50 protein-coding genes, 1 tRNA gene and 1 pseudogene (2 of these 52 only partly in view) are annotated in these 57,399 nt (G+C 72.3%); 22 read left to right on the forward strand and 30 right to left on the reverse strand.

What is annotated here, in order from left to right; genetic code table 11:
- Positions 1-286, reverse strand: partial view of a hypothetical protein gene (locus K6U06_RS04265; protein ID WP_262320659.1) — the 5' portion only. 128 nt of this gene lie to the left of the window's left edge; 286 of the gene's 414 nt are visible here — the first part of the coding sequence; the start codon lies at positions 284-286; the stop codon falls past the left edge of the window.
- A gap of 40 nt (positions 287-326) precedes the next feature.
- On the reverse strand, positions 327-1,355 hold the full coding sequence (locus K6U06_RS04270) for an EamA family transporter (protein ID WP_262320660.1): 1,029 nt from the start codon (positions 1,353-1,355) through the stop codon (positions 327-329).
- Positions 1,356-1,393: 38 nt separating this feature from the next.
- Between K6U06_RS04270 and K6U06_RS04275 the strand changes: the two genes are divergently transcribed.
- Positions 1,394-1,933 carry a CGNR zinc finger domain-containing protein gene (locus tag K6U06_RS04275; protein ID WP_262320661.1) on the forward strand — a complete coding sequence of 180 codons (540 nt, stop codon included), beginning with the start codon at positions 1,394-1,396 and terminating at the stop codon, positions 1,931-1,933.
- A 314-nt stretch (positions 1,934-2,247) separates the two neighbouring features.
- On the opposite strand, the gene rpsA is transcribed toward K6U06_RS04275, so the two are convergent.
- From rpsA to K6U06_RS04290, 3 genes are all read right to left on the reverse strand, one after another.
- The gene (gene rpsA, locus K6U06_RS04280; protein ID WP_262320662.1) at positions 2,248-3,660 is read right to left on the reverse strand and encodes a 30S ribosomal protein S1; all 1,413 of its coding nucleotides are present in this window, start codon (positions 3,658-3,660) and stop codon (positions 2,248-2,250) included.
- 69 nt (positions 3,661-3,729) lie between these two features.
- Positions 3,730-4,431 carry a class I SAM-dependent methyltransferase gene (locus K6U06_RS04285; protein WP_262320663.1) on the reverse strand — a complete coding sequence of 234 codons (702 nt, stop codon included), beginning with the start codon at positions 4,429-4,431 and terminating at the stop codon, positions 3,730-3,732.
- 9 nt (positions 4,432-4,440) lie between these two features.
- A complete protein-coding gene (locus K6U06_RS04290) occupies positions 4,441-5,901 on the reverse strand; it encodes an AMP-binding protein (RefSeq protein WP_262320664.1) in 1,461 nt (486 codons plus the stop codon).
- 146 nt (positions 5,902-6,047) lie between these two features.
- Here K6U06_RS04290 and K6U06_RS04295 point away from each other — a divergent pair, with 146 nt between their 5' ends.
- From K6U06_RS04295 to K6U06_RS04305, 3 genes are all read left to right on the forward strand, one after another.
- Positions 6,048-6,239, forward strand: a complete 192-nt coding sequence (locus K6U06_RS04295) for a hypothetical protein (RefSeq protein ID WP_262320665.1) — start codon at positions 6,048-6,050, stop codon at positions 6,237-6,239.
- 27 nt (positions 6,240-6,266) lie between these two features.
- Complete coding sequence (locus tag K6U06_RS04300; protein ID WP_262320666.1) at positions 6,267-7,325, forward strand: acyl-CoA dehydrogenase family protein; 1,059 nt, start codon at positions 6,267-6,269, stop codon at positions 7,323-7,325.
- 249 nt (positions 7,326-7,574) lie between these two features.
- On the forward strand, positions 7,575-7,841 hold the full coding sequence (locus K6U06_RS04305; RefSeq protein ID WP_262320667.1) for a GlsB/YeaQ/YmgE family stress response membrane protein: 267 nt from the start codon (positions 7,575-7,577) through the stop codon (positions 7,839-7,841).
- Here the strand turns inward: K6U06_RS04305 and K6U06_RS04310 are convergent.
- From K6U06_RS04310 to polA, 8 genes and pseudogenes are all read right to left on the reverse strand, one after another.
- Positions 7,838-8,914: a CaiB/BaiF CoA transferase family protein gene (locus K6U06_RS04310; protein WP_262320668.1), complete on the reverse strand. Its 1,077-nt coding sequence runs from the start codon at positions 8,912-8,914 to the stop codon at positions 7,838-7,840. The two genes, K6U06_RS04305 and K6U06_RS04310, sit on opposite strands and share 4 nt — an antisense overlap.
- Positions 8,911-10,362 (reverse strand): MFS transporter, encoded by a 1,452-nt coding sequence (locus K6U06_RS04315; RefSeq protein WP_262320669.1) that lies wholly within the window; start codon positions 10,360-10,362, stop codon positions 8,911-8,913. The genes K6U06_RS04310 and K6U06_RS04315 overlap by 4 nt, the downstream gene beginning before the upstream one ends.
- A gap of 128 nt (positions 10,363-10,490) precedes the next feature.
- A pseudogene (hutI, locus tag K6U06_RS04320) lies at positions 10,491-11,681 on the reverse strand (imidazolonepropionase); the annotation flags it as partial.
- Positions 11,678-13,054: a formimidoylglutamate deiminase gene (locus K6U06_RS04325; protein ID WP_262320671.1), complete on the reverse strand. Its 1,377-nt coding sequence runs from the start codon at positions 13,052-13,054 to the stop codon at positions 11,678-11,680. The gene K6U06_RS04325 and the pseudogene hutI, both read right to left, overlap by 4 nt.
- Positions 13,051-14,613: a histidine ammonia-lyase gene (gene hutH / locus K6U06_RS04330; protein ID WP_262320672.1), complete on the reverse strand. Its 1,563-nt coding sequence runs from the start codon at positions 14,611-14,613 to the stop codon at positions 13,051-13,053. Before hutH ends, K6U06_RS04325 begins: the two co-directional genes overlap by 4 nt.
- The gene (locus K6U06_RS04335) at positions 14,610-15,857 is read right to left on the reverse strand and encodes an allantoate amidohydrolase (RefSeq protein ID WP_262320673.1); all 1,248 of its coding nucleotides are present in this window, start codon (positions 15,855-15,857) and stop codon (positions 14,610-14,612) included. The genes hutH and K6U06_RS04335 overlap by 4 nt, the downstream gene beginning before the upstream one ends.
- Positions 15,854-17,518: a urocanate hydratase gene (gene hutU, locus K6U06_RS04340; protein WP_262320674.1), complete on the reverse strand. Its 1,665-nt coding sequence runs from the start codon at positions 17,516-17,518 to the stop codon at positions 15,854-15,856. The genes K6U06_RS04335 and hutU overlap by 4 nt, the downstream gene beginning before the upstream one ends.
- Before the next feature lie 13 nt (positions 17,519-17,531).
- Entirely contained in the window at positions 17,532-20,225 is a 2,694-nt protein-coding gene (gene polA, locus K6U06_RS04345) for a DNA polymerase I (RefSeq protein ID WP_262320675.1), read from the reverse strand.
- 65 nt (positions 20,226-20,290) lie between these two features.
- Here polA and K6U06_RS04350 point away from each other — a divergent pair, with 65 nt between their 5' ends.
- Together K6U06_RS04350 and K6U06_RS04355 are read left to right on the forward strand one after the other, a co-directional pair.
- Positions 20,291-20,950: a metal-dependent transcriptional regulator gene (locus tag K6U06_RS04350; RefSeq protein ID WP_262320676.1), complete on the forward strand. Its 660-nt coding sequence runs from the start codon at positions 20,291-20,293 to the stop codon at positions 20,948-20,950.
- Positions 20,951-21,025: 75 nt separating this feature from the next.
- Positions 21,026-21,715: a DUF4232 domain-containing protein gene (locus K6U06_RS04355; RefSeq protein WP_262320677.1), complete on the forward strand. Its 690-nt coding sequence runs from the start codon at positions 21,026-21,028 to the stop codon at positions 21,713-21,715.
- Positions 21,716-21,872: 157 nt separating this feature from the next.
- On the opposite strand, the gene K6U06_RS04360 is transcribed toward K6U06_RS04355, so the two are convergent.
- The 3 genes from K6U06_RS04360 to K6U06_RS04370 form a co-directional block, all read right to left on the reverse strand.
- Positions 21,873-22,457, reverse strand: coding sequence for an ANTAR domain-containing response regulator (locus K6U06_RS04360; protein WP_262320678.1), 585 nt, complete (start codon positions 22,455-22,457; stop codon positions 21,873-21,875).
- A gap of 74 nt (positions 22,458-22,531) precedes the next feature.
- On the reverse strand, positions 22,532-22,831 hold the full coding sequence (locus K6U06_RS04365; RefSeq protein WP_262320679.1) for a hypothetical protein: 300 nt from the start codon (positions 22,829-22,831) through the stop codon (positions 22,532-22,534).
- 50 nt (positions 22,832-22,881) lie between these two features.
- Complete coding sequence (locus K6U06_RS04370; RefSeq protein ID WP_262320680.1) at positions 22,882-24,975, reverse strand: prolyl oligopeptidase family serine peptidase; 2,094 nt, start codon at positions 24,973-24,975, stop codon at positions 22,882-22,884.
- Between the two features lie 64 nt (positions 24,976-25,039).
- Between K6U06_RS04370 and K6U06_RS04375 the strand changes: the two genes are divergently transcribed.
- Genes K6U06_RS04375 through guaA form a run of 3 tightly spaced genes read left to right on the forward strand, consistent with a single transcriptional unit; the run spans position 25,040 to position 28,801 of the window.
- Complete coding sequence (locus tag K6U06_RS04375) at positions 25,040-25,729, forward strand: response regulator transcription factor (RefSeq protein WP_262320681.1); 690 nt, start codon at positions 25,040-25,042, stop codon at positions 25,727-25,729.
- The gene (locus K6U06_RS04380) at positions 25,730-27,220 is read left to right on the forward strand and encodes a sensor histidine kinase (protein WP_262320682.1); all 1,491 of its coding nucleotides are present in this window, start codon (positions 25,730-25,732) and stop codon (positions 27,218-27,220) included.
- Between the two features lie 6 nt (positions 27,221-27,226).
- Positions 27,227-28,801 carry a glutamine-hydrolyzing GMP synthase gene (gene guaA / locus K6U06_RS04385; protein ID WP_262320683.1) on the forward strand — a complete coding sequence of 525 codons (1,575 nt, stop codon included), beginning with the start codon at positions 27,227-27,229 and terminating at the stop codon, positions 28,799-28,801.
- 1,230 nt (positions 28,802-30,031) lie between these two features.
- Here the strand turns inward: guaA and K6U06_RS04390 are convergent.
- The 3 genes from K6U06_RS04390 to K6U06_RS04400 all read right to left on the reverse strand — a co-directional run bounded on the left by K6U06_RS04390 (position 30,032) and on the right by K6U06_RS04400 (position 31,164).
- Positions 30,032-30,448: a PIN domain-containing protein gene (locus tag K6U06_RS04390; RefSeq protein WP_262320684.1), complete on the reverse strand. Its 417-nt coding sequence runs from the start codon at positions 30,446-30,448 to the stop codon at positions 30,032-30,034.
- 4 nt (positions 30,449-30,452) lie between these two features.
- Complete coding sequence (locus K6U06_RS04395; protein ID WP_262320685.1) at positions 30,453-30,668, reverse strand: CopG family transcriptional regulator; 216 nt, start codon at positions 30,666-30,668, stop codon at positions 30,453-30,455.
- A gap of 409 nt (positions 30,669-31,077) precedes the next feature.
- Positions 31,078-31,164 (reverse strand) — tRNA-Leu (locus tag K6U06_RS04400).
- A gap of 174 nt (positions 31,165-31,338) precedes the next feature.
- Here K6U06_RS04400 and K6U06_RS04405 point away from each other — a divergent pair.
- The 5 genes from K6U06_RS04405 (at position 31,339) to K6U06_RS04425 (ending at position 36,004) form a co-directional block, all read left to right on the forward strand.
- Positions 31,339-32,526, forward strand: coding sequence for an acyltransferase domain-containing protein (locus K6U06_RS04405; RefSeq protein ID WP_262320686.1), 1,188 nt, complete (start codon positions 31,339-31,341; stop codon positions 32,524-32,526).
- The gene (locus K6U06_RS04410; RefSeq protein WP_262320687.1) at positions 32,508-33,506 is read left to right on the forward strand and encodes a beta-ketoacyl-ACP synthase III; all 999 of its coding nucleotides are present in this window, start codon (positions 32,508-32,510) and stop codon (positions 33,504-33,506) included. Before K6U06_RS04405 ends, K6U06_RS04410 begins: the two co-directional genes overlap by 19 nt.
- 85 nt (positions 33,507-33,591) lie before the next feature.
- Positions 33,592-33,831 (forward strand): acyl carrier protein, encoded by a 240-nt coding sequence (gene acpP / locus K6U06_RS04415; protein WP_262320688.1) that lies wholly within the window; start codon positions 33,592-33,594, stop codon positions 33,829-33,831.
- Positions 33,831-35,051 (forward strand): beta-ketoacyl-[acyl-carrier-protein] synthase family protein, encoded by a 1,221-nt coding sequence (locus K6U06_RS04420; protein WP_262320689.1) that lies wholly within the window; start codon positions 33,831-33,833, stop codon positions 35,049-35,051. The genes acpP and K6U06_RS04420 overlap by 1 nt, the downstream gene beginning before the upstream one ends.
- A gap of 119 nt (positions 35,052-35,170) precedes the next feature.
- Positions 35,171-36,004 (forward strand): TylF/MycF family methyltransferase, encoded by an 834-nt coding sequence (locus K6U06_RS04425; RefSeq protein WP_262320690.1) that lies wholly within the window; start codon positions 35,171-35,173, stop codon positions 36,002-36,004.
- A gap of 353 nt (positions 36,005-36,357) precedes the next feature.
- On the opposite strand, the gene K6U06_RS04430 is transcribed toward K6U06_RS04425, so the two are convergent.
- From K6U06_RS04430 to bcp, 3 genes are read right to left on the reverse strand one after another with little or no spacing between them, the layout of a single operon-like run.
- Complete coding sequence (locus K6U06_RS04430) at positions 36,358-38,139, reverse strand: hypothetical protein (RefSeq protein ID WP_262320691.1); 1,782 nt, start codon at positions 38,137-38,139, stop codon at positions 36,358-36,360.
- A 4-nt stretch (positions 38,140-38,143) separates the two neighbouring features.
- The gene (locus K6U06_RS04435) at positions 38,144-39,829 is read right to left on the reverse strand and encodes a glycosyltransferase family 39 protein (RefSeq protein ID WP_262320692.1); all 1,686 of its coding nucleotides are present in this window, start codon (positions 39,827-39,829) and stop codon (positions 38,144-38,146) included.
- A gap of 58 nt (positions 39,830-39,887) precedes the next feature.
- Entirely contained in the window at positions 39,888-40,346 is a 459-nt protein-coding gene (gene bcp / locus K6U06_RS04440; protein WP_262320693.1) for a thioredoxin-dependent thiol peroxidase, read from the reverse strand.
- 94 nt (positions 40,347-40,440) lie between these two features.
- On the opposite strand from bcp, the gene K6U06_RS04445 reads away from it, so the two are divergent.
- The 6 genes from K6U06_RS04445 to K6U06_RS04470 all read left to right on the forward strand — a co-directional run bounded on the left by K6U06_RS04445 (position 40,441) and on the right by K6U06_RS04470 (position 48,367).
- Positions 40,441-42,123, forward strand: coding sequence for an ABC1 kinase family protein (locus K6U06_RS04445; protein WP_262320694.1), 1,683 nt, complete (start codon positions 40,441-40,443; stop codon positions 42,121-42,123).
- A 9-nt stretch (positions 42,124-42,132) separates the two neighbouring features.
- Positions 42,133-42,705: an HD domain-containing protein gene (locus K6U06_RS04450; RefSeq protein WP_262320695.1), complete on the forward strand. Its 573-nt coding sequence runs from the start codon at positions 42,133-42,135 to the stop codon at positions 42,703-42,705.
- A 95-nt stretch (positions 42,706-42,800) separates the two neighbouring features.
- Positions 42,801-44,672: a translational GTPase TypA gene (gene typA / locus K6U06_RS04455; protein ID WP_262320696.1), complete on the forward strand. Its 1,872-nt coding sequence runs from the start codon at positions 42,801-42,803 to the stop codon at positions 44,670-44,672.
- 97 nt (positions 44,673-44,769) lie between these two features.
- Positions 44,770-46,365: a circularly permuted type 2 ATP-grasp protein gene (locus tag K6U06_RS04460; protein ID WP_262320697.1), complete on the forward strand. Its 1,596-nt coding sequence runs from the start codon at positions 44,770-44,772 to the stop codon at positions 46,363-46,365.
- Positions 46,359-47,528, forward strand: coding sequence for an alpha-E domain-containing protein (locus K6U06_RS04465; RefSeq protein ID WP_262320698.1), 1,170 nt, complete (start codon positions 46,359-46,361; stop codon positions 47,526-47,528). The genes K6U06_RS04460 and K6U06_RS04465 overlap by 7 nt, the downstream gene beginning before the upstream one ends.
- Positions 47,525-48,367, forward strand: coding sequence for a transglutaminase family protein (locus K6U06_RS04470; RefSeq protein ID WP_262320699.1), 843 nt, complete (start codon positions 47,525-47,527; stop codon positions 48,365-48,367). The genes K6U06_RS04465 and K6U06_RS04470 overlap by 4 nt, the downstream gene beginning before the upstream one ends.
- Positions 48,368-48,411: 44 nt before the next feature.
- Here K6U06_RS04470 and K6U06_RS04475 read toward each other — a convergent pair whose 3' ends face one another.
- Entirely contained in the window at positions 48,412-50,061 is a 1,650-nt protein-coding gene (locus K6U06_RS04475) for an isovaleryl-CoA dehydrogenase (protein WP_262320700.1), read from the reverse strand.
- A gap of 64 nt (positions 50,062-50,125) precedes the next feature.
- The gene (locus K6U06_RS04480) at positions 50,126-50,698 is read right to left on the reverse strand and encodes a YqgE/AlgH family protein (RefSeq protein ID WP_262320701.1); all 573 of its coding nucleotides are present in this window, start codon (positions 50,696-50,698) and stop codon (positions 50,126-50,128) included.
- A 65-nt stretch (positions 50,699-50,763) separates the two neighbouring features.
- Here K6U06_RS04480 and K6U06_RS04485 point away from each other — a divergent pair, with 65 nt between their 5' ends.
- Positions 50,764-51,810, forward strand: coding sequence for a glucose 1-dehydrogenase (locus tag K6U06_RS04485; protein WP_262320702.1), 1,047 nt, complete (start codon positions 50,764-50,766; stop codon positions 51,808-51,810).
- A 28-nt stretch (positions 51,811-51,838) separates the two neighbouring features.
- Here the strand turns inward: K6U06_RS04485 and K6U06_RS04490 are convergent, their stop codons facing one another.
- From K6U06_RS04490 to K6U06_RS04515, 6 genes are all read right to left on the reverse strand, one after another.
- Positions 51,839-53,059, reverse strand: coding sequence for a hypothetical protein (locus tag K6U06_RS04490; protein WP_262320703.1), 1,221 nt, complete (start codon positions 53,057-53,059; stop codon positions 51,839-51,841).
- Positions 53,060-53,168: 109 nt separating this feature from the next.
- Entirely contained in the window at positions 53,169-54,017 is an 849-nt protein-coding gene (trpA, locus tag K6U06_RS04495; RefSeq protein WP_262320704.1) for a tryptophan synthase subunit alpha, read from the reverse strand.
- A complete protein-coding gene (trpB, locus tag K6U06_RS04500) occupies positions 54,014-55,177 on the reverse strand; it encodes a tryptophan synthase subunit beta (protein ID WP_410050987.1) in 1,164 nt (387 codons plus the stop codon). Before trpB ends, trpA begins: the two co-directional genes overlap by 4 nt.
- A gap of 52 nt (positions 55,178-55,229) precedes the next feature.
- Positions 55,230-55,886 carry a phosphoribosylanthranilate isomerase gene (locus tag K6U06_RS04505; protein WP_262320706.1) on the reverse strand — a complete coding sequence of 219 codons (657 nt, stop codon included), beginning with the start codon at positions 55,884-55,886 and terminating at the stop codon, positions 55,230-55,232.
- Complete coding sequence (gene trpC / locus K6U06_RS04510; protein WP_262320707.1) at positions 55,886-56,683, reverse strand: indole-3-glycerol phosphate synthase TrpC; 798 nt, start codon at positions 56,681-56,683, stop codon at positions 55,886-55,888. The genes K6U06_RS04505 and trpC overlap by 1 nt, the downstream gene beginning before the upstream one ends.
- Positions 56,684-56,696: 13 nt before the next feature.
- Positions 56,697-57,260 carry a biliverdin-producing heme oxygenase gene (locus tag K6U06_RS04515; protein ID WP_262320708.1) on the reverse strand — a complete coding sequence of 188 codons (564 nt, stop codon included), beginning with the start codon at positions 57,258-57,260 and terminating at the stop codon, positions 56,697-56,699.
- Between the two features lie 80 nt (positions 57,261-57,340).
- Here K6U06_RS04515 and K6U06_RS04520 point away from each other — a divergent pair, with 80 nt between their 5' ends.
- A protein-coding gene (locus K6U06_RS04520; RefSeq protein WP_262320709.1) for a hypothetical protein crosses the window boundary here: on the forward strand, positions 57,341-57,399 show its 5' end (the start). The gene runs 244 nt beyond the window's last position; 59 of the gene's 303 nt are visible here — the first part of the coding sequence; it begins with the start codon at positions 57,341-57,343; the stop codon falls past the right edge of the window.

A 57,399-nucleotide genomic window follows, 5' to 3' on the forward strand; every position in this document is an offset into this window, starting at 1 on the left:
AGGGTTCGCTGCCCTTCGACAGACCGCCTATCCGGCTCATGAGGGTGGCCCGCTCGACGTCGAGCGCCGCCGCGGTGGACCACGAGCGCGACAGCGAGCGAAGGTCGTCGGTTGCCCGGGCGGAGCGCAGCGGGAACACCACCCACACCACAACCGCCACGACCACAATGGCCACGAGCGCCCAGCGCCGGCGCGTGGGCGGCCGGCGGGGTCCCGGATCCGGCGGTTGGGCAGCGGCCCACTCCGGCACCTCGATCTCGAGTGGCAGCTCTCGCCGCTTGGCCACCGCCGACCTCCCGCCCCGATGCTACGCCGTCCCCCGGCTGCTACCCGGCGGGCAACGCGGCTGCGCTAGCTACCTCCAAGTCGCCGTCCTCGCCGGGCGCGACAGGCAGCCCGACGCGGTCTGCTCGCACCAGCGCGATGCCCGCGACCACCAGCGCGCCGCCACAGACCTGGGTGACGCTCAGGCGCTGGTCGAGGAGCACCCAGGCGTAGACCACCGCGCACACCACCTCCGCCAGCCCGACAAACGACGCCACCCGAGGCCCGAGGGCCCGCGCCGCGGCGATACCAGTGACATACGCCAGGGCGGCGGCCACCACGGCCAGACCGAGGACCGGAACCACCCAGCTGACCCGGCTGTGGGCCAAGACGACGGCCGCCCGCGGCGCAACGAAGGGCATGGCGCCGGTCGCGCCGGCGATCAGCATCGCCGCGCCGCCGACCCCGAGGCCACCCCATGCGACCGCGAGCGGGGGCAGCGCCTCGTCCTGCGAGGCGGAGATCACGAAGTAGACCGCCAGGCCGACGGCCGCGCCGAACCCCCAGAGGACCCCGATCGGGTCGACGTGCTGCTTGCCGGCGAGGTCGAGCACCAGCACCAGACCCACCACCGCGACCACGGCGCCTGCGGTGGTGAGGGCCCCCGGGGCCTGCCGGTGACGGGCCCACTGCCAGCCGATGACCAGGATGGTGCCGGAGTACTCGAGGAGTAGGGCGATCGCGACCGACAGGTGCTGCACCGCCTGGAAGTAGCACAGCTGGCAGCCGGCGATCGGTACCAGGCCGTAGAGGACCACGGTGCGGGCACCTTGGCGCCACGGTCCCCGGTACCTGCGAAGCTGCAGCGATGCCGGGACGGTCAGGACCACCGTGGCCACGAGAAGACGGACGGTGACCGCCGCCGCGGGGGTCCAGCCGGCCCGCAGCAGGCTGGTCGCGAATGATCCCGACGTCCCGAACATCGCCGCCGAGAGGACCGCCAGGCCGAGTCCCTCCCTGCTGGCCGGGCCGCGAGGGCTGCGGGACGGCCGCCCCCCGGACCGTAATGACTGTCGGTACCCTACGGCCATGACCGGTCACCGTAGAGGGGCCGCCGACAGGAGTCAATTTGCTTTTCGCTCATGACACGGAGCAGGCCCTGCAGTCGGCGGCGGCCCTGGTGAACACCGACCAGCCCGGCGGCGACCAGCTGGAGGATGTCGCCGCGTTAGGCCGCTGGCTCGATGAGTGGCGCTGGACGGGTGTCCGCCGGGGCGACCAGCGGGAGCTGGACGAGGTCCGGGCCCTGCGCCCCCGCCTGCGGCGGATCTGGACGCTCGACGAGGCCGGAGTGGCCTCGGAGGTCAACGCCATGCTTCGGGCGGCCAACGCCCTCCCGCAGTTGGTGGCCCACGACGGCTGGCCGTTCCACCTCCACGCGACGCCCGAGGGCGCCCCGCTGGTGGACCGCATGGCCGTCGAGGCGGCGATGGCCTTCGTCGACGTCGTGCGCCAGGGGGAGCTCAGCCGGCTGCAGGTGTGCGAGGCCACCGACTGTGCCGGCGTGCTCGTGGACCTGTCCAAGAACCGGTCCCGTCGGTACTGCTCCACGTCGTGTACCAACCGGATGAACGTGGCGGCCTACCGGGCCCGCCAGGCCGGCGGCTGAGGCCGGTGTCGGCGCCGCCGGCGCCGCCCGGGTGAAGGGCTCCGCCAGCGGGTGCGACCCGCCCCCGCCACGAGCCACGATCCGCCACTCGCGCCGCCGCGAGCCACCCGCGCCGCCTAGACCCGTGGTCCCGGCTCGTCGCGACCCCTAGCTCGTCGCGAGCCCTCGAACCCTTGGGAGCCGAGAACCCTCAGAACCTCGGCCCCGCGAAACCCCCCGGCGCGCGCCACCGCCGGCCGGTCCCCGAAGGGCGCCGGCCGGCGGTGATCGAACAGCGATGTGGTCCGAAGCGCCGCGCTCGGGCGGCGTCCGGGTTACGACTCGGGCGTCTCCGCCGGCGTGTCGTCCGCCGGGGCCTCGGAGGTCCACGCCGGCCCGTCGGAGACGGGCGCAGCGGCGGCCTCCTCGGCGTTGCCGGTCTGCTCGAGGTACTCGGCCCACGCGGCCTGGGCCTCGGACTCGGGCTCGAACTCGAAGGCCGGGCCCACGTAGTTGCCCTGCTCGTCGTAGGCGTGCTCGCCGAAGGCCTCGCGGTACTCGGCGGCCACCTCGCCGCCTTCCGCGGCCTGCTTGATCGACAGGCTGATCCGCCGGCGCTGCAGGTCGATGTCGATGATCTTGACCCACAGCTCTTCGCCAGGGGTGACCACCTGCTCGGGCAGGTCGACGTGGTGGGCGGCCATCTCCGAGATGTGGACCAGGCCCTCGATCCCTTCGCCCACCTGGACGAACGCACCGAAGGGGACCAGCTTGGTGACCCGGCCGTACACCAGCTCGCCGACGCGGTGGGCGTCCGCGAACTCCTGCCACGGGTCCTGCTGGGTGGCCTTGAGCGACAGGCTGATCCGCTCGCGGGACAAGTCGACGTCGAGGACCCGGACCTCGACCTCGTCGCCGACGGCGACGACCGAGGAGGGATGGTCGACGTGCTTCCAGGACAGCTCCGAGACGTGGATGAGTCCGTCCATGCCGCCCAGGTCGACGAACGCACCGAAGTTGACCACCGACGACACCACACCGTGGCGGACCTCGCCGGGCTTCAGGTTGGCGAGGAACTCGTCGCGCTGCTCCTTCTGCGTCTCCTCCAGCCATGCCCTCCGGGACAGGACCACGTTGTTGCGGTTCTTGTCCAGCTCGATGATCTTGGCCTCGAGGATGCGCCCGACGTAGGGCTGCAGGTCCCGGACCCGGCGCAGTTCGACCAGCGACGCGGGCAGGAAGCCGCGCAGGCCGATGTCGAGGATCAAGCCGCCCTTGACGACCTCGATGACCGGACCGGAGACGACTCCGTCGCGGCCCTTGATCTCCTCGATGGTGCCCCACGCCCGCTCGTACTGGGCCCGCTTCTTGGAGAGGATCAGCCGCCCCTCCTTGTCCTCCTTCTGGAGGACCAGCGCCTCGATGTGGTCGCCGAGGGAGACGATCTCGCTCGGGTCGACGTCGTGGCGGATCGACAGCTCGCGGGAGGGGATCACTCCCTCGGACTTGAAGCCGATGTCGAGCAGGACCTCGTCCTTGTCCACCTTGACGACGGTGCCGGAGACGATGTCGCCGTCGTCGAAGTTGACGATAGTGCCGGCGATGGCATCTTCGAGGGACATGCCGGCGAGGTCGTCGGCGACGATGGCGCGGGGCGTGTACTCGCCGGCCTCGTCGAAGCTGCCCATCCCGGTGACGGACGGATCGTCCTCAGGGGAGAGGGCAGGTGCGGTGGTGGTATCGGACATATGGAGTAGGGAGCCTTTGCTTTCCGGACGGTGGGCGCTGGTTGCGCCCGAACAAGGCTACCGCAGGTGTCAGGCGGACTTTTCCGCGATCATCAGCCACTCGGGGTGCTCGACGTCGGGGGCCCTGGCCGCGTAGGAGCCGGGGGCGACCGACCACAGTTCCCGTACCCGCAGGCCGGCGTCGGCGGCCATCAGCCGCAGCTCCCGGGGGGTGAAGCAGGTGGTCCACAAGTCGAAGGCCGCCTCGCGTCCGGAGGGGTCCCGCACCGTGGCCGCCTCGTGGTTGACGCCGGTGTCGGCGTCGAAGGTGTCGCCTTCCTCCAGGTACCGCACGGCGAAGTACGCGGAGAACGCTGACAGCCCGAGCAGGCCGCCGGGTGCCAGCACCCGGGCCATCTCGGAGAGCGCCGTGGCCTCGCCGTGGCCGCCGAGCAGCCCGAAGCCGCCCTGGCACAAGCAGACGACCGCGTCGAAGCTGGAGGTGGGGAAAGGGAGTGATCTGGCGTCGGAGCGGACCCACGGGCCGGGGCCCCCGGCGCGCAGGAACGCCAGGGAGATGTCCAGCCCGACCGTCTCAATGCCGCGCTCGCGAAGCGCCAGGGAGTGGCGGCCGGGGCCGCAGCCGACGTCGAGCACCCGCGTCCCGCGGTGGAGGCCGAGGGCGCCGGTGAGCCACTCGACCTCCTGGGCGGTGCCCTTCGTGAACGAGTAGCGCAGGTACGCCGGCCCGGTGTGAGCTGCCAGCGCCTCGAACTCCCGACCGTGGACCACCCGGGAAGGCTAGGTGGCGGGCAGCCGCTCGGCTCGCAGCGCGCCCCGGCGCACCTTGCCGGCGTCGTCGCGCAGCGGCACGTCTGAGCGCTCGAAGGTGCGGGGGATCTTGTAGGGGGCGACGCTGACGGCCAGATGGGCCCGCAGGTCCTCGTCGCTGACCGGTTCGGACAGTTCGAGGATGGCGTGCACGACGTTGCCGTAGTCGTCGTCGGGTAGGCCGATGACGCAGGCGGAGGTGACCGACGGGTGCTCGAGCAGGGCGGCCTCGATCTCGGCGGGGTACACGTTGGCGCCCCCGACGAGGATCATGTCGCTGCGCCGGTCGGCGAGGTAGAGGTAGCCGTCCTCGTCCATCCAACCGACGTCGCCGAGCGTCTCCCATCCGTCGTGCTCCGTGGCGCTCGCCCCGACATAGCGGTAGCTGGGTTTGCCGCTGGCGGTGCGCATCCAAACGTCGCCGACCTCGCCGGGCGGCAGCGGGGTCCCGGTGACGTCGCAGATGCGCATCTCGCCGAACACCGGGCGGCCGACCGAGCCGGGGTGGGCCAGCCATTCGGTGCCGGAGATGACCGTCGCAGACTGGGCCTCGGTGCCGGCGTAAAGCTCCCAGATCCGCTCCGGGCCGAGCCAGTCGATCCACGCCTGCTTGACGTGGGGTGGGCACGGAGCGGCCAGGTGGTAGGCGACCCGCAGGGATGACATGTCCCGCCCGAGGCGCTCCGCCTCCGGCAGGCGCAAGATGCGCGACATCATCGTCGGCACCAGGTACATGTAGGTCACCCGGTGGCGCTCGACCAGCTCCAAGCTGGCGGACGCGTCGAAGCGGCCCATGACCACCACCGTCCCGCCGAGAAGCAGCGCCAGCAGCGAGTACATGAACGGGCCGTTGTGGTACAGCGGCCCGGTGCAGAGGAACGTGTCGTCCCGCTCGAGCCGGAGCGCTGGTGCGCTGACCACCACCTTGTCGACGGTGCCCGCAGCGGTCGACACGATGAGCTTGGGCCGCCCGGTGCTGCCGCCCGATGTCGGCGCCTTCCACGACGGCGGGATCGCCGGCGGGAGCGGCCCGTCGTCGATGCCGGCGTCGGGCTCCTGCCCCGCCGGCCACCACGGCCTCGCCTGGCCGGGGTCCAAGCCGACGACCAGCGCCGGGTCTGCGATGTCGATCAGCGCGGCCAGCTCGGCTGGCGGCAGCCGGTACGACACCGGCTGCGGGACCGCCCCCAGCTTCCACGCCGCGACCACCGCCTCGTAGAACGCGGCCCCGTTGGGCAGGCCGATGGTCACCATCGAGCCCTGGGTGACGCCGGCGTGCGCGAAGGCCCGGGCCAGGCGGTTGGATCGCCTGGCCAGCTCGCCTCGGGTGAGCACCTGCTCGCCGGCGATGACGGCGGGACGGCCGGGTTCCTCCGCCGCCAGCCTGTCGAGCTCCTCCCCCAGCGACACCTCCCGCTGGTCTTCCTGCATGTCCTGCACCCTGCCTCCCGACGTGGAGTCGTAGTGACCGCGGTCACCCTGCGGAGTGCACTGTTGCATCTCGGGCTGCCCCCGCACATCTCCTGGCGGCGGCTGCGTCGGCGGTGAGCGCCGCCCGGGTTGGGTAGCCCGACAGCATGCCCATCCGTGATGAGACACCCCCCGATCGCGACGCCGAGGGAAACGAGGACCGACCGGGTCGATCCGGTCCGGACGTGGGTGACGCCGCCGGTGGCCAGGGAGCGGAGTTCGCCGGTGACGCCGCGGCGGCCGGACGCGACGTAACGGAGGAGGACGCCGCCGGCCGGCTCGCGGCGGGAGGGTCGTGAACGCCGGGCCCGGCGATACCGTCCGGCATGAACTCGCCCGACGGTGCGTACCCAAAAGGCGCTGCGGCCGGTCGCCTGGCGGTGGTCGGCGACGCCGAGAGACTGGCTGAAGAGGTGCTGTGGCCGGCCGCTTTGGAGATCGACCAGGCGCCGGCGGTGCCCCGGGCCGTCCTCGATCAGCTGGCTGCCGCCGGGCTGTACGGGATCGTCGGGCCGACCGACGCGGGCGGCTCGGATATGGATCTCGAGGCCGCAGGGAGAGTCATCGAGGCGCTCGGCGGGGCCAGCCTGGCGACTGCGTTCGTGTGGATCCAGCACCACTCCGCGCTGCGCGCCGTCGCCGCGGCCCGCCCGGCTCTGCGCCTCCAGTGGCTCGAGGCGATGTGCGCCGGCGAGGTGCGAAGCGGGATCGCCTACGCCGCGTTGCGCCGCCCGGGGCCGCCGGCCATGCGGGCGTCCTCCACCGGCCGGCCCGGCTTCGTCATCCTCGACGGGACGGCTCCGTGGGTCACCGGGTGGGGGCTGATCGACACTGTCTACGTGGGGGCCAGAGAGGGCGACGAGCTGGTGTGGGCCCTCCTCGACGCCCGCACCGCCCCGACGCTCCTCGCCGAGCCGGTGCGCCTGGCGGCGGTCGACAGCTCCTCGACGGTCGTGCTCCGCTTGGAGCGCCACCAGGTGCCGACCGAGCGGATCGTGGCCCGCGAGCCCTACGCGGACTGGCGGGCACGCGACGGCGCCGGGCTGGCCACCAACGGCTTCCTGGCCGTCGGCGTGGCCGGGCGCTGCGCCCGGCTCCTCGAGTCCGAGCCGCTGCTCGCCGCGGTGGACGAGGCCCGCCGCGGTCTGGTCGAACCGAGCGGCCCGGAGGGCGTCGTCGCGGCTCGGGTCGAGGCGTCGCTGCTGGCGCTGCGGGCGGCGACCGCGCTGGTCGTCGCCGGCGGCGGGCGGTCGGTGGAACGCACCAGCCACGCGCAGCGGCTGCTGCGGGAGGCCATGTTCTTGCTGGTGTTCGGGCAGACCGGCCCTATCCGCGCCGCCCAGGCGGCCCGGCTGTCCGCCGCCGCGCCGGGCCGAGCCGGCTGAGAGCGCCGCGGGCCCATCGGGCAGACCGGCGAGGCCACCCGGTCGCCCGGGCGGCCGTCGATCGGCCTGGAGGAACCCGCACCTGCACTCAACGCCCGGGAGGCTCCTCTGGTTGACCGCCGCCGCGACGGCGGCCGCGGCCGGCGCCTCTCAGGAACTTCTTCGGTGTGGTGGGGCTGCCGGCCGGGAACAATGGAGCGCAGGGCTTGACCGCCATCCCGGCTGTCGCCTGTCGCGAGGAGCAAGCAAGTGATCGCCAGCCTGATCGGATGGATCGTCGTCGGTGCCATTCTCGGTGCCCTGGCCCGCCTTCTCGTCCCCGGCCCCGACCCGATGTCCGTGCCGGCGACGATCGGTCTCGGCATCGCCGGCCAGTTCGTGGCCGGGTTGATCTTCTACGGCCTTTTCGGTGTGGGCGCGGGCTGGATTGCCGGGCTGATCATCACGATCGGCTTGCTGCTGATCAGCCGCCGCACCGGCATCGGCCGGCGCAGCGGCGCCCGCAGCCGGTTCTAGGAAAACCGGGCCGGGTAGCGGACCCAGCGGTGCCGGCCGATCGTCGGGTGGTCGGCGAGTTGGTAGACGCCGTTGTGAACGACCTGCGGGTCGCTCAGGTGGCCGTCCGCGTCGAGGACCTCCGCGGCGGGGACGTCCGCGGCGCGTAGCACCTCGAGCCATTCGGCCGTCGTGCGCTGCGGGGTGACGGTGGCGAGCAGCTCGAAGAACCTGGCGGTGAGCGAGTCGGGGTCCCCGGCTCGGCGCAGCTCGTCGGTCCACTCCGGGTGACCGGCCGCTTCCACCGCGGCGCGCATCTGGCGGGCTCGCGCCGGCGACACCATGATCCACCCGTCCGCGGTCGGCACCGCCTGGACGGTGGCCAGCTGACGGTTGATCCCGTCGCCGTGGCCGTCGTCGGCGGGCAGCGCCCGCTCGATCATGCTGTCGGTGAAGTTGAAGTAGGCGGCCGCGTCGAGCATCGCAACGTCGACCACCGCCCCGGCTCCGCTCGTCGCTCGGGCGAGCAGCGCGGCCAGGGTCGCTTGCGCGGCGTACGCCGCGGTCAGCTTGTCGACCTGGAAGGCCCGCACCATCTGCGGGGCGCCGCCCCCCGCCGGCGAGAACCCCTGGGTCGGCATGGTGCCCGACGCGGCTTGCACCACGCCGTCGAAGGCTGGTTCCAGCGCCTTGGGACCGTCTTGGCCGAACCCGCTGATCCGGCACCACACCAGCCGCGGCCAGCGGCCGCGCACCCGGTCGGCGTCGAGGCCCAGCCGCTCGGCCACGCCGGGACGCCAGTTGGTGATCAGCACGTCCGCGGTGTCGAGCAGCCGGTCCATCTCGGCTCGTCCTTCGGCGGTGGCGAGGTCGACGACCGCGGCGGCCTTCGAGCGGTTGGCGGCGACCCACATCACCGACAGTCCCTCTACGGTGCGCCCGAAACGCCGGAAGGCGTCCCCGCCGGGCGGCTCGACCTTGACGACCTGGGCGCCGAGGTCCGCCAGCGCCTGCGCGGCGAGGGGACCGCTCAAGAACGTGGCCGCTTCGACCACGGTGATCCCAGCCAGCGGTGCTGCTCCGGAGGGGGTCATGCCAGCGCCGGCGCGCCGACGGCGGCCGGGGTGCGCCCGGAGGGGAGCAGCAGCCCGCAGATCACGGCGCCGGCGAGGAAGATCCCCGACGAGCAGAGGAACGCCACGTCGTAGCCGTGGATACCGCCGAGCGCCGCCGCGGCAGGCCCGCGGTGGGCGCTGATGTAGCGGGTGGTGGCGCCGGCGGCCAGCGTCGACAACAGCGCCGTGCCGACCGACCCGCCGACTTGCTGCATGGTGTTGACCATGGCCGACGCCACTCCCGCGTCGGTCGCCGCCACGCCGGCGGTGGCCCCGTTGATCGCAGGGGCGAAGATCAGCCCGAACCCGAGACCGAGGACGATCAGCCACGGGAGGATCCCGGCGACGTAGGTGCTGTGGAGGCTCAGCCGGCTGAGGGCTCCCATCCCGACGAACCCGCAGATCATCCCGGCGGTCACCATCGGCCGGGCCCCGAACCTCGGGTACAAGACGACGTTGGAGGTGGTCGACGCGGTGACGATCGCCGCGGTGAGGGGCAGGAACGCCAGGCCGTTCATGATCGGGCTGTAACCCCGGATGGCCTGCAGGTAGAAGGTCAAGAACAGGAACACCCCGAAGATGGCGATGGCGGACATGCCGACGGAGAGGTAGGCACCGCCCCGCAGCCGGCTTCCGACGATGCGCAGCGGGAGCAGCGGGTGGGCGACCTTGGTCTGGGACGCGACGAACGCCGCGAGCAGGACCACCGCGGCGGCGAGCACGCCCAGGGTGAGGCCGTTCAGCCATCCTGCGGTCTCGGCGTGGGAGAAGCCGTACACCACGCAGAACAGGCCGCCCGACGCCAGGAGGGTGCCCGGAACGTCGAGGGTCGGGCGGTGCTCCGGTGCGGCGTTGCGCAGCAAGACGAACGCGCCGATGCCCGCTCCGACCGCGAAGAACAGGTTGACGTAGAGGCACCACCGCCACGACAAGGTCTCGGTCAGCACCCCGCCGAGGACCAGTCCGACCGCGCCGCCGCCGCCGGCGACCGCGCCGAACACACCGAAGGCCTTGCCTCGCTCCGCCGGGTTGGTGAACGTCGTGGTCAGCGTGGAGAGGGCGGCCGGCGCCAGCACCGCGCCGAAGACGCCCTGAGCCGCCCGGGCGGTGACGAGCATCGGGAACGACACCGCGGCGCCGCCGACCGCGGACGCCCCAGCGAAACCGGCCAGGCCGATGATGAACGCCCACTTGCGACCGAAGAGATCACCGATTCGCCCGCCGACGAGGAGCAGGCTGCCGAAGGCGAGGGCGTAGGCGGTGACGATCCACTGCCGGTCGGCGTTGGCGAAGTGGAGGGCCTTCTGGGCGGACGGCAGGGCGATGTTGACGATGGTGGCGTCGAGGACGACCATCAGCTGGGCGGTGGCGACCACCGCGAGGATCGCCCACCGGCGGTCCGGGGCGGGGGCGGGGGGATCGACCAACTGGACCTCCGGGGGGTCGGGGGGCGGACCCGCCGACGCTACCGGTCCGCGGCCGCTCCCCGGTCCGCCGGCGCCCCCGCCGGCGGTTCCCGACCTGTCCCGGCGGGCCAGCTCCCAGCGACCAGGCGCCCGCCGCGTGCCACGGCGCGCACCAAGTCGACGCCGGGGCGGTAGCCGAGCCACGACGCGCTGGGAGCTTCGAGCACTGCCAGGTCGGCCCGCCGGCCCGGCACCAGCCGGCCGACGTCGGATCGCTGCAGTGCCGCGGCGCCGCCGGCGGTCGCGGCCACGACGGCCTCTGCCACGGTCATGCCCATCTCCCGCACCGCCAGCGCCACCACGAAGGGCATCGAGGTGGTGAAGCTGGTGCCCGGGTTGCAGTCCGACGCGAGGGCGACAGGGACACCGGCGTCGAGCAGGCGGCGGGCCCCGGGGTACGCGGACCCGGTGGAGAACTCCGCCCCGGGCAGCAGCGTGGCGACGGTCCGGCCGCCGGCCAGGGCGTCGATGTCAGCGGCGCTCAGGTGGCTGCAGTGGTCGACTGACGCCGCGCCCAGCTCGACGCCGAGCCTCACGCCGGGACCCGGGCCGAGCTGGTTGGCGTGGACCCGCAGCCCGAGCCCGGCGGCCCGGCCGGCGAGCAGGACAGCTCGGGACTGGTCCCCGTCGAACGCGCCCTGCTCGCAGAACACGTCGATCCATCGGGCCAGGGGAGCACATCGTCGCAGCATCGGGCCGCACACCACGTCGACGTATTCGTCGCGCCGCCCCTCGTACTCGGCGGGCACCACGTGCGCGCCGAGGAACGTCGTCTCCGGTGTGATCCCCCCGGCGATCGACAACAGCCGCGCCTCGGCCTCCGGTTGGAGGCCGTACCCGCTTTTCACCTCGAGGGTGGTGGTGCCGCTGCGGAGAGCTTCGGCGGCCAGCCGCCCGGCTCGAGACGCCAGCTGCTCGGTGGTCGCGGCCCGGGTGGCGTCGACGGTGGTCCGGACGCCGCCGGTTTGGTAGGGGCGGCCGGTCATGCGGGCTTCCCACTCGGCGCTGCGGTCGCCGGCGAAGACCAGGTGGGTGTGACTGTCGACGAAGCCGGGGATGACGGCCCGCCCGCCCAGGTCGACCCGCTCGGTGCCGGCCTGCTCCGGGAGGGCCTGCTGCGGGCCGGCCCACACGACGGTGCCGTCGGCGCCGCAGACCAACGCGGCGGGGCCGTCGACTACGAGGCCGGAGTCGGCGGTGGTGAGCTCGGAGATGCCGGTGAGCACCAGCCCGGCGCCCGAAGCGGCGGCGGTGGAGTCCGGAGGGTCGGGCCCGGTCACGGGCCGGTGTCCCACAGGCTGTCGATGGCGTAACGCAGCCGAGGGCCGACCTCGCCGAGCAGGGCGTGGGAACCGCCGGCGACGACGGTGCGGCCGTCGACCACCACGTTGGTGACGTCACTCCCCCGGGCCGCGAACACCGCCGCGGCCGCCGCGCCGGCGCCGGAGCCGGAGAAGGTGCCGGCCAACCCGACGCCGTCGGTGCGAACGGTGACCATGTCGGCGGCGTAGCCGGCCGCCAGGCGGCCCACGCCGGGCCAGCCGAGCGCCGCGGCCCCGGCCGCGGTGGCCGCCTCGAGGAGGCGCCCCGGTGCGTGCAGGCCGCGCTCGCCGGTGGCCAGGCGCTGGTCCAGCTCGACGGCCCGAGCCTCCTCCCACACGTCGATGACCGCGTGGGAGTCGGTGCCGAGGCAAAGGGCGCTCCCGGCGTTCCAGAGCGCGGCGGCCGGGCCGATCCCGTCAGCCAGGTCCCGTTCGGTGGTCGGGCACATGCAGACGCTGGAGCGGCTCGCCCCGAGGAGAGCGACGTCGTCGCCGGTGAGGTGGGTGGCGTGGACCGCGGTGAACCGCTCGCCGAGCGCCTCGAGGGCGCCGAGCAGCCCGGTCGGGGTCCGGCCGTACGCGGCGAGGCAGGCGTCGTTCTCGGCCGGCTGCTCGCTGACATGGGCGTGGAGCGGGGCCCGGTGGTGGCGGGCCCACCCCACCACCGTCGCGATGGAGCCGGGCGGCACCGCTCGCACCGAGTGGATCGCGGCGCCGACTCGGACCGTCCTCGCCGCGGCGGGGACCGTCGAGATCAGCCCTTCGAGGCGCGACGCCCACCCGTCGGCGCCAGCGTCGGCGAACCGGCGTTGCACGTCGTTGAGCGGGGTGCCGATGCCGCCTGTCAGGTAGCAGGCGTCGAGAAGGGTGAGGCGCACGCCGGCGTCGGCCGCGGCGGCCAGGACGGCTTCGCCCATTGCGTCGTGGCGGTAGGCCCGGCCGCCGGGCCCGTGGTGGAGGTAGTGGAACTCGCCGACGGTGGTGATCCCCGACAGGGCCATCTCGGCGAACACCGCGGCGGCCAAGGTGCGGTAGCGGTCGGGGTCGAGGCGGGCCGCGAGGGCGTACATCCGCTCCCGCCACGTCCAAAAAGAGCCGCTGCCCGCGGCTTGGGTCCAGCCTCGAAGCGCCCGGTGGAACGCGTGTGAGTGGGCGTTGACCAGGCCGGGCAGCGTCAACCCGCCCAGCGCCTCGGCGTCGGGCGCGTCGGCGCGCCGGACCCCTGAGGTCACCGCGGTGAGCACGCCGTCGTCGCCGGCTTCGAGCAGCACCCCCGCCTCGGCGTCCTCCCCGCCGAGCCAGGCCAGCTCGCACCACCAGCGGGCGGTCACTGCAGCGGCCCGGTGTGCTCCTCGGCCGCCGCGAGGAGCCGCCCGTCGGCGACCGCGTCCACCGCCGCGTCGATCTCCGGCGCTAGGTACCGGTCGGGGCCGGGGCCCTCGACCAGGGTCCGCATGCAAGCCACCGCGGCCGCGGTGGCCGGCGCCGGGTGGAGGGGGGCTCGCAGGTCCAGGGCCCGGCAGGCGGTGAGCACCTCGATGGCCAGCACCCGTCGCAGCCCGTCGACGGAGCGGCGCAGCTTGCGGGCGGCGGCCCAGCCCATCGACACGTGGTCCTCCTGCATCGCCGAGCTGGGGATCGAGTCGACGCTGGCCGGCGCGGCCAGCCGCTTGAGCTCGGCGACGATGCCGGCCTGGGTGTACTGGGCGATCATGTGGCCGGAGTCGACGCCGGGGTCGGCGGCGAGGAACGGCGGCAGGCCGTGGCTGCGGGCCGCGTCCAGCATCCGGTCGGTGCGCCGCTCGCTCATCGACGCCAGGTCGGCGGCGGCGATGGCGAGGAAGTCGAGGACGTAGGCGACCGGCGCTCCGTGGAAGTTGCCGTTGGACTCGACCCGGCCGTCGGCCAGGACCACCGGGTTGTCGATCACCGCCCGCAGCTCCCTGCCGGCCACCAAGTCCGCGTGGTCCAAGGTGTCGCGGACCGCGCCGGTCACCTGCGGGGCGCAACGCAGGGAGTAGGCGTCTTGGACGCGGGGGTCGCCGTGGCGGTGGGAGGCCACGATCTCGCTGCCGTGCAGCAGCCGGAGGAGGTTGCCGGCGCTGGTGGCCTGCCCGGGATGGGGCCGGAGCGGCTCGTGGAGGTCGGCGGCGAACACCCGGTCGGTGCCGAGCAGGGCCTCCACCGACAGCGCAGTGGACAGGTCGGCGGTGCGGCACAGCCGGCGCAGGTCGTGGGAGGAGAGGATGAGCGAGCCGAGCATGCCGTCGGTGCCGTTGATCAGCGCCAGGCCCTCCTTCTCCTGCAGCTCTACGGGGGCCAGGCCGGCGCCGGCGAGGCCCGGCCCGGCCGGCGAGACCCGCCCTTCCGCGTCGAGGATCTCGCCCTCCCCCATCAAGACCAGCGCGACGTGCGCCAGCGGGGCCAGGTCCCCGCTGCAGCCGAGGGAGCCGTGTTCAGGGACCCGGGGGATGAGACCGGCGTTGAGGAGAGCGGCGTAGGCGTCGACCAGGGCGGCGCGCACCCCGGTGTGCCCGGACGCCAACGTCTTCAGCCGCAGCAGCATCATGGCCCGGACGACCTCGGCCTCGACCGGCGGGCCGGACCCCGCGGCGTGGGACCGGATGACGCTGCGCTGCAGGTCGCGCCGGCGCTGCGGCGGGATGTGGCGGGTGGCCAGGGCCCCGAAACCGGTGGACACCCCATACGCCGGCGTGGTGCCGGCGGCCAGCGCGTCGATGTGGCCTCGCGACGCGGCGACGGCGGCCATCGCGGCCGGGGAGACCGCCACCGGGGCGCCGTCGCGAGCGACCGCGACGACGTCGGCGGGGCGCAGGCCGTCGGGCCCGATGACGACGGGGTCGGGAGCGCCGGCGGGAAGCGGGGTCACCGGCACAGGCTGGCGAGGACCGCGACGAGGGCGTCGACGCCGGCCAGGCAGTCGGCTCGGGTGGCGTGCTCGGCCGGGTCATGGCTGATGCCGGTGGGGTTGCGGACAAAGAGCATGGCGGTCGGGACCGACGCGGCCAGGACCGCAGCGTCGTGGCCGGCGCCGGTCGGCAGCTGCGCGACCTTCCCGAGGCGGCCCTCGACCACCGCGGCCAGCGCAGCGCGCAACTCGGGGCGGAACTCGGCGCCGCCCGACCAGGACTCCTCGGCCACGGTCAGCGCCACCCCTTCCCGCCCGGCCGCGGCCCGGGCGGCGTCCTCGACCCGACCGACCGCGGCCCGTACGCCCTCGGGGAGCGGGGCGCGGGCGTCGAGCCAGGCGGTGGCCCGTGACGCTATGGCGTTGGTCGCCCCCGGATGAGCCTCGACCCGGCCGATGGTCGCCAGCGCGTCGCCGGTCGCGGCGGCTTCCCGGGCCGCCAGCACCGCGTGAGCCAGGGGCAGGACCGGGTCGTGGCGGTCGGCGACGGCGGTGGTACCGGCGTGGTTGCCCTCGCCGCGGAAGTCCAGCCGCCACCGGCCGTGGGGCCACACGGCGGTGGCCACGCCGACCGGGACCCCGTCGACGGCGAGGCGGCGTCCCTGCTCGATGTGCAGCTCGACGAAGATGCCGATGCGGCCCAACCGGTCGGGGTCGGGGCCCGGGCGCCGGTCGCCGAACCCGGCGCGGGAGCGAGCTTCGGAGAGGGTCACCCCGTCGGGGTCGGTGCGGGCCAGGGCGGTGTCGGGATCGACTTCGCCGGCCATGAGCCTGCTGCCGAGGCACGCCAGACCGAAGCGGCCGCCTTCCTCGTCGGAGAAGTTCACCACCGCCACCGGCCGGCCCGGCGCGACGCCGGCCGCCTGCAGGGCGGCGACGGCCAGGAACGCCGACACCACGCCGAGCGGGCCGTCGAACGCACCGCCGCCGGGGACGCTGTCGAGGTGGCTGCCGGTTACGACCGCGTCGGGGCCGGGCTCGCCCCACCACGCCCACTGGTTGCCGTTGTGGTCCTCGTCGAGGGTCAGCCCGTGAGCGTCGGCCTGCTGGCGGAACCACTCGCGACAGCCGAGGTCGGCGTCGCTCCACGCCAGGCGGTGGTACCCGCCGGTGGGGGCCCGGCCGACCGGCAGCAGCGACGACCACGCCCGGTCGAACCCGGCGCCGTCAGGGACCGCGCCGGGCGCCCCGGCGGCGGACGTCACCCGCCGCCGCCGGCGGCGGGCACCGTCAGGCCGGTCGCCGCGACGGTGGCGCGGGCGGCGTCGTATCCGGCGTCGACGTGGCGGAACACGCCCATGGCCGGGTCGTTGGTCAACACCCGCTCCAGCTTTGCCGCCGCCAGCGGCGTGCCGTCCGCGACGCACACCTGCCCGGCGTGGATGCTGCGGCCGATCCCGACGCCGCCGCCGTGGTGGATCGACACCCACGACGCTCCCGACGCCACGTTGACCATCGCGTTGAGCAGCGGCCAGTCGGCGATCGCGTCGGAGCCGTCGAGCATGCTCTCGGTCTCCCGGTACGGCGAGGCGACCGACCCGCAGTCGAGGTGGTCACGCCCGATGACGATCGGTCCTGCCACCGACCCGTCGGCGACTAGCTCGTTGAACCGCAGGCCGGCCTTGTCGCGCTCCCCGTATCCCAGCCAGCAGATCCTCGCCGGCAGGCCTTGGAACGCCACCCGCTCCGCGGCACTGTGAATCCACCGGGCCAGGGGATCGTTGTCTGGGAACAAGTCGAGCACCGCCCGGTCGGTGACGGCGATGTCGTGGGGGTCGCCGCTCAGCGCAGCCCACCGGAACGGACCCTTCCCCTCGCAAAACAGCGGGCGGATGTAGGCGGGCACGAAACCGGGGAAGTCGAACGCCCGGTCGTAGCCGGCGTCGCGGGCGCCGGCGCGCAGCGAGTTGCCGTAGTCGAACACCTCGGCTCCCCGGTCCTGGAAGCCGACCATCGCCTCGACGTGGCGGGCCATCGACTGCTGGGCGGCGGCGGTGAAGCCGGCCGGGTCCTTCTGCCTGGCGGCGGCCATCTCGTCGAACGCGACCCCGGCGGGCAGGTAGCTGAGCGGGTCGTGGGCGGAGGTCTGGTCGGTCACGATGTCGATGTCGACTCCCCGCCGCAGCAGCTCCGGCACGACGTCCGCGCAGTTGCCGACCACGCCGACCGACACCGCCCGCCGCCGCGCCCGGTATGACAGGACCCGCTCGACGGCGTCGTCGAGCGACGTCGCCTGCTCGTCGAGGTACCGGGTCTGGAGCCGCCGCTCCACCCGCGACGGGTCGCAGTCCACGATCAGCGCCGCCCCGCCGTTCATGGTCACCGCCAGCGGCTGGGCGCCGCCCATCCCGCCCAACCCTCCCGAGAGGGTGACGGTCCCCGCCAGGGTGCCCCCGAAGCGCTTCTCGGCCACTGCGGCGAAAGTCTCGTAGGTCCCCTGCAAGATCCCCTGGGTGCCGATGTAGATCCACGAGCCGGCGGTCATCTGCCCGTACATGGTGAGTCCGAGGGACTCCAGCCGCCGGAACTCCTCCCAGGTGGCCCACTCGGGCACCAGGTTGGAGTTGGCGATCAACACCCGCGGCGCCCACTCGTGGGTGCGCACGACGCCGACCGGCTTTCCCGACTGCACGAGGAGCGTCTCGTCGGCCCGGAGGGTCCGCAGCGTGGCCATGATGGCGTCGAACGCCGGCCACGACCGGGCCGCCCGGCCGCTCCCGCCGTAGACGACCAGGTCGTCGGGGTGCTCCGCAACGTCGGGGTCCAGGTTGTTCTGCAGCATCCGCAGCGCCCCCTCGGCGCCCCAGTTGCCGCACGACATCTCGCTGCCCCTCGGGCTGCGGACGGGTCGCGCTCCTGGTGTCATCGCGCCGTCCCCTCTAGCTCTTGGCCGACGCCCAGGTGTCGCCCCACGACAGGTTGACGGTGAGAGGCACCCGCAGCTCGGCGGCGCCGCCCATGGCGGCGCGCACCGCCTCCTCGGCGATGTCGTGCTCGTCGGGGGGCACCTCGAGGATCACCTCGTCGTGTACCTGCAAGACCAGTCTCGATGCCAGACCGGCGTCGGTCAGGCGGGCGTCGAGGCGGACCAACGCCACCTTGAAGATGTCCGCCGCCAGTCCCTGGATGCCGGCGTTCATGGCTTGACGCTCCCCAGCGGCGCGCACCTGGTAGCGGCCCGACTGCAGCTCGGGGATGAGCCGGCGGCGGCCGAAGAGCGTCTCGGTGTAGCCCCGGTCGCGGGCCTCGGCCACGACGCGGTCCATGTACGCCCGCACGTTCGGGAACCCTTCGAAGTAGGCCCGAAGGATCTGGTCGGCTTCGGCGACGGGCACACCGAGCCGCTGGGCCAGGCCGTAAGCCTCCATGCCGTAGGCCAGGCCGTAGGAGACCATCTTGGCTTTGGAGCGCATGGCTATCGTGACGTCCTCGGGTTGGACGCCGTAGATCCGCGCCGCGGTGGCGGTGTGGATGTCGGCGCCGGTCAGGAACGCCTCGACCAGCCCGGGGTCCTCGGCCAGGTGGGCGATGACCCGCAGCTCGATCTGGTTGTAGTCGGCGACGAGGAACTGGCATCCCTCCGCCGGCACGAAGCAGCTCCGGAACCGGCGGCCTTCCTCGGAGCGCACCGGGATGTTGTGCAGGTTGGGCTGGTCGGAGCTGAGCCGTCCGGTGCGGGCCACCGTCTGGTTGAACGTGGCGTGGATGCGGCCATCGGCGGCCACCTCGGCGAGCAGCGACTCGCCGTAGGTCGAGCGCAGCTTCTCGACTTCCCGGTAGCGCAGCAGCGCCTCGACGATGGGGTGCTCGCCTCGCAGCTTCTCGAGGGTCTGAGCGTCGGTCGAGAAACCGGTCTTGGTCCGCTTCTGGGGGGTCAGCCCCAGCTTGACGAAGAGGATCTCGCGCAGCTGCGGGGTGGAGTTGACGACGAAACGCTCGCCGGCGAGCTCCTGGATCTCCTCCTCCAGACGGCTCACCTCGGAGGACAGCTCGTTGGACAGCTCCTTCAGCTGGGCCACGTCGACGCGGACGCCGGCTTCCTCCATCCGGGCGAGGACGCTGACGAGCGGCCGTTCGACCTCGTCGTAGAGCGCGGACATGCCCCGGGCGGAGAGGGCGGAGCTGAGCGGCTCCACGAGCCGGGCGACCGCGGCGGCCCGGCGGGCCGCTTCGGCGGAGGGTTCGGGGGCGTTGCCGGTCAGGTCCAGCTGCCCGGCCGGGGGCGCTTCGGGCCCGCGCAGCTCGATCTGGGCGTAGCGCAACGCCAGATCCTCGAGCAGGTACTGGTCGCCGGCGGGGTCGACGAGGTAGGCGGCGATGGCGGTGTCGAGTTGGAGGTGGGAGAAGCTGACGCCGAGCACCGCCAGGCCCCGCATCAGCGCTTTCGCGTCGTGGGCCGACACGTCGGTGCCCGTCGCGCCGAGCAGGCGCCCGAGCGACGCCCGCAGGCCACCGTCGGCGAGCCCGGCCCCGTCGATCCACGCCACCTCCACCGGATCGCCGGCCGGGAGCGCCACGAACGCCAAACCGATCAGCGCCGAGCGCCCCTCGAGGCCTTCCCAGGCGCCGGCGACGGTCAGGGCCGTGCCCGACGCGATCCACTCGTCGATGCGGGCCGCGGCGGCCGCCACGTCGAGGGCCTCGGTCGCGACGTCCAGGCTGTCGCCGGCGGGCAGCAGCGCGCCGGCCCCTTTCCCGTCCGTCTCCGTCGCCTCGAGGAAGCGGTCCCAAAGCGTGCGGAACTCGAGGAAGTCGAAGAGCCGCTTCACCTCGTCGCTGTCCCATCCGCCGAGCGCGGCGGCGTCGGTGTCGAGCTCGACTGGGACGTCGCGCACCAGCGGCGTGGCCTTGGCGTTCTGGCGGACCGTCTCCTCCGCCGCGGCCAGGTTCGAACGCAGCTTCGGTGACAGCTCGTCGAGGTGGGCGAAGATGCCGTCGAGGTCGCCGTAGGTGTTGATCAGCTTCGCCGCGGTCTTCTCCCCCACTCCAGGGACGCCGGGCAGGTTGTCGGAGGGGTCGCCGCGCAGCGCCGCATACTGCGGGTAGCGCTCCGGGGTCACCCCGGTGCGGGCCTCGATGCCGGCCTCGTCGTAGAGGACGTAGTCCGACACGCCCCGCCGGTTGTAGAGGACCCGGACGTGGGGGTCGTGCACCAGCTGGTAGCAGTCCCGGTCGCCGGTGACCACGATCACGTCGTCGCCCCGCTCGTCGGCTTGGGTGGCCAGCGTGGCCAGCACGTCATCGGCCTCGAAGCCGGGCAGCTCCAGGGTGGGGATCTTCAAGGTGTCGACCAGCTGGCGGACCAGGCCCATCTGCTGGCGCAAGATGTCGGGCGTCTCGGCCCGCCCGGCCTTGTAGTCGCCGATCATCTCGTGGCGGAAGGTCGGCTCCGGCCGGTCGAACGCGGCGACGACCTGGTCGGGTTTGTGGTCCTTTATGAGGTTGACCAGCATCGACGTGAACCCGAACACCGCGTTGGTGACCTGGCCCGACGCGGTCGCCATGTCCGTCGGCAGCGCGAAGAACGCCCGGTAGGTGAGCGAGTTGCCGTCGATCAACATGAGTCGGGCCATTGCCGTCGATGCTAGGGCGTGAGCGGCGCCAGCGAACCGGGCCGGCGGGGGTAGGCTCCCCGGACGTGGCCGACGGCTTTCACCCCCCTGTCGAGGAGTACCTCGAGGCTGTGCACGAGCTGGAGGAGGAGGGTGTGGCGGTCATCCAGGCCCGCCTCGTCGAGCGCCTCGGGCACTCCGCGCCGGCCGTGTCGGAGATGGTCCGCCGCCTCGCCGACGACGGCTATGTCACCGTGTCGGGCCGGACCATTTCCCTCACCGACATCGGCGTGGCGAAGGCCGAGAGCGTCGTGCGCAAGCACCGTCTGGCCGAGCGGCTGCTGACCGACATCATCGGCCTGCCGTGGGACAAGGCCCATCTGGAGGCCGGGCGCTGGGAGCACGTGATCTCCGACGAGGTCGAAGCCCGGCTGATCGAGATCCTCGGCCATCCCACCACCTGCCCGCACGGCAACCCGATCCCCGGCGCCCAGGTGAGCACCGAGCCCACCACCGCGCTGGCCGACGCCGGAGCCGGCGACCAGATCCGGCTGCGGCGGGTCACCGAGCAGGTGGAGATCGACGGCGACGCGCTGCGCTACCTGTCCTCCCACGGTTTCGTGCCCGGCGTCGTCGCCACCATCTCGTCGCGGGCGCCGGACGGGACCCTCACCCTCGACGTCGGCACCCACAGCTTCTCGCTCGGCCCCGGCCTGGCCCGCCAGCTCTACGTCGTCGCCGCCTGACCCGAGCGGGTCACGGCCCCGGACCGGGGTCCAGGTCAACCGCGTGGGGGCTTGGCGCGTCGTACGTTCATGACCATGCGCAGCACTGATCCCGTCGCCCGCACCTCCCGCCGCTTCCTGGCGCCCCTGCTCGGGGTGGGCGCGGCCGCGGTGCTCGCCGCCGGCTGCGGCGCCTCGTCGCACTCCTCCTCGGCGTCCACCACCGCCCCGACGGCGGTGCCGGTGACCACCGCAGCCGGCGGCGGGTCGACGTCCACCGCTCCGGCCACGACCGCGCCGGCAGCGACGACGACTGCGCCGGCGACCACCGCGCCGGCCAGCACCGCCCCGGCCGGACCCCAGCCGTGCGCCACCGCGCAGCTGACCCTGTCCCTAGGGCTGGGCAACGGCGCAGCGGGGAGCACCTACGTCCCCTTGTACCTTGCCAACTCCGGGCCATCGACGTGCACCCTGAGCGGGTATCCGGGGGTGTCCTACGTCGGGGGCGGCAACGGCACCCAGATCGGGGCGGCGGCCACCCGAGACCCGTCGACCCCGGTCGCCACCGTCTCGCTGGCCCCCGGCCAGCGGGCCCAGTCGCAGCTGCGGCTCATCGACCCCTACGACTTCGACACGTCCACCTGCAAGATGGTGCCGGTCCAGGGTTTCCGGGTGTACCCGCCGGGCCAGACCGCCGCCGCGTTCGTGAAGGACCCGGGCCAGGCGTGCTCGTCGACGACGCTGCCTCAGCCCGCTTTGTTCGTCGGGGCGGTGCGAGCCGGCTGACCGGGCCCTCTCGGCGACCGGCGCGGCCGGCGCCTCACGGTGAGCGGAGCTCGATGCCGTGCTTGACGGCCAAGCGGCGCTCCAAGCCCCGCTTGACGGTCAGGCCCGGTCCGGCCCAGTCAGGCCCCGGTCGAGCGGTCAGGCCCCGGTCAGGCAGTCAGGCCGGGTCGGGGCGCAGGCTGCCGTCGATGACCCGCCGGGCGATCTCGGGCATCTGAAGTCGTTCGCGCATCGACGTGGTGCGGATCCAGGCGAACGCGTCAGGCTCCCGCCACCCCATCTCGTCCATCAAGATGCCCTTGGCCCGCTCGACCAGCTTTCGGGCCTCCAAACGGTCCTCCAGCGACTTCACCTGCTCGTCGAGGGCCTTCATCTCCTCGAAGCGACCGAGCGCGATCTCGATCGCTGGCAGCAGCTCACTCTTTTGGAAAGGCTTGACGAGATAGGCCAACGCCCCGGCCTGGCGGGCCTGGTCGATCAGGTCCCGCTGGCTGAACGCGGTCAGGATCAGCACCGCGGCCATCCGCTCGGAGCTGATCGCCCGGGCTGCGGTCAACCCGTCAGCGCCGGGCATCTTGATGTCCAAGATGGCGAGGTCGGGCCGCTGCTTGCGGACCAGTTCGATGGCCTCGTCGCCGCGGCCGGTCTCGCCGACGACGTCGTAGCCCTCCTCCTCGAGGATCTCCTTCAGGTCCAGCCGGACGATGGCTTCGTCTTCGGCAATCACCACGCGCACAGCCATGGGCCTCGCTCCTTCTTCGCCAGCGGGGTCGGTGTCTTCAGGTCAGGGTCTAACAGGCTTGGGCCCGTCGTACGTCATTCGGGCTTGGCGCCGATCACCAGCTTGTCGAGCAGCTGGTCCTGGGACAGCTGGAGCTCGGCGATGGTGGCCGCCAGGGCCGAGCGGCTGCGGGCCATCGCGTCGGCGTGGCGCTGCGCTTCGGTGTACTCCCGGTGGGCCAGCGGCGTCTCCGACACCAGCGAGCGGATGCGGGCCTCGTCGGCGGCCTCGGCCAGCGCCTCAAGCTGCTCGTCGACGACGGCCATCTCCTCCCTGGCGCGCTTGAGCCGCTGGGCGACGTCGAACAGCCGGCGCTCGATCGAGGCTCGCGACATGGGACCCAACAGTGTAGTGACCCGCCGGGCGCCCGGGAGGCCGCGGCCGGCTAGGGCAGCGAAAGCCCGAGCTGGGCGGCGAGGAACGCCAGCTGGTCCGCTGACAGCGACACGGCCCGGGCGACGCCCCGCGCTCCGTGCCCGACGTCGGCCTCCCGTCGCAGGATGACCGGACGGTCCTCGACCGCCGCAGAGGTGGCGTGCTGCAACGCGGCCGCCAGCTTGCGGGCGTGGAGCGGGTCGACTCTCGTGTCCCCGTCGAACACGGTGAAGAGGACCGCAGGGTACGAAGCGCCGTCGCGCACGTGGTGGTAGGGCGAGTACGACAGGAGCCAACCCAGCTCCGTCGGGTCGTCGGCCCGGCCGTACTCGTCGTTCCATGTCGCTCCGAGACCAAAACGCTCGTAGCGGACCATGTCGAGCAGCGGGGCTGAGCACACCACCGCCCGGTAACGCTCCGGGCTGCGGGTGAGCGCGGCTCCCACCAGCAGACCGCCGTTGGACCCGCCCATGATCCCGAGCTGGTCGTTGGTGGTCCACCCCTCCGCGACCAGGTGGTCGGCGACGGCCTCGAAGTCCTCGAACACCCGGGTCTTGTGCTCGCGCATCCCGGCCCGGTGCCAGCCCTCGCCTTCTTCCGAGCCGCCCCGCAGGTTGGCTACGGCCCACACCCCGCCGGCTTGGACCCACGCCAGGATCGACGACGAGTACGCGGGGGTCATCGCCACGTTGAACCCGCCGTATCCGTAAAGGACCGCCGGCCGGGGTTGGTCGGGAGCGTCGACGGGAGCGACCACGGTGACGCGCACCTCGGTCCCGTCAGCCGATCGGCATGTCAGCTGGCGGGAATGGACGGCGGGCGTCGCGGCGCCGGGGCCCGGAGCGGCTCCGATCCCGTCGGTGTCGGGCGCCAGCGAGCCGGTCAGCGGGTCGAGGGCCAAGACCTGGTAGGGCGTCGCGTAGTCGGTGTAGGCGACCCACACCGGCCCCGCTTCGTCGCGCCGGCTGGTGAGGTCGGCGCTGCCAGCGCCGGGGAGCGCCACCGGCCGGCGCCGGATCCCGGTGACTCGATCGTGCACCGCCAGCTCCGAAAGGGCGTGGCGGGAGTGGACCACCACCAGCTCCTCGCCGACCAGGGCGTAGTCCTCAAGCACGGCACCGTCGGGGTCCTCGGCGATCACGTCCCGCCAGCCCGACACGGCGGGCGCGGCCGGGTCGGTGACGCACAGCTTCCGGCGCGGGGCGTGAAGGTCGGTCACCAGCCACAGCTGGCCTCGGCGGTCGAAGTGCGGCCAGGTTTGGGCGTCGACGCCGACCACGACCGGCGTCCAGCCGTCTACCGGGCGGCCCTCGTCCAGCTCGGCGACGTGCAACTCGTTGCGGGGCGCGGTGCCCAGGCTGGCGGTGACCGCCGCCCACCGGCCGTCGTCGGAGACGGTGACCCCCAAGTACGCGGTCGGGTCGATCCCCTCACCAAAGAGCAGCACGTCCTGGTCGGGGTCGGTGCCGACTCGGTGGATCCAAAGGCGGCGGTGGAACGCCTCCTCGCCGGCGGGCACCTGACCGGGCGCCAGGCGCCGGACGTAGAGCAGCGCGTCGCCTCCCGGCAGCCACGCGAGCGGGCTGTAGCGGACCCGGTCGACCGGGCCGTCCAGGCGCTCTCCAGTCGCGGTGTCCACGATCCACAGGCGGCTCTCCTCGTCCCCGCCTTCGGAGAGCAGGTACGCCAGGCGGTCCCCTTCGAGCGACGGCGCCCACCCGTCGAGGGTCGTGGTGCCCTCCGCCGACAACGCGTTGGGGTCGACCAGCACCCTCACGTCGGTGCCGCCGCGGCGGGCGCCCTCGCTGTCAGCCACCCTCAGCACCGCGTGGTCCTGCGCGGCCTCCCGCCGGGCCCAAAACCACCGGCCGCCGGCCACGACGGGCGGCCCGGTCACGTCGGGGACCAGCTCCCTCAGGCGGGCCCGTAGCGGACCCCGCTCCGCCAGCGGTTCGAGCACTGCGGAGGTGAGAGCGTCTTGAGCCGAAGACCACGCCTCCACCTCCGGATCGGCGGCGTCCTCCAGCCAGCGGTAGGGGTCGGCCACCTGGTACCCGTGCAGCGTGTCGACGATGTCCTGGCGGCGGGTGTCGGGGTAGCGCATCGCCGGTGACGGTACCGGGCTTCCCATTGGTTTCAGCCCTTTCTCATGTCAGTCGGACACACTGGTGGGCGTGAAGGTCCTGGTGGTCGACGACGAACCCGCGGTGCGCCAAGCCCTCGATCGGGCCCTGCGCTTCGAGGGCTACCAGACCGAGCTGGCCGAGGACGGCAGCGCCGCTCTGGCCGCCCACGCCCAGTCCCCCGCCGATGCCGTGGTCCTCGACGTGGCCATGCCCCGCATGGACGGTTTGGAGGTGTGCCGGCGGCTGCGCTCAGCCGGCGACGGCGTGCCGATCCTTCTCCTCACCGCTCGAGCGGCGGTCGACGAGCGGGTGGCCGGCCTCGACGCCGGCGCCGACGACTACCTGGTCAAGCCGTTCGCGCTGGAGGAGCTGCTGGCCCGGATCCGGGCCCTCCTCCGGCGCAACGCCCCCCTCTCGGAGAACGAGATCCTCCGCTTCGCGGACCTTTCCCTGGACCCCGGAACCCGCGACGTGCGCCGAGGCGGCCGGCGCATCGAGCTGACGAGGACCGAGTTCCTGCTCCTCGAACTGCTGCTGCGCAACCCCCGCCAGGTCCTGCCCCGCGAGGTGATCTTCGACCGGGTGTGGGGCTACGACTTCGGGGCCAACTCCAACAGCCTCGAGGTGTACATCGGCTACCTGCGGCGCAAGACCGAGGCTGACGGCGAGCCCCGCTTGATTCACACCGTCCGCGGCGTCGGGTACGTGCTGCGCCTGCCAGTGGAGGACTGAGTGCGGGCCTGGTTGCGCAAGGCCAGCTTCCGGTCGCGTGTGACGGTGCTGGTGGCGGTGGCGGTCGGCTTCAGCGTCGCGCTCGCTGCTCTCCTGTCGTACTTCGTGGTCCACCGGGAGCTGTACCGCCAGGTCGACGACCAGCTCGCCAGCGACTTGCAGCTGGTGACGTCGTCCAATGGGCCGATCGACCTGCGCCAGGCGACTTTCCTGTTCGGGCGGGTCCACAACGGCGACATCCTGCAGATCATCGGCTCGTCGGGCGTGCCGAGCTCGACGAGCGTGGTCCTCTCGACGGGCACCGTCAGCATCCCGGTGTCGGCGGCCGAGCAAGCCATGGCCGACGGCCGCAGCTCGGCCGCGGCCATCTCCGGGACGGTGTCGACCAGCACCGGGACCTACCGGGTCGAGACCATCCCGGCCCGCGACGCCACCACCGGCTCGCCGCTGGCGATCAGGGTCGTCCACCGGATCAACGACATCCTCTACAGCCTCCGGGAGCTGCGCCTCGTGCTGCTGCTGGTCGGTCTCGCCGGCCTGGCCGTCGCCATCGCGCTCGGCTACGCCGTGGCCCGGGTCACGATCCGGCCCGTGGAGCGTCTCACCGGCGCCGCCGAGCACGTCGCCGCCACCCAGGACCTCGACGCGACCATCGAGGACGACGGCGACGACGAGCTGGCCCGCCTGGCTCACGCGTTCAACGCCATGCTCGCCGCGCTCCGAGCCTCCCGAAGCCAGCAAGCCCAGCTGGTGTCCGACGCCGGCCACGAGCTGCGAACCCCCCTCACCAGCCTTCGGACCAACATCGAGGTGCTGCTGCGCACCAGGGACCTCCCCGAAGCCGACCGGGCCGAGCTGCTCGGCGACGTGAGGGCCCAGCTCGAGGAGTTGACCACGCTGATCGGCGACATCGTGGAGCTGGCCCGCCAGGAGGAGACCCAACCGGAGCCGACCGAGATCCGCCTCGACTCCCTCGTCGAGCACGCGGTGGAGCGGGCCCGGCGCCGGGCTCTCAGCGTGACCTTCGACGTTCACCTGGACCGGGGGTCGGTACGAGCCCAGCCGGCGCTGCTGGAACGGGCGGTGCTCAACGTGCTCGACAACGCCGCCAAGTGGAGTCCCGCCGGCGGCCGGGTCGAGGTCACTTTGCGCCGCAGCGACCACTGGACCCTTGACGTCCGCGACCACGGCCCGGGCATCGCGCCGAGCGACCTTCCCCGGGTCTTCGACCGGTTCTACCGGGCCCAGACCGCTCGCAGCCTTCCGGGATCGGGGCTCGGGCTGGCCATCGTGGCCCAGGTCGTACGCAGTCACGGAGGGGTGGTCACGCCGTTCCTGCCTCCCGACGGCGGCACGCTCATGCGCATCGAGCTGCCGATCGTGGCCGAGAGCGAGGCCGGCCATGAGCTGGGCGGGGGCCACATACAAGGGCCTCCGGGCGGCGATGTAGCCTCTCTGGATGAGACGGTGCCCAGCGCCAGTAGCCGGTAGGCGACCATGACCGGGACCACCGGGCCGGTCCTCGTAGTCGACTACGGAGCCCAGTACGCCCAGCTGATCGCCCGGCGGGTGCGCGAGGCCCACGTTTACAGCGAGATCGTCTCCCACAAGACGCCGACCGAGGAGATCCTGGCTCGGCGTCCGGCGGCGATCATCCTCTCCGGCGGACCGGCCAGCGTGTACGCCGAAGGCGCGCCGGCCACCGACGCCGCCCTGATGCAGGCCGGGGTCCCGGTGTTCGGGATCTGCTACGGCTTCCAGGCCATGGCCCAGGCGCTCGGCGGCTCGGTGGCCCCCACCGGGCTAGCGGAGTTCGGCCGCACGGAGGTGGAGGTCGCCACCGGCAGCGACCTGTTCAAGGGCCAGCCCGACCACCAGGTGGTGTGGATGTCGCATCGCGACAGCGTCGTCGGGCTTCCTCCCGGCTTCGATGCCACCGGCTCGAGCGCCGGGGCCGCCATCGCGGCCTTCGAGCATCGCGACGCCCGGCTGTGCGGGGTGCAATGGCATCCCGAGGTCCTCCACTCCGCCCACGGCCAGGCGGTGCTCGAACGGTTCCTCTACGACTACGCCGGCGTGGAGCCTGCCTGGACGACAGGCAGCATCATCGAAGACTCGATCAAGTCGATCGCCGACACGGTCGGGTCCCGCCACGTCATCTGCGGCCTCTCCGGCGGCGTCGACTCGGCCGTGGCCGCAGCGCTGGTGCAGCGCGCCGTCGGCGACCAGCTGACCTGCGTGTTCGTGGACCACGGGATGCTCCGAGAAGGCGAACGGGTCCAGGTGGAGGAGGACTATGTCCGGGCCACCGGCATCCAGCTGAAGGTGGTCGACGCCAAGCAGCGCTTCCTCGACGCCCTCGACGCCCTCCCGGACCCGACCGACCCAGAGGCGAAGCGCAAGACCATCGGCCGCGAGTTCATCCGGGTCTTCGAGGCCGCGTCGGCGGAGGTCATCGCCGAGCAGGGCGGCACCGACGACATCGAGTTCCTCGTCCAAGGCACCCTCTACCCCGACGTGGTCGAGTCCGGCGGAGGCGAGGGAACGGCCAACATCAAGAGTCACCACAACGTCGGGGGTCTTCCTTCCGACTTGAAGTTCGAGCTGATCGAGCCGTTGCGGAAGCTGTTCAAAGACGAGGTGCGCGCCGTAGGCGTCGAGCTGGGCCTGCCGACCGAGATGGTGTGGCGCCACCCGTTCCCCGGTCCCGGGCTGGCCATTCGGATCATCGGGGCGGTGACCGAGGATCGCCTCGCCGTCCTCCGGCGCGCCGATGCCATCGTGCGCGAGGAGATGACCGCGGCGGGAGTGGACCGCCAGGTGTGGCAATGCCCGGTGGTGCTCCTTGCCGACGTCCGCTCGGTTGGCGTGCAAGGCGACGGGCGCACCTACGGCCACCCAATCGTGCTGCGCCCGGTCAGCAGCGAGGACGCCATGACCGCCGACTGGTCGCAACTCCCCTACGACCTACTTGGGCGCATCTCGACGCGGATCACCAACGAGGTGGCCGAGGTCAACCGCGTGGTCCTAGACATCACCAGCAAGCCGCCCGGCACCATCGAGTGGGAGTGACCGCCCCAGGGCGGCACCTGGCGTCGACGACCGGCATGCGGCGGGGCGAGGGGCTCGGACTCCGGTTCGGAGATGCCGACCCTCGATGCGGCCGTCTTGCTGTTCGCCACCCGCTGGTGTCAGCCAGCTAAGCCGTCAACGAGTCGACGCCGAAGACCGATCAGGCCCGCGCCGTCGACCTCGACGAGCAGAACGTCGAGTACCTTCGTCCCCGCACGGAACGACAGCAGGCGGAGCCGGCGGCCTTGGCGGTCCGGCCATCAGGCGAGCCGTCTGTGTTCCGCCGGTAGGACGGCTGCCGGATCCACCCTGACCGCTACAGCCCGAAGTTCCGACAAGCTGGTCCGAGGGTCCGGCTCCCTCGCGTCCGACCCCCACGACCTTCGCCACACCCACGCCACCATTGGCCTGCGGGCCGGCGTGCCGGTGAAGGCCATCAGCGACCGCCTCGGCCAAAAAGGATCCGGCCTTCAGCATGAAGCAGAACGCCCGTGTCGTTCCTAGCGTGCAGGCGGACCCGGCTGCCCTGGTCGCGGCGCTGGCAGCAGGCCGCCGCCGCGACGCCTAGCAGCCTCCTTCCCCAACAAGCCGGCCGCAGGCCGCTGCGTTAGCCAACGGGCCCCCGGGGCCCGTTGCGCCTTTCCTGGGCACAGCCCAAGGCACGAGGCGACCTTCGGCCGCCTCGCTACCGCCCTCGACTCGCTCCGCTCGCTCGGTTGGTGCCTGGAGGAAGCTGCCCGGGCCTCCCAGCTCGAGGATGCTGCCAGCGAGCGCGGCAACATCCGGCCCGGAGCAGAGGTTTGACCCCTCGGAAAACCAAGCGCAGAAACTGGGAAGCGGTGACAGAGCAACGCTACGGCCAGGGCTTCTGTAGTGGCGGCGGGGGCGACGGCGGGACGCTGACTGTGCACGTTCCCGCTAGCCAAAAGGGCAGGCCGAGCGGGGGTGTGCAGGCGCTGCACAAGGTCATGTCCACCCGCACGGGGTGAACGCTGGTGGAGTCATCGGACTAACGGCGCCATGCCATTGACGTGCCATGACCAGGATTCTGCCGGGGCGGCGGCTCCGGCGCACTCGTGCATAGTCCGTCGACTTCTCGGGCGCAGACTCAGCTAAATACCGTCAAAAACCCAACCCGCCACCCTGCATGACCTGGGCTACGAAGGTTGATCAAGCCCCGACATATTCGCCCGAGAAACGCCGTCCCCAGCCTGAGGGTCCGTAGCCCCGTCAACGCGGCAGCACGTCAAAGGAGCGGCCATCGAGGGAGCGGAGGACGTCGAAGTGCCGGTGGTCCAAGCTGGCGATCACACGCGTCCGATACCGCTCGGCCAACACCACGATCGATGCGTCCGCCACGCCGATCGCCTGGTCTCGGTAGCGGGAGATGACCTCCCGGCAGCGCCGAAGCCCCTCTTGGTCGAACGCCGGCAAGTCCCACGCTCCGCCGGTCAGCTCGTCGAGCACGGCGAGTTCGTCGTCCACCCCGTGTCGGGTAGCAACGAGGTAGTCCAGCTCCGCCACCACGTACGGCGAAACGACCAACGCATCAGCTCTGGCAAGCACGTCTGACACCGCTTCGTGGTCGGGCTCGGACGCATCGAAGAACGCCAGGAGGGCGCTCGTGTCCACGACGACAGGAGGCACGCCCTCAGCGTTCCCCGAAGCCGGCAAGCATCTCCTCGGCGTCACGGGCGATCGGCTGACCGCTCGAGTACAGAGCACCACGAGCACGAGGCCGGACGCCGCCAACTGATGCGCGGATCGACTCGCGAATGATCTCTGCCTCCGACACCCCGCGCTCCGCAGCAGCCCGCTTGACCGCCGACTTCAAGTCCTCCGGCAGGTAAAGCGTCGTCTTCTCCACCCCTGTATGGTACCACCGGTGGCGCCACCATTTGAGCGCAGAGGCGCCCGCATGCGTGCCTGCCGCGGCTTGTCCTGAGCTGGACGGAACGGTTCCCGCCACCCATATGCTCTTGGCGAGGGATGATCGCCGTAGCCCCAGCGGCTCCGAGCGCGATGCGACACCTCCGACCGTCGGCGACGTTGACGCAGCGAGGCTACGGAGGACGAGGGCGGCGACATCCAGACCGGAGCGTTTGACAGAGGTTTGACCCGTCCGAAAACGAACCACAGAGGCAGGGAAGCCCTGTCAGAAAGTGTCTCTGACCAGGGCTTCGGTAGGGGGGGCCTGGATTTGAAGGGGCGGCCTTGGGGTTATGAGCCGGAAGTCTCCGCTCCGTGCGAGTGAGCGGGGGGTTGCAACCAACCGGTGGTGGGCGCGGCGGGACTTGAACCCGCACGACCTCTCGGTCAAAGGCTTTTGAGGCCTCCGTGTCTGCCGATTCCACCACGCGCCCGAGGCGGCAAGCCGGCCAAGCGTAGCCTCCTTCGCCCCCGCGCACCGGCCCGGCGAAGTTACCCACTGGTTTGTCACCTCCAGGGCCGCTCGTCGGTCAGAATCTGGGTACGCAACCTGCGACGCCCTCCCCCGGCGCCGCCGAGACCGAGAGGAGTTCGACCTGCCTGCCTTCGTGTTCCCCGGTCAAGGATCCCAGCGGCCGGGAATGGGCCGCCCCTGGACCGACCATCCCTCCTGGGACGTGGTGGTCGACGCGTCGGAAGCCTCGGGCCGAGACCTGGGCCACCTCCTCACGGAGGCTGACGCCAGAGAGCTGACCGAGACCCGCAACGCCCAGCTGGCCACCGTGACTCTCTCGATGGTCGTCCTCGACGCCATCGAACGGCTCGGGATCGCCCCCACGACCGTCGCCGGCCACAGCGTCGGTGAGTACACCGCGCTGATCGCCTCTGGCGCCTTGGGCTTTGAGGACGGCATCCACCTGGTGACCGAGCGAGGCGAGGCCATGCAGGCCGCCGCCGACATCACCACCGGCAGCATGATGGTCGTGCGCGGCGCCGACGCCGACACCATGGACATCGCCTGCCGCCTGGCCGACGGCGACGTCTGGGTGGCCAACTACAACAGCGCCGACGAGACGGTGATCGCCGGCGAGCTCGAGGCGCTCGAACGGGCCTGCGAGCTGGCCCTGTCCGTCGGTGCCCGCTCCGTGGCCCCCGTCGATGTAGGAGGGGCCTTCCACACGCCGCTCATGAGTCCCGCCCGCGACCGGCTCCGCAAGGCTCTGGCTACCACCGTGTTCCACCCGGCCGAGATCCCAGTCGTGACCAACGTCGACGGGCGGGCCCACACCGATCCCGACGACTGGCCGGTTCTGCTGTCCGCGCAGCTGTGCAACCCGGTGCGCTGGCGCCAGAGCCTGGTCCGCCTCGGCGGCCTGCACGACCGGGGCGGCGCCGTCGAGCGGCTCTTCGTGGAGATCGGGCCCGGCGGCTCGCTGGCGGCGATGATCAACCAGTCGCTGCCGAGTATGACGACCGTCTCGGTCTCACGGCCCGCCGACCTAGACCATCTCGTCGACGCGGTCGCCGGCGACAGCGCGCTGCACGCGTTCGCGGCCGGGCACCAAGGGGAGCAGCTCTACGTGTCTGAGCGCCTGGTGATCAGTCCCGGACCGGGGGTCTTCGCCCCGGCCAGCGACGCGGTCGAGGCGGCGCCAGTGGAGGTCGGGACCCTGCTCGGCCGGGTCGGGGCCGACGAGGTGCGTTCCCCCTTCGCCGGTCAGATCATCGGGATGCTGGCGCAGCCCGGAGAGCGGGTCCAGACCGGACAGCCCATCGCATGGCTGCGCGCCTCGTGACCACCAGAGGAGCGGCAATCACCGGGTGGGGCACCGCTCTACCCGACCGGGTTGTCACCAACACCGACATCATGACGCTGTTCGAGACCTCCGATGAGTGGATCCGCGAACGCAGCGGCATCGCCACCAGGCGGGTCGCTACCGGCCCCTTCATCACCGATCCCCCGCCGCACCATCCACCCGACGGGCTCGGGACCACTGGCCAGCTCGCGGTGGCGGCGGGACGCGAGGCGTTGGCCGCGTCCGGTATAGAGGGGTCGGACGTCGGCCTGGTCATCCTCTGCACCACCACGCCAGACCAGCTCATCCCAGCGTCGTCGGCTGCGGTTTCCTCAGCGCTCGGCATCGCCGGAGGGGCGATGGACATCAACGCCGCGTGCGCGGGTTTCACCTACGGGCTGGTCACCGCCTCGAGCATGGTCGCGGCCGGGTTGGACCGGGTGCTGCTCATCGGCGCCGAGACCCTAAGCCGGGCCACCAACTGGGAGGACCGGACCAACGCGTTCCTCTTCGGCGACGGCGCCGGCGCGGTGGTCGTCGAGGCCATCCCCGGGGAGACCTCCCTGCTCGGCTGGGATCTCGGGGTCGACGGAAGCTTGGTCCCGATCCTCTACGCCGATCACGGCTCCGGCATGGTCATGAAAGGCCAGGAGGTGTTCCGCCGCGCCGTGCGCGCCACCGTCGCCTCTGCCACGCTCAGCCTGGAGCGGGCGAAGGTCAGCGCTGACGACATCGCGCTGTTCGTCCCTCACCAGGCCAACATCCGCATCATGGACGCCGTGGCGGACCGCCTTGGACTGCACAAGGACAAGATCGCGTCGGTCATCGACCACACGGGCAACACCAGCTCGGCGTCAATCCCCTTGGCGCTGGTCGAGGCGGCCAAGCAGGGGCGCCTGGCCGACGGCGATCTGGTCCTGCTGGCCGGTTTCGGCGCGGGCATGACCTGGGCGTCCGCCGTCTGGCGATGGGGACACTGACCCCCCGAGACGCGCCTGCGCTATCCCGACCCGTTACATTCGCAACTTCCCAGCCACACACAGCCACACACAGACGGAGCAGACCATGGACAACGACGAGGCCTTCGACAAGTTCAAGCAGTGCGCAGTCGAGGTGCTGCAGGTCGAGCCGGAGAAGGTCGTGCTCGACGCCAAGTTCGGCGATGACCTCGACGCCGACAGCCTGGATCTGGTCGAGTTGGTGATGGCCCTCGAAGAGAGCTTCGACATCACCGTTGACGAGTCGGAGCTCGAGGGCGTCACGACCGTCAAGCAGGCGTTCGAGCTCGTCACGTCCAAGCTCTGATGCTGGCGTTGCAGGGAGCTGCCGACGGCACCGGAGCAGTCCCCGGTCGCCGGGTCGCCATCACCGGTGTCGGTGTGGTGGCGTCGTGCGGAATCGGCGCCGAGGCGTTCTGGGCCGGCCTGCTTGGCCCGGCACCGACCACGACGATCCGCCGGGTGGAGGGCCTCGACGCCACTGCGCTCTACGGGCCGAAGGAGATCCGCCGGGTCGATCCCTTCACCCAGTTCGCCGCCGTCGCCGCCGAGGAGGCGGTGACCGACGCCGGAGGCGTCGACGCGCTCCGAGGCGACCCGGACCGGGCGGGGGTCATCATCGGCACGGGGGTCGGCGGCCTGGATACTCTCCAGGACCAGACCAAGGTCCTCCTCGAGAGGGGCAGCCGACGGGTCAGCCCGTTCCTCGTACCGATGATGATGGGCAACCGGGCGGCCGCCGACGTGTCGATGCGCTACGGCCTGAGGGGTCCCTGCGAGGCCACCGTGACCGCGTGTGCCGCAGGCACCCACAGCGTGGGCAACGGAGCCCGGCTCATCGCCACCGGCCGCTGCGACGTGGTGCTGGCAGGCTCCGCCGAGGCGCCCCTCTCCGAGATCGGTATCGCTGGCTTCGCGAACATGACCGCCCTGTCCACCAGCGGAGTGTCCAAGCCCTTCGACGCCCACCGCGACGGCTTCGTGATCGGCGAAGGCGGCGCGGTCCTGGTCCTCGAGGAGCTGGAGCGGGCCAAGGCCCGAGGCGCCCACATATACGCCGAGATCGCCGGCGCCGCCAGCACCGCCGACGCCCACCACGTGACCGCGCCCGCCCCCGGCGGGTGCGGCGCGGTGGCCTGCTTGGAGCAGGCCCTGCTCGACGCCTGTCTGCGACCCGACCAGGTCAGCCACGTCAACGCCCACGGAACCTCGACGCCGCTCAACGACGCCGCCGAGGCCCAGGCTCTGAGCAAAGTGTTCGGGACCCCCGGACCGGCGGTCACCTCGATCAAGGGGGTCACCGGCCACTCGCTCGGTGCTGCCGGCTCGCTCGAGGCGGTCGCCTTGGCGCTGACCTACAAGCACCGGGTCATCCCGCCGACCGCCGGGCTGACGCAGCTCGATCCGGAGATGTCGATCGACGTGGTGACCGGCGAAGCCCGGCAGTGGGATCCGGCCCCGGCGATGTCCAACTCCTTCGGCTTCGGTGGCCACAACGGCAGCCTGGTGTTCGTTCCCTCCATCTGACAGCCCAGCTCTTCGAGGACCGGCAGCCTCCCGTAGCTCCAGGAGCTCATTAGACCCGCCGCCGGCCGCCGACCCGCGAGATGGTGCTTCGCCGCCCGGCGCACCGCGATACTGCATGAATGCGCCCGCCGATCCCTGAGCCCGCCGCCCGCTACTTGGAGCTGCTCGCCGGGTGCCTCACCCGGGATCTCTTCATCGACGAGGAGGTCCGCAACGTCGACCTGGCAACCTGGCCTGGCGGCGAGCCGGTCGGGTTGCGGTCGATGCTGCGGGCCAGAGGCTGGCGGGTCGTCGCTCCCGGCGCCACCCGCCAGGCCAGATCAGTCGGCAACGATTGGCCGCCCCACGCCGAGACCATGATCGGCCTGGCCCGCCTGGCCAACGTCCTCGACTGCACCAGCCGAGCGCTGGCCGACGGGGTCCCCGGCGACCTGGTCGAGACGGGCGTGTGGCGAGGTGGAACCAGCATCTACCTGCGGGCCATCCTGGCCGCTCTCGGCGACCCCGACCGGAGAGTGTGGGCGTGCGACTCGTTCGAGGGGCTACCCGAACCCGATGCCGTCCGGTACCCCCAAGACGTCCCGATGAAGCTGCACACCTACTCGCAGCTGGCCGTCGGGCTCGAGGAAGTGAAGGCCAACTTCGCTCGTTACGGGCTTCTCGATGATCGGGTTCGCTTCGTGCCGGGCTGGTTTCGCGACACTCTGCCGGCGCTGAGCCACGAGTTGGGGCCGATCGCCGTGTTGCGCCTCGACGGCGACCTGTACGAATCGACGATCGACGCTCTAGCCAGCCTCGAACCGAAGGTCTCGCCAGGCGGTTTCGTCATCGTCGACGACTACGGCGGGATCGAGGCCTGCCGAGACGCGGTGAGTGACTACCGGGCTGACGCCGGCATCGACGCCCCGATCCAGGCTGTGGACTGGACGGGGGCGTGGTGGCGAAAGCCGTAGGACGGATCCGGGCCGAGACCCCGGCGGCCCGGCGCTCGGACAGGACCGACCTGCGCATTGCTCGGGCTGAGCCGCCTGCTGCCCGCCCGGGCGTCCCGATGAAAGCCGCGACACACCTTCCGGCCGATCGCCGCCGTGTGTCGCGGGTAATCCGTCCCAACCCCTGCGATCCGCGACATACCTGGCCTCCCGCCGCCAGGTGTGTCGCGGTTTGCATCGCCCCGGCCCCCCGAACGCCCCGGCCCCCGGACGCCCCGGCCCCCGGACGCCAAGAACCCCGAACGCCGCCACCCCGCCGAGCACCCCAGGCCCCAAGCGGCGCGCCCGCGAGAAACCGAGCGCCGCGAGCGCCGTCAGAGCAGGTGCAGGCGAAGCTCGACGAGCCCTGGCGAGGCGGCGTCGAGGAGCAACCAGCGTCCGGGCGCCTCGCTGAGCGTCGCCGCTCCGGCCTCGACCTGCCACGCCGGGCTCCAGCGGACCCGGACGACCACCGGCCCGGGCGCGGTCACCGCGACCGACAGACGGCTGCCGTCGAGGTGCACCAGGCGTCCGCCGGCCCCGACGATCCCGGCGCTGCCGAGGACCTGGTAGACGCTCCAGCCGCCGCGGTGCCACACCGGCCGGAGGCCGGGCACTCCGCGCTCGACCAGCGCAGCCTCGGCGGTACCGGCGGCGTCCAGGGGGGCGGAGGAGAGGGCCACCCACCGCACGCCGTTGTCGAGCAGCCACGCCCGATAGGAGCTGGCGGTGAGGGCGCCGGGCGTGTAGAAGATCGGGTTGTCGGCGACGTCGAGCTGGCGTTCCCAGCCCCTGGCCAGCGGGACCGATGGGGCGACGTAGGCAGTCTCCCAGTGGTCGGCGGTGGGGACGACCTCGGTTCGCCCTGGAGGCCCGGGCCGATGCGATAGGTAGCTCGAAAGCGGCTGGTAGTAGGCCGCGTGGGTCCACGGGCGGCCCGGGTTGCTGGTCATGGCCGCCCACGCCGGCGCCCACTGCGACAACAGCAGCGGGACGGCGAGGACCGCCAACACGACCCGCCGGCGGCCCATAAGCGCCCCGGCTACGGGCAGCCACGCGGGCCGGGACGACGGGGCGGTGCGTCGGGGGTGCTGCGATACCGCCGGCGGCGCCGACTCGGAGGATGCGACCGGCGACGGCGGCGTCGAGGGGGCCGTGCGGGGCCACAGGCCGGCCACGACGAGGGGGAAAGCGACTAGGTCCTCGAGGCGGCCGATGTTCCCGCCGAGGGGCGTCGCGATCACCTCGCTCAACGTGGCGGCGACGACGAAAAGGACGGCGCCGGCGCGCAGTGCCGCCTGGTCCCTGGGCACCGCAGTCCAGACGGCGGCGGCGACGACGCATTCCCACAGGTAGTCGGTGAAGGGATACGGCATCGGTCCCTGCCCCGGGAACAGCAGTGACGTCACCCCGACGGGCACCGCGGCCGCGGCCAGGACCGCCAGGTAGCCGCCAGCCACCTTTCCGCCCCCGGCGGGCAGCACCGCCCGCCGCAACCACGGCCACCTACCCGCCGCCTCTCGGGGCGCCGGAGGCCACCGTTTGGCCAGCCCGCTGTTGGCGACCCAGACCGCCGCCACGGCCAACGCGACGAACGCCCCGGCCAGAGGACTGGCAAGAGTCGCCAGGGCGGCGCCCCCCGCGGCAAGCGTCCAGCGCCGCCGGGCCAAAGCCACCAGACACCACAGGCCGGCGGCCTCCCCGGCGAGGAAGGTCAGCTGCCCGATCGAGCTTTGCACCGCGACGCCCAGCGCGAACACGACCGACGCCGCCCGGGCCCGGTTCCCGAGCTCCCAGACCACGAGCCGGTCGAATGCCAGCGTCGCGGTCACCGCGGCGAGGACCGTTACCAGGCCGACGCCTATCGACGCGGCCACCGCCGGGAACAAGACGCTGTAGTCGAGCAGCCAGTGCCCCCCGAACCACTGGCTGTCCCACAGCGCGAAGCCCTGCCGGCGGAACAGACCGACCCGGTAAAGCTGTGCGGGCAGGTCGACGCCACGCCAGCCGAGCAGGAGCCCAGCCACCACGACAGCGCCGGCGAGCGCTCCGACACCGGCGGTGCGCGCGTCGAGCGACGCCCAGCGGGACCGGAGGCCCGCTGCCGGGGCGGTCACAGGATCATATGCAAGACATCTGGCCGGCCTGCTTGACGAACAGCTCGCCGACCACCGCGCTGAACGGCCGCGGGACCGTCGCCTCCGCGTAGCTGCGGGTGGGGATCAGCGACGACTGCCCGGCGAGGAGCCGGTCGACCGCCTCCACCTTGCCGTTGGCGGCGCGCGACCACGTCGAACCGGAGGCACCGATGGCCTTCACCGGGTTGACCTCGAGGATGGCGGCGCCGGGGGGCAGCGCGGCGACCGTCGGCAGGACGGTCTGGCACACGTTGGCGGCCTCCAGGCGGTGCACCAGGTCGGTCCAGTTGACCACCGTCGGGTCGGCCACTGGCCCGGTCGGGGTGACGTAGGTGTAGTCAGGCCCGAGGTAGTGGCGGACCACCGCGAGCTGCTCGGTCTGGGCGACGACGATGACGTCGCCGGGACGCAGATCGGGGGCCGCGGCGCCTGCGACGGCCGCCACGTTGCTCTTGGCGTAGTGGGCGGAGGGGTTCGGCAGCAGCGAGCCGATCAGGCTCCAGCCGGCGCAGAGGGCGCAGACCGTGCCGATCACCGCCCGCCCCCGGGAGGTGGTGGCCAGGGCGCCGGCGGCGGCGAGGATGAGCGGCCCGAACACGACGCCGAGGTAGCGCACCGTCCAGGACGGGTCGATGTAGGCGCCCAGCCAGCCCAGCGCCAAGGCGGCGATGCCGATGACCGCCAGCAGCCCGACACCGTCCCCGCCGGCGAGCTGCTCCCCGCCGGCGACGGTCCGGGCCTGCCGCTCTGACCTGGTCCACCACGCACCGAACGCCAGCAGCGGAGCGACGACGAAGCCGAGCGTGCCGCCGAGCATCGAGGCCGGGTCGGCGAAGAAGTCGCCCACTCCCGGCGGCACCGCCCACGGAGCGGCAGTGGTGCGGGCCTGCACCAAGAAGCTGGGCAGCCAGGGCAGGTACAGCACGAAGACGGCGCCGGCTCCGAGCATCACCGCCCTCAGCAGCGCCCGGTCCCCGTCACGCAGGGCCCGCACGAGCAGCACGCCGACGGTGACCGCGAACAGGTAAAGGGACCAGTTGTGGGTGTAGAGCAACGCGCTGTAGGTGACGACCGCACCGGCCGCGTCGACCAGGCGGCGGTAGCGCAGCGCCCGCACCACGAAAGCGACGGCTACGCACCCGAGCCCGCAGACAAGCGTGTACATCCTGGTTTCGGTGCCGTACCAGTTGAGAAAGGGGCTGGTCGCGGCCAGGCCGGCCGCGGCCAGGCCAGCGGCGCGTCCAAAGAGGGTGCGTCCCGCCCACCAGGCCGCGAAGACGACGCCTAGGGAGATGACCAGCGCCAGGGTGTGGGTCGCCACCGGGGACGAGCCGAACCACTGCAGCCAGTAGTGCAGGAGGTAGTAGAACAGCGGCGGTGACCCGTCCCGGCGCAGCAACCCGGGGATCTGCCCGATGGGGTGGCTGGCGATGCCGATGCTGATGCCCTCGTCGACCCAGTAGCTGCGGCCCAGGTTGGGCACCCGCAGGACCGCCGCCAGCACGGTGAGGGCGGCGACGATGCGGACGTCCCATCGGGAGCCCCACGGGGCCTCCGGGAGCCGTTCCAGCCACTGCCGGGGGCGCTCGCCGAGAGCGACGGGTGACTCGGCGATAGCTCCTCTCAGCGCCAAGGGGGCTCCGCCGCCCACCGACTCCGAGCCGCGCATTTTGCCAAGTGTAGTAACGCAAGGCGGCGGATCCACGGCACCACCCGCCAGGACGGGTTCAGCCCAGCGCGGCGAGAAGCTTTACCGGGGTGTCCTTCGGGCTGATCTTGTACCAGACCTGCTCGAGGGCGCCCTTCTCGTCGACGAGGAACGCCGAGCGCTCGACGCCCATGTACTTCTTTCCGTACATGCTCTTTTCGACCCAGACGCCGTAGGACTCCGCCACCGCGTGGTCCGGGTCGGAGAGCAGGGGGAAACCGAGGGAGTACTTCTCGTCGAAGCGGGCCAGCTTGGCGGGCAGGTCCGGGCTGACCCCGACCACCGCGGTGTCGCCGATGGCCCCGAGGATGTCGCGCAGGCCGCACGCCTGGGTGGTGCAGCCGGGGGTGTCCGCCTTCGGGTAGAAGTACACCAGCACCTTGCGGCCCTTGAACCCGGCCAGCTCCACGGGGGCACCGGACTGGTCGGCCAGCGAGAACGCCGGCGCCTCGGCGCCCTGCTCCAATCGATCACCCATGGCCGGGATGCTAGAGGCTGCGCCGGCCTGGTCGCCGGGTGACTAGAGCGACGTAGGCAGGTAGCGTCCGAGGCACGATGCGCGAGCCGCCTTCATGACATCCGCCCACGAGCCGGACGCTCCCGCCGCGGTCTCCGACGGGCCGGCCGACCTGGCGGACGGGGCGTTCAGCGACGACGGCCCGTGGGTGCTCGACGTCCATCACCTCGGGTGGCGGGCCGGCACCCAGGCCCTCCGCGACGGGACGTCTCGTCAGGTGCCGGAGCTGATCCGCCGCCGGCGGCTGCCCCCGGGCGGGCGGGTGGTGCGGGTCGGATGGTCGCTCGGCACGGCGCTGGCCGGCTGGTACGTCGTCGAGCGGCGCCAGAGCCGCCGACGGGGCGACCCGTCCCTGTCGCGCGCCGGGCTGTCGCGCCGGCTGCGGGTCGCGTTCGAGCGCCTGGGGCCGACCTACATCAAGCTCGGCCAGATCCTGTCGTCGGGCGAGGGGCTCTTCCCCGCGGAGCTGGTCGACCAGTTCAAGCTGCTCAGAGACCGGGTGCCCGCAGAGAGCTTCGAAGACGTGCGCACCCTCGTCGAGGAGGAGCTGGGCCGGCCCATCGAGGCGGTGTTCTCCCGGTTCGATCCCCAGCCGCTGGCCGCGGCGTCGATCGCTCAGGTCCACGCCGCGACCCTGGTCACCGGGGAGGACGTCGTGGTCAAGGTGCAGCGCCCGACGGTGGCGTCCACGGTCCGGCGCGACCTGGCGGCGATGAGCTGGATCGCGCCGGCGCTGATCGGTCGGATCCCCGTCTCCGCGCTGGCCAACCCGCCCGCGCTGGTGGAGCTGTTCGCGGAGACCATCGTCGAGGAGCTGGACTTCCGGCTGGAAGCCGACAACATGCTCGACGTGGCCAATGTCCTGGCCACCACCGGGCAGCGGTCGCTCGTCGTGCCCCGACCCCACCCGGAGCTGGTGACCCGGCGCCTGCTCGTGATGGAACGCCTCGACGGGTTCTCGTGGGACGACGTCGCTGGGATGCAGGCCGCGGGTATCGACACGCAGGCCGTGGTCCGGGCGCTGATGATCGCGTTCTTGGAGGGCGCGGTGCTCTTCGGGGTGTTCCACGGGGACCTGCACGGCGGCAACCTGTTCGTGCGCCGGGACGGCCGGGTGGCGCTCCTCGACTACGGGATCACCGGTCGCCTCGACGAGAGCCGCCGCCTGGCGTTCCTGCGGATGCTGATGGGCGGCTCGATCAACAACCCGAGGATGCAGCTGGAGGCGCTCCGGGATCTCGGCGCGTTGCCTCCCGACACCGACCTCGACGCGGTGGTGAAGGACTTCGGCTTGGACCGGCCGCCCCAAGACGTCGGCGCCATGTCCCCGGACGAGCTGCTCAGCCAGGTCCGCGACCTGACCAAGCAGCTGCTCGCCTACGGCGCCCGGTTCCCGAAGGTCCTCATGCTGTTCGTCAAGGACCTGCTGTTTTTGGACGGGGCGCTCGCCACGTTGGCCCCCGACGTCGATCTCTTCGGCGAGGTCACGCAGATCGCCACCTACTTCACCGCCCGTTACGGCGCTCGCATCGCCGCCGACATCGGGGTGGACCCCCGCGCCAATCCCGTCGACATGGACGCGGTGCGAGCCGGGCTCGGGGTCGGCACCGACGTCGACGCGCTCACCTACCGGGATCTGCAGGCCCGCCGGGAGCTGATCCGCAAACGCATGGAGGACCACCGCCACCAAAGCGACGGGGCCGGGCGCGCCCGGCGGCGGTGGCGGCGCCGGTCGTAGAGTGACGCTGTGACCGCGACCACACCTCACCACATCGCCGCCCGGACGTCTTTCAAGACCTTCGAGGAGTCGACGAAGGAGGACTGGGCGATCATCGCGCCGCAGCTCAACGTCACCCAGAGCCTGGTCCCCGACCACGTGCTCGAGCAGCTGCGGTACTTGAAGACCGATCACGGTGGCTTCCCGGTCGACCGCTTGGAGCACTCGCTTCAGACCGCCACCCGGGCACAGCGCGACGGACGCGACGACGAGTACGTGCTGTGCGCGTTGCTCCACGACATCGGCGACACGCTGTCGCCGTTCAACCACCCGGCGATCGGCGCGGCGATCGTCAAGCCGTTCGTGTCCGAGGCCAATCACTGGATGGTCGAGCACCACGGGATCTTCCAGGGGTACTACTTCTGGCAGCACATCGGCCTCGACCAGCACGCCCGGGAAGCGTTCCGGGATTCGCCGTACTTCGAGCACACCGAGGAGTTCTGCGCCAAGTACGACCAGACCGCCTTCGACGCCGATTACCGCAGCGAGCCACTCGAGCATTTCGAGCCGCTGGTCCGGGCGTTCCTGTCCCCCAGCCGCTGAACCCCTCGTGAGCGGGCCCAGGCGGTAGTCTGGGGTGTTCGGCTCTGGCCGGACCGCCCCCCATTTCTCCACCTCTTGGACGTTCTGTGCCCCTCATGCAACGCGCCGATCTCCGCAACGTGGCCATCGTGGCCCACGTCGACCACGGCAAGACCACCCTCGTCGACGCCATGCTCCGCCAGTCCGGGGCCTTCGGCGCCCACCAGGAGCTGACCGATCGGGTCATGGACTCCGGTGACCTGGAGCGGGAGAAGGGCATCACCATCCTGGCCAAGAACACCGCGGTGCGCCGCGGCGAGTTGACCATCAACATCATCGACACCCCCGGCCACGCCGACTTCGGCGGTGAGGTCGAGCGAGGCCTGACGATGGTGGACGGCGTCTTGCTGCTCGTCGACGCGTCGGAGGGCCCGCTGCCCCAGACCCGTTTCGTGCTGCGCAAGACCCTCGAAGCCAAGCTGCCCGTCATCCTCGTGGTCAACAAGATCGACCGGCCCGACGCCCGCCCGGCGGAGGTCGTCGACGCGGTGTACGAGCTGTTCATCGACCTGGGGGCGGACGAGACCCAGATCGAGTTCCCGATCGTGTACTGCAACGCCAAGGCCGGCAAGGCGGCGATGGACCCCGACAGCGTCGACACGTCGCCGGACCTGAAGGTCCTCTTCGACCTGCTCCTCGAGCGGATCCCCGCTCCGACCTACGACGAGAGCCACCCGTTCCAGGCGCTGGTCACCAACCTCGACGCTTCCCCCTATGTCGGGCGTCTGGCGTTGTGCCGGATCCGCAACGGGCGGGTGAAGAAAGGCGACATGGTGGCGTGGTGCCGCCACGACGGCAGCATCGAGCGGGTCCGCCTCTCCGAGCTGTACATGACCGAGGCGCTCGAGCGGGTCGACGCCCCCGCCGAGGGCGCCGGGCCGGGGGACATCATCGCGGTGGCCGGCATCCCCGAGATCATGATCGGCGACACCCTGGCCGACGTGGACGACCCCCGTCAGCTGCCGATCATCACCATCGACGAGCCGTCGATCGGCATGACCCTCGGCGTCAACACGTCGCCGCTGGCCGGCAAGGCCGTCGACGGGAAAGCGCCGGGGACCAAGCTGACCGCCCGGTTCATCAAGGACCGCCTCGACCGCGAGCTGATCGGCAACGTCTCGATCCGGGTGCTGCCCACCGAGCGCCCCGACACGTGGGAGGTGCAGGGCCGCGGCGAGCTGGCGTTGGCGATCCTCGTCGAGCTGATGCGACGGGAGGGTTTCGAGCTCACCGTCGGCAAGCCGCAGGTGCTGACCCGGGAGATCGACGGGGCCCTCCACGAGCCCGTCGAGCGGGTGTCGGTCGACGTCCCCGACGACTACGTCGGGGTGGTCACCCAGATGCTGTCGCTGCGCAAGGGTCGGATGGAGACGATGGTCAACCACGGGACCACCGGCTGGTGCCGGATGGAGTGGCTGGTGCCGTCGCGGGGCCTGATCGGGTTCCGCACGGAGTTCCTGACCGAGACCCGCGGGACCGGGCAGCTGCACCACGTCTTCGAGGGCTACGAGCCGTGGCAAGGCGAGCTGCGTACCCGGCCCAACGGTTCGATGGTCGCCGACCGGCGGGGGCCCACCACCGGGTACGCGCTGACCAACCTCCAAGACCGCGGTTCGATGTTCGTCGGCCCCGGGGTCGAGGTCTACGAGGGGATGGTCGTCGGGGAGAACGCCCGGTCCGAGGACATGGACGTCAACCCGACGAAGGAGAAGAAGCTGACCAACATGCGGACCTCCTCGTCGGATCACACCATCCCGCTGATCCCGCCCCGGCAGCTGTCTCTCGAGCAGGCGCTGGAGTTCATCCGCGAGGACGAGTGCGTGGAGGTCACCCCGAGCGACGTGCGGATCCGCAAGGTGGTGCTCGACGCGTCGGACCGGGGCCGGCACCGCTCGCAGCAGTCCCGGGCCCGGGCCGCCTCGTCCTGACCCCGGCCGGTCCGTTTGGGGCGGTCCCGGCCCGCTCGGGCGTTCACGCACCGTTCAGCAACGTCGCTGAAACACGGAGGTGGTAGACCGAACCGCCGTGGGAGACCTATTCGACGGGTACGCGCCGGCGCGGACGCTCGGCACCCCCGCGTGGGACGAGATGTTCGAGGCGCCGGGCGTTGTGCGCCCCGCCGCCGCGGTCCTCCACGACGCCCTAACGTCGCTGTCGGCCAGCGAGTTCGAGGCTCGGGCCGCGGCACGCGACCGCGGCTTTCACGACCGTGGCATCACCTTCCAGCTGTCCGGCGAGGAGCGGCCCTGGCCGCTCGACTTGGTGCCGAGAGTGATCCCCGAGGCGGAGTGGACGACCCTCGAGGCGGGCGTGGCCCAACGGGTGCGGGCCCTCGAGGCGTTCCTCGCGGACGTGTACGGGACCGGGCAGATCCTCGCCGACCGGGTGGTACCCCACCGCCTGGTCACCACGTCGGTGCACTTCCATCGGGCGGCGTTCGGTGTGGAGCCGGCCAACGGGGTCCGGATCCAAGTCGCCGGCATCGACGTGGTGCGCGGCGAGGACGGGCGCTTCTACGTCCTCGAGGACAACATCCGTTGCCCGTCGGGGATCTCCTACGTGGTGGAGAACCGCCGGATGATGGCCCGGATCTTCCCTGAGCTGTTCGCCAGCCACCGGGTCTTGCCGGTCGCGTCCTACCCGGCCCGGCTGCTCGAGGCGCTGCGGGCGGCCGCCCCGGCGGGTGTCAGCGACCCGACGGTCGTGGTCCTGACCCCGGGCGTGTACAACTCGGCCTACTTCGAGCACTCCTTCCTGGCCCGCCAGATGGGGGTGGAGCTGGTCGAGGGCCGGGACCTGCTGTGCCGCAACGACACCGTGTACATGCGCACCACCGACGGGGAGCAGCGCGTCGACGTGGTGTACCGCCGGGTCGACGACGACTTCCTCGACCCGTTGCACTTCCGGCCCGACTCGCTGGTCGGCTGCCCCGGCATCCTCAACGCGGCCCGGGCGGGCAACGTGGCCATCTCCAACGCGGTCGGCAACGGGGTAGCCGACGACAAGCTGGCGTACACCTACGTGCCGGACATGATCCGCTACTACCTGGCCGAGGAGCCGATCCTCCCCAACGTCGAGACCTACCGCCTGGAGGACCCCGAGGCGCTGCACCACGTGCTCGGCCACCTCCACGAGCTGGTGCTCAAGCCGGTGAGCGGCTCCGGCGGGTACGGGATCCTCATCGGTCCGCAGGCCACCGAGGCGCAGCTCGACGCAGCCCGCGCCGCGGTCGCCGCCAACCCTCGCGAGTGGATCGCGCAGCGCCCGGTTTCGCTGTCGACCGCCCCTACCGACGTCGGCGGACGCCTGGCGCCCCGACACCTCGACCTGCGGCCGTTCGCGGTCAACGACGGCACGTCGGTGTGGGTGGTGCCCGGCGGCCTGACCCGAGTAGCTCTCCCCGAGGGCGGCATGGTCGTCAACTCCAGCCAGGGCGGCGGCTCCAAGGACACCTGGGTCACCGTCGACGGCCGGCGGGTGCCCCGGGTGCGCGCCGCGCGCGCCGCCAAGCCCGGCCGCCGGGAGGTCGCCCCGGACCCGGGCCCGGCGCTGAGCTTCGCGGGAACCGAGCAGCAGCAACAACAGCAGCAGCAGCAGCAACAGCGGCCGGCGCCGTGCTGAGCCGCATCGCGGAGAGCCTGTACTGGATCGGCCGGTACATAGAGCGGGCGGAGGACACCGCCCGGATCCTCGACGTCCATGTCCACTACCTGCTGGAAGGTCCCCTGATCGACGAGGACCTGGCGTGCCGGAACCTTCTCGCGGCGATGGGCGTCCCGGCCGCGTCGCCGGCCCCCGACGGGCTGTTCAACGCCAAGCTGGTCACCGAGCTGCTGGCGTTCGACGAGGCCAACCCCAGCTCCATCGTCTCGTCGCTGACCGCGGCGCGAGCCAACGCCCGAGGGGTCTCGGAGGCCATCTCCTCTGAGATGTGGGAGGCGCTCAACACCTCCTACAACGCCCTTCCCGGCCAGGTGGCCATCGGGCGGGGCGTCGGGCCTTACACCTTCTTCCGCTACGTCAGGGAGCGGGCGGCGATCATGGCCGGCCTCACCGACTCCACCATGTCTCGCGACGACGCCTGGCGGTTCCTCGTCATCGGCCGCAGCCTGGAGCGCATCGACATGCTGGCCCGGCTGCTGTCGACCGGGCTGCATCCCCGCGACGGTGACGGCGACGACGTCGACTGGGTGATCCTGCTGCGGTCCTGCTCCGCCCACGAGGCGTTCCTGCGCACCTACCACCGCGAGGTGGAGCCGATCCTGGCCGCCGAGTTCCTGCTGCTCGACCGGTTGTTCCCCCGGTCGATCTTCTGCGCCGTGTCGACCGCGGAGCAGTGCCTCGCCGACCTCGACCCCCGCTACGGCCGGGCCGGGATGGCCGACGAAGCCCGCAGGGTCCTCGGCCTGGTCCGCACCAACCTCGAGTTCCGCCGGATCGAGGATCTGCTCTCGGATCTGGGAGGGCAGCTGCGCAACGTGCAGACCGGCTGCTCGGCCGCGTCGGCGGCGCTGGCGGCGCGCTACTTCCGCCAGACCAGGTCGGTGGAGTGGGTCAGCGAGGGTCCGGGCATCGAGGTCGCAGCCGCCGACGGGTCGACCCGGATGGAGGCGCTGCCCGCCCCCGCCGCCGCCGGCTCTGACGCCGACAGGTTGGCGGCACTGGCGGCCGAGGAGGACCCGGTACCGGGCGCGGACGGGACCGCCGGAGACGACGCGCTGGCCGAGGACGACGGCGCCGGGGAGCGCGGCGCGTCCCCCGACGCCAGGATGGCCGGCCGATGAGCTGGCGCATCCGGGCGGAGCACACCTCCCGCTACCGTTACGCCGGGCCGGTGTACTCCTCCTACAACGAGGCTCGGGTCACGCCGCTGACCACCACCGCGCAGCTGGTGCTCGACGCCAGCGTGAAGGTCGAGCCATCCACCCGCCCCTACCGTTACCTCGACTACTGGGGCTCGGTCGTCCACGCCTTCGACATCCAGCAGCCCCACGGCGAGCTGGTCGTGACCGGCCGGTCGGTGGTGGAAACGTCGGTGCCCCGGCCGGGGTCCACCGCCGCCACCTGGTCCCAGCTCGACGACGCCCTGCTGCGCGACGACCACGCCGAGGTGCTGGCCGCCACCGCGTGGGTCCCCGCCGACGAGCGCATCGCCGAGATCGCCGCCGAGCTGCGAGCCGCGAACGACCCGGAGACCGCGGCGCGCGCCGCTGTCGCCTGGGTGCGCGACCAGCTGTCGTATGTCAGCGGTTCGACCGGAGTGCACACGTCGGCGGTGGAGGCGTGGGAGGGAGGCGCCGGGGTATGCCAGGACTTCGCGCACCTGGCGCTGGCCGCTCTGCGGGCCATGGGCATCCCGGCCCGGTACTGCTCCGGCTACCTCCACCCCAACGCCGACGCCGGGGTCGGCATGACCATGGAGGGCGAGAGCCACGCCTGGGTCGAGTACTGGACCGGGGACTGGCACGCCGTCGACCCGACCATCGGCTGGCCGATCGGGGAACGTCACGTTCTAGTCGCCCGCGGCCGGGACTACGGGGACGTCGCCCCGCTCAAGGGTGTGTTCCACGGCGGACCGACCGGTGACCTCCAGGTCAAGGTCAACCTGACCCGGCTCGGCTGACCGCCCCGACCGTCGGGGCGCCGTTCGCCGATCGCCGGGGCGGGTCAGGGCAGCTTCGGCCGGGCCCGCTCCACGATCGTCGGGGTGTCCAGCCCGGGGGGCAGGGTGCCAAACGCCCGGCCCCAGTCGCTGCCCAGCGCGTCGGCGCCGAGGCGGCTGGCGCAGAAGGCGTCGGCGACGGCGGGGTGGCCGTAGCGGACCAGCAGCGCCCCCTGGAGGACCAGGGCCATGCGCTCAACGATGCGCCTGGCCCGGGCCTCGGCGTCGGACAGGTCGGCCAGCTCGCGCTCCAGCCCAGCGACGGCGGCATCGAAACGGGCGTCCGCGCCGCCGGCCATGCGGACCTCGTCCATGTACGCCTCGAGGGCTCGGGGCTCCCGGCTCATCGCCCGCAACACGTCCAGGCAGATGACGTTGCCGGAACCCTCCCAGATCCCGTTGAGCGGGCTCTCCCGGAACAGGCGGGGCAGGATCGACTCCTCCACGTAACCGTTGCCGCCCAGGCACTCGAGCGCCTCGGCCACCAGCGGCGGCTGCCGCTTGCAGACCCAGTACTTGGCGATCGCGGTCCCCAGCCGGCGGAACGCCCGCTCGTGCTCGTCGGAGCCGGCCTGGTCGTAGGCCCGGGCCAAGCGGAGCATCAAAGTGGTGGCCGCCTCGGACTCGACCGCCAGGTCGGCCAACACCACCTGCATCAGCGGCTGGTCGATCAGTTCCTTACCGAACGCCCGGCGGTGGGCCGCGTGGTGCACGGCTTGGGCGACCGCCTGGCGCATCCCCGAAGCGGCCCCGATGACGCAGTCCAACCTGGTGTGGCTGACCATCTCGATGATGGTCGCCACCCCTCGCCCCTCCTCCCCCACCAGGTACGCGGCGGCGCCCTCCAGCTCGATCTCGCTGGACGCGTTGGACTTGTTGCCCAGCTTGTCCTTCAGCCGCTGCAGGATCACGGCGTTGCGGGTCCCGTCGGGCGCCCACCGGGGCACGAGGAAGCACGACAGGCCGCCCGGCGAGCGGGCCAGCATCAGCCACAGGTCCGACATCGGAGCGGAGCAGAACCACTTGTGGCCGGTGAGGTGGTGCGAGCCGTGACTGCCGGAGGGCTCCGCGTAGGTCGTGTTGGCCCGGACGTCGGACCCGCCCTGCTTCTCGGTCATCCCCATCCCGGCCAGCGCACCCCGCTTGGTGGGGGCCGGGGCGGAGGCGGGGTCATACACCCGGGAGGTCAAAAGCGGCCGCCACTCCGCGGCCAGCGCCGGGGCCGCCTCGAGCGCGGGAAGCACCGAGTAGGTCATGGAGATCGGGCAGCCGTGGCCGGCGTCCACCTGGCTCCACAAGTAGAAGCCCGCGGCCCGGGCCACGTGAGCGCCCGGGCGGCGCTCCGACCAAGGGGCGGCGTGCAGGCCGGCGGTGACCGCGGTCTCCATCAGCCGGTGGTAGCTCGGGTGGTAGTCGACCTGATCGACGCGATGCCCGTAGCGGTCGTGGGTCCGCAGCACCGGCGGGTAGGTGTTGGCTTCGAAACCCCACGAAATGGCCTCGGCGGACCCCGCTTTGACCCCCAACGCCCGGAGCTGATCGGCCGCCCATCCGGCTCCGTCGCGCGCCACTCCGGCGGGGAGCACAGGGTCGGATTCGAACACGTCGTAGCCTTCGAGCGGCGGTGGCTGATTGAGCACCTCGTGGGGTGACATGCGGCGAGCCTATGACCGCCCCGGCGGCCCTCGCCGGGCGGCGGCCCGGCCCGGCGGGACCTGATCAGTTGGCGGTCGGGTCGTCGGGGTAGGAGGACACCACTTGCAGCGGGCCGCGCTGGCGGCGCAGCACATCGGTCCAGAGCCGCTCGGGGTGCGGCGCGAACGGGTCGTCGCGGTCGGCGGCGACGACCCACCACGCCTCGGCGGCGAGTTCGCTCTCCAGCTGGCCTGGACCCCATCCGGCGTAGCCCGCGAACATCCGCACGTCCTGGAGCCCCTCGGCCACGCTGTCGGGGTCCAGGTCCAAGTCCAAGGTCCCCAGATCGCCGGTGACCGGGCTCCACCCTTCGCCGTCGCTGGACGCGCCGGCCGGCACCCCGCCGTCGATCCGGGCTACGCAGATGACCGCTTCTTGATTCACCGGACCACCGACGAACAGCACCGGCGGGCTGTTGGCCAGCGTCTCCCACTCGGGCAGCACCTCGTCGAGGCCCGTCGGGCTCGGACGGTTGAGGACCACCCCGATCGCCCCGTCGGCGTCGCGGGCCAAAAGCAGCACCACGGTGCGGTCGAAGTTGGCGTCGGAGAGGAGCGGGTTGGCGACGAGCAGGCAACCACGGGTCAACGCGGCCATGCCACCATCATCCCCCATCCCCGAGGCCGGCGCAGCACCAGCCCAACGCGCGTACGGTGCAGGCCATGCGCGCTGTCACCGTCGTCCCGTTGCAGTCCTCCTCGGTGGACCTCACCGACCTCCCCGAACCACCCGAGTCGGACGGGCCGGTGCTGGTCCGGACCCACGGCGTCGGTGTGTGCGGCACCGACCTGGAGATCATCGGGGGTGACTACGGGTGGGCCCCTCCCGGCGAGACCCGCCTGGCGATCGGCCACGAGTCGATCGGCGAGGTCGTCGAGGCCCCAGACGGCTGCGGCCTGGCGGCCGGCGACATGGTGGTGGCCATCGTCCGTCGTCCCGACCCGGTGCCCTGTCCCAACTGCGCCATCGGCGAGTGGGACATGTGCCGCAACGGCCGCTACACCGAGTGGGGCATCAAGGAGCACCACGGGTACGCGCGGGAGCGGTACCGCATCACCCCTGACTTCGTGGTGAAGGTGGACAGCTCCCTCGGCGACCTCGGCGTCCTGCTCGAGCCGACCACCGTCGTCGCCAAGGCGTGGGACCACATCGAGCGCATCGGCCGGCGGGCCGAGTGGAAGCCCACCACGGTGCTGGTCACCGGCGCCGGGCCGATAGGCCTCCTCGCCGCGCTGCTCGCCCGCCAGCGCGACCTCGAGGTGCACGTCGTCGACCAGGTGACCGACGGGCTCAAGCCGGAGCTCGTAGAGGCGCTCGGCGCCACCTACCATCACGGCCCGATCAGCGGCATGGGCATCGAGCCGGACGTCGCCATCGAGTGCACCGGCGTCGGCCAGCTGATCTTCGACGTGATGGAGGCCGCCGGCGCCAACGGCATCGTCTGCCTGACCGGCGTCTCGTCGGGGGGGCGGGACATCCCCGTCGACGCGGGGACCCTCAACCGCCGGCTGGTGCTGGAAAACGACGTGGTGTTCGGCTCGGTCAACGCCAACCGCCGTCACTACGAGGCCGGCGCCGAGGCTCTCGCCGGCGCCGACAAGGACTGGCTGGCCCGCCTCGTCACCCGCCGGGTGCCGCTGGCCAGCTGGCGCGACGCGTACGAACGCCAGCCCGGCGACGTGAAGGTCATGCTCGACTTCACCGCCTGACCGGGGCAGCCGGCCGGCCCGAGGCGGGTCAGCCGGCGAACGAGCCGAGGAGGCGAGGCGTCACATGGCGGCGCGCCGCGACGGACAGCACCTGCGCGGATCGCGCCTCGATCCGGCTTCCGGGGTACGAGGCGGCGCTCGGCAACCCGGCCAGGGAGCCGGTGTCGGTGGCGACGCTGACCGCCGCGAACGCCCCGCTCGCCGCGCTGCCCTCGAACGGGACGTCGAAACTGAAAATGCCGCCGTCCGCGGCCGCCAGCCAGTATCCGTGGCCCGTCGGGCTCCCGGCGACCGCGACGATCGGCTGGTTGAGGCGCATGTTGCCGGTGGAGCCGTAAAAGCCGGCGTCGCCGAACTGGAAGACCCCGCCGTCGGACGCCACCAGCCAGTAGCCCCTCATGTCGGGGGTGGCGGCCATCCCCACGATCGGCTTGTTCAGCCTCACGCCGCCCGTCGAACCGAAAAAGCCGGCGTCGCCGAACTGGAAGACCCCGCCGTCAGACGCCACCAGCCAGTACCCGCCGCCGTCAGGCGTCGCGGCCATCCCCACGATCGGCTTGTTCAACCTCACGCCGCCCGTCGAACCGAAAAAGCCGGCGTCGCCGTTGGTGAAGATCCCGCCGTCGGTGGCCACCTGCCAGAAACCAAAGCCGTCAGGCGTCGACGCCATGGCGACCACCGGGCGCGCCGGGGTGGCGTGGCCCGACGTCGAGCTGTCGACCAGGGTGGTGGGCAGCACCCCGAAGCCGTGCCACACCGCCCCGGCATCCGACAGCCAGTAGCCCGCGGAGCCGACGCCCGACTGGGCGATCGCCAGGCTGGCGCCGTCGGTGTCGGGGATTTCCGTGGTCGTCGAGCGGGTCCCGAAGTCGGTCGGCACGAACACCAGCGCCAGGGTGCAGGTCTGCCCGGCGGGCACCAGCATCCCGGTGGCGGCGCCGCTGGCGGTTGTGATGCAGCTCGGGCCGTACCTGCTGTCGGGGGCCTCGACGGGCAGGAAGTCCAGGGAACCGTTGTCGTTGCGGGCCGCGGCGAGATTGAGGCTGTCGGTGACCGAGCCGGCGTTGGTGACCTCCACCTCCTGGTACACCAGCTGGCCGACCGGGATGGCACCGAAGGGCTGGGGCTGGGCGACGAGCGCGAAGCCGCCGGTGGCGGCGTGAGCGGCCGGGCCGGTGACGACGGCCGGTACCGTCCCGCAGCAAAGCCAAGCGGCCGCGACCGCCAACCGCCCGAACCTGCTCCTCATCGCTGCGCCCCTCGTCTCCACCGGGTCGCTCGAGCCGGTTGGGTGAATCTAGGCGAGCCGGTCCGCTGAACGCCGGAGACGGCCGACGCCGGGCAACGGGCCGGTTGGCCTACCCCCGGTCCAGGGCAGCCCGGAACGCTCCGACCGCGTCGCCGACCTGCGCCGGCGAGGCACCGTCTAGGACCAGGCGCATCAGCGCCGAGGCCACTACGACCCCGTCGGCGTGGCTCGCGGCGGCGACCGCCTGCTCGGGGGTGGAGATCCCGAAGCCCATCACCACCGGTTTGTCGGTCGCGGACTTAAGCCGTTTGGCCAGTACCTGCGCGGATGCCGCCAGCGAGGTCCGCTCGCCGGTCACCCCCATGAGGTTGACTCCGTAGACGAAGCCGTGCGATCGGGCGCACAGCTCGGCCAGACGGTCGTCGGGGGTCACCGGCGCGGCGAGCAGGACCGTCTCGACCCCGCCGGCGTCCGCGGCCGGGGACCAGTCGCCGAGCTCCTCTAGCGGCAGGTCGGGCACGATGGCACCCCGCACCCCACCGTCGACGAGCATCTTCGCGAACCGGCGGTGCCCGGCCCGCAGGACCAGGTTGTAGTAGGTCATGGCCACGACCGGGACCGGGACCTCCACCGCGGCGAGGGCGTCGAGGATCGACGGCGGCGTGGCGCCCCCCTCCAGAGCACGCAGCGAGGCCTCTTGGATGGTCGGGCCGTCCATCACCGGATCGGAGAACGGGAGGCCCACTTCGACGGCGTCAGCCCCGGCGTCGACCACCGCCTGGAGCACCTCCACCCACCGGGCGCCCAGTCCCCCCGTGACGTAGGGGACCAGCAGTTTGCGCCCCGAGCTGCGAGCGGCGCGCAGCGCCGGCTCGACCGCGACCCCCCGCGCCAACGGTTCGCTGGCCTGCCACCCCTGGCGGCCGTCGGGCGGCGAAGATGCTTCCGGGCCGCTCATCGCAGCGCCGCCATGACCTGCTCCGCGTCCTTGTCGCCCCGGCCGGAAAGGGTGAGCATGACGGTGGAACCGGCGGCCACCGTGCCGTCGCGTGCGGCGCGCACCAGCCAGGCGAGCGCGTGGGCCGGTTCGAGAGCCGGGATGATGCCCTCGGTGCGGGCCAAAAGCTGCAGCGCGGCGAGTACCTCCTCGTCGCCGGCCACCTCGTAGGTGGCCCGGCCGGCGTCGGCCAGGTACGAGTGCTCCGGGCCGATCCCGGGGTAGTCGAGGCCGGCCGAGATGGAATGGGCTTCGAGGATCTGGCCCCACTCGTCTTGAAGGAGGTAGCTGCGCATGCCGTGCAGCACCCCCGGGATGCCCCTCCCAATAGCGGACCCGCCGGCGGCTTCGACCCCGACGAGCCGGGCCTGGGTGTCCACGAAACCGGCGAAGGTGCCGGCCGCGTTGGAGCCGCCGCCCACGCAGGCGACCACCACGTCGGGGTCGGCGCCGCCGAGGAGGGCCCGGCACTGCTCGCGGGCTTCGTCGCCGAGGATCCGCTGCAGCTCCCGGACCATCCACGGGTACGGGTGGGGACCCATGACCGAGCCGAGGCAGTAGTGGGTGGTTTCCACTGACGCCACCCAGTCCCGCAGCGCCTCGTTGACCGCGTCTTTGAGCGTGCGGCTCCCGGACGTGACGGGGCGCACCTCGGCGCCGAGCAGCTTCATCCGGAACACGTTGAGCTCCTGGCGCTCGGTGTCGACCTCGCCCATGTAGACGACGCACTCCAACCCGAACAGGGCGGCCGCGGTCGCGGACGCCACGCCGTGCTGTCCGGCACCGGTCTCGGCCACCAGCCGGGATTTGCCCATCTCGAGGGTGAGGAGGCCCTGCCCGATCACGTTGTTGATCTTGTGGGAGCCGGTGTGGGTGAGGTCCTCGCGCTTGAGCAGCACCCGGACGCCCAGCTCCTCGGACAGTCGCTCGCAGTCGGTGAGCGGCGTCGGGCGTCCGGCGTAGTCGGCCAGCAGCGCCCGATAGCGGGTCCGAAACGCCGAGTCGGGAGCCCACGCCGCCCGGAAGGCGGCCTCCAGCTCCTGGCAGGCGGGGACCAGCGACTCCGGAAGGAACCTCCCGCCGAAGGAACCGAAGCGGCCGTCGGCTGACGGCTCGCCCATGCGGACGGGTGCGTCGCCGCTCGGCGTCATCGTGTCGTCTCCTGCTGCCACGTCAACCTTCCTGCCAGTCGTAGGGTCCCGAAGAGTCCGGTTGCCACCCGTCGTCGGGTTCGGCGGCTCGGGCTGCGGCGATGAACGCCCGCAGCTTCACCGGGTCTTTCTGGCCGGGGGTCTTCTCCACGCCCGACACCACGTCGACACCCCACGGTTTGGTCTGGGCGACCGCGGCGGCGACGTTGCCGGGGTTGAGGCCGCCGGCGATCACCAACCGCTGCCCGCCTGGCACCTCGCTGGCCAACGCCCAGTCGAACACCTGTCCCGAACCGGGGTTGGGGGCGTCGAGGAGGATGGCGTCGGCCCCCCAGGTAGCGGCCGCGCTGACCCGGGCGTCGCCGGCCGCGAAGGCCTGCATCAGCCACGGGATCCGCCGCCGGACCCACGTCGCCTGCTCGGCGCTCTCCCGTCCGTGGAGCTGTGCACCGCGAAGACCGGCGGCCTGGACGATCTCCACCACCCGCTGGGGCGCCTCGTTGCGGAACACGCCTACGGTCATGATCTCCGACGGCAGCCGCTTCACGATGTCGGCCGCCTTCTGGGGGGCGATCTGGCGCGGCGAAGGAGCGAAGATGAAGCCGACCGCGTCGGCGCCCATGGCGACGGCCAACAGGGCGTCGTCCTCGGAGGTCGTGCCGCAGATCTTGACGAACATCAGGCCGACCGCCGGTCCCCGGCCGGTGTCCGCAGGGCCCGCACCGCGCCGGCCCGGTCGGCGGCGGTCACCACCGACTCTCCTACCAGCACCGCGTCGAATCCGGCGTCGGCGAGGCGGGCCGCGTCGGCCGGTCCCCCCACCCCGGACTCGGCCACCCGCACGACCCGGTCGGGCAGCAGCGCGGCCATCCGCGCCGCCCGGGCCCGGTCCACCTCGAAGGTGACCAGGTCCCGTTGGTTGACTCCGATCAGCTCGGCGCCGGCGTCGAGGGCGACGCCGGCCTCGTCCTCGTCGTGGACCTCCACCAGGCTGTCCATCCCCAGCCGCCCGGCGAGGGCCAGCAGATCCGACAGCTCGGCGGCGGAAAGCGCCGCGGCGATGAGCAGCACGGCGTCGGCGCCCATGATCCGGGCGTCGTACACGTCGGCGGGAGCGACGGTGAAGTCCTTGCGCAGGACCGGAAGTCGGCACGCGGCGCGGGCCGCGACCAGGTCCTGGGCCGACCCGGCGAACCACTCGACGTCGGTCAGCACCGAGAGGCACGCCGCCCCCCCGGACTGGTAGTCGCGTGCCACCGCCGCCGGGTCCAGGTCGGGGGCCAGGGGACCCTTCGACGGCGAGCGGCGCTTGACCTCGGCGATCACCGACAGGCCCGGCTCCCCGCGAAGCGCGGCCGCAAATCCGCGGGCCGGGGGGACGGCCGCGGCCTGCTCAGCCAGGCCGGCCAGGGGGCGGGTGTCGAGCGCGGCGGCCGCCCGGTGACCTTCCAGGATGCGGTCGAGGTAGGTGGGCATGTCGGGGCCGAGCCTAGGGGTCGGGGCGGCCATTGGAAAACGTGGCCCCGAACACGGCGAGGAACACCTCGAAGGCGCCGACCGCGGCCGCGACGGCCGACTCGGGATCGCGGCACGCTTCGAGATCGACGCCTAGCCGCCGGATCGACCCGTCACCGAGGGACAGGAACCGGACCGGGACCCGGGGTCCGAGCGCCGCGGCGACCCGCCGGCGCAGCACCGGCCCTCCGAGGGTGGAGCCCTCGAGCACGTAGACCACGCCCCACCCGGCCGACGCGTCGGGGGCGACGCTCGCGGCGGGCAGGTCGACGGCGCCGGCCCGTAGTTCTCGCAGGTCCCCGAGCAACGCGGCGCCGTGCGCGTCCATCCGTGCCGCCCACGCGGCGTCGGGGGCCAGGCCGCCGAAGCGTCCCTGAAGCGCCACTCGGGCGTGCTGCTGGGCGGTGAGGAAGGCGGCGTAACCGGCCGGCGACGACAACGGCGCGGCCCCCTCGACGGTCAGGTCGAGGCGGCGGTGCAGCTCCCGGGTCGCGGCGTGCAGGCGGGACCGCAGGCCGCCGGGGTCACCTGAGCGCACCAGGCGAGTGTGGCACGGCGGCCGCCAATCGGGGCCCAACGGACCTACCGGCGGGGCTCCCGCGAGAGGAGGATGGCGGCATGACCCGTAACAGCAGGTCCCTCGTCCTCGCCGCCACCGTCCTCACCGCGGGGACGAT

The organism is Acidiferrimicrobium sp. IK, assembly GCF_025499425.1.
GTDB lineage: Bacteria > Actinomycetota > Acidimicrobiia > Acidimicrobiales > Palsa-688 > Acidiferrimicrobium.

Bases quoted from the DNA above. Each gene is read 5' to 3' on its own strand.
- K6U06_RS04270 (WP_262320660.1), bottom strand. From the start codon at position 1,355: ATGGCCGTAGGGTACCGACAGTCATTACGGTCCGGGGGGCGGCCGTCC.
- rpsA (WP_262320662.1), bottom strand. From the start codon at position 3,660: ATGTCCGATACCACCACCGCACCTGCCCTCTCCCCTGAGGACGATCCG.
- K6U06_RS04290 (WP_262320664.1), bottom strand. From the start codon at position 5,901: ATGCAGGAAGACCAGCGGGAGGTGTCGCTGGGGGAGGAGCTCGACAGG.
- K6U06_RS04295 (WP_262320665.1), top strand. From the start codon at position 6,048: ATGCCCATCCGTGATGAGACACCCCCCGATCGCGACGCCGAGGGAAAC.
- K6U06_RS04300 (WP_262320666.1), top strand. From the start codon at position 6,267: ATGAACTCGCCCGACGGTGCGTACCCAAAAGGCGCTGCGGCCGGTCGC.
- K6U06_RS04310 (WP_262320668.1), bottom strand. From the start codon at position 8,914: ATGACCCCCTCCGGAGCAGCACCGCTGGCTGGGATCACCGTGGTCGAA.
- hutU (WP_262320674.1), bottom strand. From the start codon at position 17,518: ATGACACCAGGAGCGCGACCCGTCCGCAGCCCGAGGGGCAGCGAGATG.
- polA (WP_262320675.1), bottom strand. From the start codon at position 20,225: ATGGCCCGACTCATGTTGATCGACGGCAACTCGCTCACCTACCGGGCG.
- K6U06_RS04355 (WP_262320677.1), top strand. From the start codon at position 21,026: ATGCGCAGCACTGATCCCGTCGCCCGCACCTCCCGCCGCTTCCTGGCG.
- K6U06_RS04360 (WP_262320678.1), bottom strand. From the start codon at position 22,457: ATGGCTGTGCGCGTGGTGATTGCCGAAGACGAAGCCATCGTCCGGCTG.
- K6U06_RS04365 (WP_262320679.1), bottom strand. From the start codon at position 22,831: ATGTCGCGAGCCTCGATCGAGCGCCGGCTGTTCGACGTCGCCCAGCGG.
- K6U06_RS04370 (WP_262320680.1), bottom strand. From the start codon at position 24,975: ATGCGCTACCCCGACACCCGCCGCCAGGACATCGTCGACACGCTGCAC.
- guaA (WP_262320683.1), top strand. From the start codon at position 27,227: ATGACCGGGACCACCGGGCCGGTCCTCGTAGTCGACTACGGAGCCCAG.
- K6U06_RS04410 (WP_262320687.1), top strand. From the start codon at position 32,508: ATGGCTGCGCGCCTCGTGACCACCAGAGGAGCGGCAATCACCGGGTGG.
- acpP (WP_262320688.1), top strand. From the start codon at position 33,592: ATGGACAACGACGAGGCCTTCGACAAGTTCAAGCAGTGCGCAGTCGAG.
- K6U06_RS04420 (WP_262320689.1), top strand. From the start codon at position 33,831: ATGCTGGCGTTGCAGGGAGCTGCCGACGGCACCGGAGCAGTCCCCGGT.
- K6U06_RS04425 (WP_262320690.1), top strand. From the start codon at position 35,171: ATGCGCCCGCCGATCCCTGAGCCCGCCGCCCGCTACTTGGAGCTGCTC.
- K6U06_RS04435 (WP_262320692.1), bottom strand. From the start codon at position 39,829: ATGCGCGGCTCGGAGTCGGTGGGCGGCGGAGCCCCCTTGGCGCTGAGA.
- bcp (WP_262320693.1), bottom strand. From the start codon at position 40,346: ATGGGTGATCGATTGGAGCAGGGCGCCGAGGCGCCGGCGTTCTCGCTG.
- K6U06_RS04445 (WP_262320694.1), top strand. From the start codon at position 40,441: ATGACATCCGCCCACGAGCCGGACGCTCCCGCCGCGGTCTCCGACGGG.
- typA (WP_262320696.1), top strand. From the start codon at position 42,801: ATGCAACGCGCCGATCTCCGCAACGTGGCCATCGTGGCCCACGTCGAC.
- K6U06_RS04470 (WP_262320699.1), top strand. From the start codon at position 47,525: ATGAGCTGGCGCATCCGGGCGGAGCACACCTCCCGCTACCGTTACGCC.
- K6U06_RS04475 (WP_262320700.1), bottom strand. From the start codon at position 50,061: ATGTCACCCCACGAGGTGCTCAATCAGCCACCGCCGCTCGAAGGCTAC.
- K6U06_RS04480 (WP_262320701.1), bottom strand. From the start codon at position 50,698: ATGGCCGCGTTGACCCGTGGTTGCCTGCTCGTCGCCAACCCGCTCCTC.
- K6U06_RS04485 (WP_262320702.1), top strand. From the start codon at position 50,764: ATGCGCGCTGTCACCGTCGTCCCGTTGCAGTCCTCCTCGGTGGACCTC.
- K6U06_RS04490 (WP_262320703.1), bottom strand. From the start codon at position 53,059: ATGAGGAGCAGGTTCGGGCGGTTGGCGGTCGCGGCCGCTTGGCTTTGC.
- trpA (WP_262320704.1), bottom strand. From the start codon at position 54,017: ATGAGCGGCCCGGAAGCATCTTCGCCGCCCGACGGCCGCCAGGGGTGG.
- trpB (WP_410050987.1), bottom strand. From the start codon at position 55,177: ATGGGCGAGCCGTCAGCCGACGGCCGCTTCGGTTCCTTCGGCGGGAGG.
- K6U06_RS04505 (WP_262320706.1), bottom strand. From the start codon at position 55,886: ATGTTCGTCAAGATCTGCGGCACGACCTCCGAGGACGACGCCCTGTTG.
- trpC (WP_262320707.1), bottom strand. From the start codon at position 56,683: ATGCCCACCTACCTCGACCGCATCCTGGAAGGTCACCGGGCGGCCGCC.